This window comes from Porphyromonas canoris, assembly GCF_000765975.1.
Lineage (GTDB): Bacteria > Bacteroidota > Bacteroidia > Bacteroidales > Porphyromonadaceae > Porphyromonas_A > Porphyromonas_A canoris.
In genome coordinates this window covers 1-57671 of record NZ_JQZX01000013.1, presented here as the reverse complement: position 1 = coordinate 57671, position 57671 = coordinate 1, and the positions used below count along the sequence as shown (strand labels likewise).

Genomic DNA, 57671 nt, shown 5'->3' with positions numbered 1-57671 from the left:
CCCGATTCTGTCGCTTTCGTACTCGTGTGTACGGCTGTAAGGAAGCATAATAGCCACATTGCTACCGATACCGTACACAGCTCCTGCTACGGCTCTTACCGCTGCGCTCTGCCTGCCAACGGCTAAGCTGAGAGCCTCGGCACCGAGTTGCTGAACAAGAGCCTGCGACATCCGTTCATTGGAATGCTTTGCCAGTGCATGCGCAACCTCATGAGCCATCACCGTAGCCAGTTCATCGTCGGTGGGAGCAAAGCGAAGAATGCCTTCATAAACGACAATCTTCCCTCCCGGCATACAGAATGCGTTGGCCTGATTGGAGGCTACAAGGTTGAACTCCCATCTGTACTGCGATACTTCCGAACCCAGTCCGGCATTTCTAAGGTAAGCCTCTGCCGCCCTGGCAATCCTGTTCCCCACCTCTAACACTCGTCTTGTCTGTGCGGCATTTTTGGAGATAGGAGCTTGAGCGATAAACTCTCTGTACTGATTGGAGCTGAGAGAGAAGATCTGCTGATCCGAAACCAGGTTGAGCTGCTTCCTTCCCGTGAGCGGAACGGTAGAGCATCCCAGCAGAAGCACTCCCATAAGACAAGCCATGGAGAGCTGTTGCACTCTTTCGATATATCTGTTTCTCTTCATTTTATGATTGCTTTGCTTTATTCAAATACGACATCACAGAACGATACAAATGTAACTAAAAAAAATAAGTAACCCGCACGGCATCACCGCTCATGCCGATATAGATATTGAGAGGGCACTCTCCAAAAGAGTTTTCGCGCTCCTCATCTGTTCCGTCATAAACCCTCCTCCACTCCCCCATCACAGCTGTCTCAAACTCCCAAAGGGTCTGCAAAATCTCTTGAAGCCGTCAACAAAATTCATTAAACAGGGACAAAAATCGCTCTGATGCCTTATAGAGTTGGAAATCAAGAGCCGATGGATACAAATCGAGCCTTGATCTCCCAAAATCAAGATTTGATTGCTATAAACCGGAGCACGATTTCAAGATTTTATAAGGTTTAAGAGAAGATCCGAACAGGTTAAAAAGAAGATCCGAAAGCGTTAAAATAAAACTCCCGACGAGGTCTGAATAAAATAGGACAAAAAAGGCCGGATCTCCTGCAAGCATCCTGCCGGCAGCCATACCATAAGAGTTGCCGGACAGAAAGAGCTCCCTAAAGAGGGCAATACAATGTGGCTTTGCACGATCCTATTTCCGGAATGATGTATGTAAAGCACCGGAAAGCTGTTTTTTCTGTATATTTGCTTGTTGAATACCGAATTGCAAACAAGGAAAGTTGTAAGAGAGAACAGATGCTTGGCTTACTAAAAAAAAAGATAGAAGAAGTAGGACAATACTTCTTGCTGATGAAGCGGGTTTTTGAGAGGCCTGACAAGTTTCGTATGTTCCTTCGGGAGATGCTGAAGGAGATGTACAAGCTGGGATATGATTCTCTTTGGATCGTCATCATTATATCTTTCTTCATCGGAGCTGTAATAACCATTCAGTTGGGACTGAACCTCACATCGCCTCTGATACCCAAGTTTACCATCGGGTTCACAACGAGAGAGATAGTGCTGTTGGAATTTTCTTCCACCGTGATGTGCCTTATCCTCGCAGGCAAGATAGGCAGTAGCGTTGCCAGTGAGATAGGAACAATGCGTGTATCGGAGCAGATAGACGCGATAGAAATAATGGGGATAAACTCTGCCAACTTCTTGATTCTTCCGAAGATTGTAGGTATCATGCTCTTCGTTCCGGTATTGGTCTTGATAAGTATGTTTACCGGTATCATCGGTGGCTATATCGCTTGCAGCATCAATCCGGAAATGCCTATCAGTGCATACATTCAGGGGATCCAGTATCTTTTCGAGCCTTATTACCTCTTCTACTCCATGGTCAAGAGCGAAGTGTATGTATTTCTCATCGCTTCCATAGCCGCGTTTTACGGATACTTTGTAAAGGGAGGAGCATTGGAAGTGGGCAAGGCAAGTACCAAAGCGGTGGTATCGAGCAGCATCATGATCCTTGTGGCAGACTTGCTCCTGACCCAACTCATGCTGGTATAGAAGAGCTAAAACGTTAGAATCCGAATAGAGATGATAGAGATAAAAAACGTACAAAAATCTTTTGGCGGAAAGGATGTGTTGAGAGGCATATCCGCTACTTTCGAGTCCGGCAAAACATCTCTGATAATAGGCAAAAGCGGTGCCGGAAAGACTGTACTGCTGAAAAGCATCGTAGGGCTTGTGTTCCCGGACAAAGGCGAGGTGCTATACGATGGCAACTCTATCTATAACCTTTCGGAGAACGAAATGAAGAAGCTGAGACAAGAGGTAGGTATGCTCTTTCAGGGATCGGCTCTGTTCGACAGCATGACAATATTGGAGAATGTGATGTTTCCGCTTGATATGTTCTCTCCACTGCCCAAAGCCCAACGGATAAGTGTGGCAAAAGAGTGTCTTGCCAGGGTTAAGATGGTGGATGCAGGCAAGAAATACCCTGCCGAAGTAAGTGGTGGGATGATGAAGCGAGCAGCCATAGCCAGAGCAATAGCCCTTAAGCCGAAATACCTTTTCTGCGATGAGCCGAACTCCGGACTGGATCCGCAGACCTCTTCGGTTATAGATGATCTTCTGCTCGAAATCACTCACGAGTCCCGCATGACTACTATCATCAACACTCATGATATGAATTCGCTGGAGAAGTTGGGCGAGAAAGTGATATTCGTTCATCGCGGACGCATCGAGTGGGAAGGGAGAGGAAAGGATATCATGAACTCGAACAACGAAAGACTCAAGCAGTTTGTTTTCGTGAACAAAGAATAATGACATAAAACAATAGAGAAATACCATAAAGAGATATAGTATGAACACACATGACAGCGTAGCAGGAAACACCAAGATGGAAAGCGGAGAAGGAAAATCGCTGAACTTCATCGAAGCCATAGTAGAAAAAGATATAAGGGAAGGACTACACGACGGTCGCATACAGACCCGATTTCCTCCGGAACCCAATGGTTACCTTCATATCGGTCATGCCAAAGCGATCTGTATAGATTTCGGTATCGCTGAAAAGTATAATGGTATCTGTAATCTCAGATTCGATGACACCAATCCCATAAAGGAAGATGTGGAGTATGTGGATGCCATAAAAGAAGATATAGAGTGGCTCGGATTCAAATGGGGGGAGATCTTCTACGCATCGGACTACTTCCAACAGCTGTACGACTTCGCCGAAGATCTTATCAAAAAAGGACACGCCTACATCGAGGAGCAGTCCGCAGAGCAGATAGCTGCTCAAAAAGGTACTCCAACCACTCCGGGTATAAACAGTCCGTTCCGCGACAGACCCGTGGAAGAGAGTTTGGATCTATTTAGAAGAATGAACAAAGGAGAGTTTCCGGAAGGTTCTCTGACACTGAGAGCAAAGATAGATATGGCGCATTCCAATATGCACTTTAGGGATCCGATCATCTATCGTATCATCAATGCTCCTCATCATCGTACGGGTACGGCTTGGAAGGTTTATCCTATGTACGACTTTGCTCATGGGCAGTGCGACTATTTTGAAGGTGTTACTCACTCGATATGTACGCTGGAGTTTGTTGTGCACAGACCACTTTACGACTACTTCATAGACCTGCTCATGAAGAGCGATTATCGCCCTCGTCAGTATGAGTTCAACCGTCTCAACCTCACATATACGATGATGAGTAAGCGCAAGCTGCTTCAACTCGTACAGGAGAAAGCCGTTAAGGGATGGGACGATCCTCGTATGCCCACCATCACGGGGCTTAGAAGAAGAGGATATACACCCGAATCCATCCGAAACTTTATAGACAGAATTGGATACACCAAATACGAAGGGGTGGTAGATGTAGGACTGTTGGAGTATGCGGTAAGAGAGGATCTGAACAAGCATGCTACTCGTGTAAGCGTGGTGCTGAACCCCGTTAAGCTGATCATCACCAACTATCCGGAGGATAAGAAAGAGGAGATGGTCGCCATAGACAATCCGGAAGATCCAAACTCCACAACCCATACGGTAACTTTTGCACGCGAGTTGTACATAGAGCAGGAAGACTTTATGGAAAATGCGCCAAAGAAGTATTTCCGTATGACTCCGGGGCAAGATGTGCGTCTTAAAAACGGATACATCGTTACCTGTACCGGCTGCAAGAAGGACGAAACAGGCAAGGTGGTAGAGGTATATGCGGAGTATGATCCAAGCAGCAGGAGTGGATCGGATACTTCAAACCGAAAAGTGAAAGGGACATTGCACTGGGTTGCCGTTGATGATTGTATTGACGTCGAAGTGCGTCTGTATGACAGACTCTTTACGGTAGAGAATCCGTCGGATCCTAAGATTGAAGATTTCAGAGATTATCTCAATCCGGACTCGTTGAAGATCATCACCAATGCCAAAGCGGAAAAGTATTTGGCGGATGCTCAACCCCTGCAACACTTCCAGTTCCAACGCATTGGATACTTCAATGTAGACCCGGATAGCACACCGGATAAAAAGGTCTTTAACCGCACCGTATCGCTAAAAGATACTTGGAGCAAAAAGATAAACTAATAGAAAATCCCATACTAAGAGATAATGAAAACACTGAAATGGATAATGTGGAGCCTCGGTGTCTCTATGCTTTTTTCACTGCAACTCCATGCTCAAAAGAGAACAATAATAGATGAAATAGCTTGGGTGGTGGGAGATGAGACAATCCTGCTATCCGATATAGAGAATCAGCTCATATACCTAAAGCAGAGCGGATCTAAAGTGGATGGCGACCCGATGTGCTTTATTCCCGAACAGATGGCGATACAGAAGCTGTTCTTGAGACAGGCAAAGATAGACAGTATCTCCCCGAACGAGTCTATGGTAATTCAGGCGGCCGAACGCTGGATAAGCCAAAAGATCAATGAAGTGGGGGGAAGAGAAAGACTCGAAGAACTTTTAGGCAGAACCATCTCCCAGATACGTGAAGAGCGTCGCAAGGCACTACGGGAAGAGTCTGTGGTGCAACAGGTACAACAGACCATCATGGGCAATATAAAGGTGTCTCCGTCCGAGGTTAATCGTTTCTATGAAAAGGTAAACAAAGACTCTCTTCCCTTTATGCCGGAAACGGTAGAGGTACAGATCGTAACCATCAAACCCAAGGTGTCGGTAGAGGAGATAGATAAAATCAAAGCCAAACTTCGGTTGTACGCAGCGGAAGTCAATGCCGGCAAGAGAGACTTTTCACTATTGGCCCGGCTCTACTCCCAGGATAAAGGCTCGGCTCTAAAGGGCGGAGAGCTTGGGTTCTATGGTAAAGCGGAGTTGGAACCGGAGTTTGCAAATGTTGCTTTCTCCATGGATCCCAAAAAGGTTTCCCGCATAGTACAGACGAGATATGGCTATCACATCATGCAGTTTATCGAGAAGAAAGGCGATCTTGTGAACGTACGGCACATCATGCTTCGCCCTTCACCTTCCGAAGAAGCAGTTACCGCTGCAACAGCCAGACTCGACTCCATCGCTCACAAAATAGCCGTAGACTCCCTTTCTTTCGCAGATGCCGCAAGGTATCTATCTTATGACGAAGATACGCGAAACAATAGCGGCGTCATGGTAAACAATAAAGCATCCGGCTCCGGACACCTTCAAGGTACAGCCCAATTCCAAATGGAAGATCTTCCACAGGAGATCGGTCCTATCGTCAGCAAAATGAAAGAAGGAGAAGTATCACAGCCGTTTACCTTGGAAGATAAGGATGGCAATACGGTTGTGGCTATTGTGAAGCTGCGCAAACGCAATCCGGGACACAGAGCAAACGTATCTCAGGACTTCCAGATCATCAAAGACTTTGTCTTGCGAGAGAAACAACAACAGGCTCTGAACAAATGGATCCAAGAAAAGCAAGCAGAGACATACATTAAGATAAATCCTAAGTGGCGTCATTGTAAATTCATCTACCCGGGATGGATAAAAGAGTAAGACAGATCGTTTTTTGCTGTATAGCTGCTTTCTTTATTATAGGCGTGGGGGGGGCGACATTGCGTTCCTCCTCTGCTCTGTTGCCCTATTATCAAAACCCTCCGCCCCAACAAAAAAAGAGTCAAGAGGTAGAAAAGATAGAGGCGGAAGCCAGACGATTATGGTACGATAAGGATATCAATCCGGATGCTAAGATATTCACGGGAGATGTCAACTTCTATCATAAAGGAGCAGTAATGAAGTGCGACAGTGCATTGTTGTACGAACAGCGCAACGCCATAGAGTCTTTCGGGAATGTTCATATCGTTCAAGGAGACTCTCTGCACATTACCTGCAACTATCTCGACTACGATGGCATCAGCCTGATAGCTCGTTTGCGTGGCAATGTGATCATGCGACACGGAGAGAATACCCTCTTTACCGACAGTTTGGACTACGACAGAAACATCGGTTTGGGCTACTACTTCGAGGGAGGGACCATAGTGGACTCGCTGAACACACTCACCTCCCAGTACGGAGAGTACTATACGGACAACAAGACAGCCATATTCAAATTTGATGTGAAGCTGGAAAACCCCAACTTCACACTCTATTCCGACAAGCTCTTTTACAATACGGAGACTAAGGTTGCAGATATTAAAAGCCCCTCTCGCATCGTAGGAGACAGCGGATATATCCTCACATCCAAAGGAGTATACGACACTCAAAGAGACATCGCTTACCTTTTGGACAAGAGCAAACTCTATTCAGGCTCTCGCACTGCTACGGGAGACTCTATGGTGTATAGCCGTAGCGAATCTCTGGCAAAGCTCTTCGGGAACGTAGAGCTGAAAGATACAGCCGAAAACGTATCGCTTCACGGAGAGTATGCGGAGTACCATGAAAAAGAGGGCAAAGGCTTGGCAAGAGACAACGCTTACGTGATGGACTTCTCCTCCAAAGACACGCTTTGGGCGCACGCATTGGAGATGCAGCTGATACGAGACACCATCAACGGAGACATTGTAAAGGGCTTGGAGAATGTTCGGATATATCGAAAGGATGTTCAAGCCGTGTCCGACACTCTCCTTTACCGCTCCAAAGACTCCGTTTTGAACCTTCTGGGCAAGCCCATTATATGGAGCGACAGTTCACAAATATCGGGAGACACCATCCGTCTGTTCATGAAAGACGGCAACCCGTACAAGGCACAGATCTCGAACAATGCGTTGGTCTCCATGGAGCTGACCGAGGATCTCTTCTATAACCAAATGGTTGGAAACGAAATCCTTGCCTATTTTAATGACAACAAGATGGACTCTGTCCGAACCAGTGGAAACGCTGAAACCATCTACTATACCGTAGAAGGAGACTCTGTTGTCTCCTCTCAGGTTCGCGTTCAGAGCGCATCCATACTGATGCTGTTCCAGAAAGAGGAGTTGGAGTCTATCTCTTTCCTTGAAAAGACAAAAGGCATCGTCAATCCTATTTTCCTTGTAGAAAGTAAAAATTACAACTTCCCAAACTTCTTCTGGTTTGCTACCGGACGTCCGCTCTTTCCGAAAGATATTTTCCGGACAACCCCAAACAGAGGCAAGAAAGAAGATAAAGAGAAGAAAGAAGAAAGCTCCGGAACAGAGTCTCTCAATATTACTAACAGAGAAGAAGAATCTTAACCATGAAATCTTTTTTTAATCCTCAAAAGCCTAAAAGCTTCAGATACTCCTACATCTATACAGATGTCAGGAAGCAGGAGCTGGAAAAGCGCGTAAGACGCATCCAGAGAGAGCTGAACGGAGACGAGGCCTCTCTTTCTGCGGAAGACTATAAAGATCTCATCGAAGGCTCTATCTCCAAACAGTCCAAGCATCTCCAACGCAGTAAAGACAAGGGACAGAGCAAGGAGAGCCGTGCAAAGTCCAACTGGTGGATGCTTCTTCTTCTTGTGGTGCTTGCTGTGCTCTTTTACGTCCTATATTACAGATAAACCTGCTGTATGAAGAATGTCATCAATCTTCTGCCTGATAATATTGCCAATCAAATAGCAGCCGGAGAGGTCATACAACGACCCGCATCCGTCATAAAGGAATTGGTCGAAAACAGTATAGATGCAGGAGCCACAGAGATAGAGATAGAAGTCTTGGATGCCGGGCGCACCCTTCTCCGCGTTATAGACAACGGGAAGGGGATGTCTCCCATAGATGCCCGAATGGCTTTCGAGAGACACGCCACCAGCAAGATAAAGACAGCCGATGACCTCTTCCGCCTTTGTACTATGGGCTTTCGGGGAGAGGCATTGCCCTCGATAGCAGCCGTGGCAGAGGTGGAGCTTATCACCCGCCAACACGATGAAGATACCGGTGTGCGCATAGAGCTCAAAGGAGGTCGGGTTATCTCCAACGAGATAGCCACTTGTCCCCCCGGATCCATCTTCTCGGTAAAGAACATCTTTCACGAGATACCGGCTCGCCGCAAGTTTCTAAAGACCAACGACACTGAGTTCAGGCGCATACAGACCGAAATATACCGTATTGCCGCAGTCTGCCCACAGATCAGATTTCGCCTCTTGCATCAGGAAAAGGTTATCTTCGACTACCATCCGGGCGAACTTAAAAAGCGTCTCCTCGACCTCTTCGGGCACAGACTGGAGAACAAAATACTCAAGATAGAAGCCGAGACTCCTCTTGTCCGTATCAGCGGATTCACAAGTACGCCATCCGAATGCCGTAAAAGAGGAGCGCAGCAATACTTCTTTGTAAATGACCGATTCATGAAGCACTCCTACTTTCATCGGATGCTCATGAATGCTTATGAGGGAATGATTCCATCGGGAGATATGCCAGACTACTTTATCTACCTCTATGTCGATCCCTCCTCAATAGACGTAAATATTCACCCGACTAAGACCGAAATAAAGTTCGAGAACGAAACCTATATCGGGCAGATACTCAATACCGTCCTTCGAGAGACGCTCATGAAAGGAGCAGTGGCGCATGCCATAGACTTCACTCAAGACAAGATAGACATTCCGAACTATAAATCTCTTTTAGATAACGAGTTGGTAGAACCCAAAATTGGAGGAGAAAACACGGACTATATCCCTTCATTCGACCCGGACGACTATAAAGATTTCGGAGGTTTCGAGTTGGAAAAGGATGTGGAATGGGAAGCCTTCTACAAAGACTTTGAAAAAGATTCCGGCATAACGACATCACCCCCCGGCGGCATCAGACTAAAGAGGCGCACTTCCTCCCTCTCCTCTTCCGTATCACAAGAGCCGGAGACAGCTGCTTCCGTATTCACGTCTCGCTCTTCATCCCTAAAGCCGGACGACACAACACATACAGACTCGCTCCTGACCCCTGCTCCCCAAGAGAGAGAAAGCCTGTCGGATGAGCCGGAGAGAGAGTCTCTCATCATCCTTCGCCAGCGATATATCATCACTATGGATGAGGATAGTCTTTCTATTATAGATGCTCATCAGGCGGCAAGAGCTATTTCGCACCACAAATATATGGCACGTCTTCTTGCCTCTAAGCCGGTATCTCAACCGCTGATGTTCCCTGAACTTCTCACGCTCAACACTCAAGAGGCACATCTTTTACACAGATACATGGATGAATTGAGTGAAGTAGGCTACGACCTTACCGATATGGGAGGGAACACATTCAGCTTGGTAGCCATTCCGGAAGGAATGCCGACAGATCCCGATCTTCTTGTCCAGATACTGTATGAAAGTAAGCACTTGGAAAAGAAATCAAAAGAGATTGTCCTCGAACAGATTGTTACTTCGATGGTAAAAGCTTTACACAAAAGAGTTACACCTATTCTGCGAAAACAGGAAGCACAAAAACTTCTCTACTCCCTACGTAAACTGTCAGAAACCAGAGTTACTTTTGATGGACATACAATCTTTTCTAAAATAACGGCAGAAGAAATACAAAAAAGATTTGGATAAGCAACTCCCTACGAGGATAAATTTATCCGTTCATATCTGCGCCATTAAATCTATTTTTTGTATCTTTGCAACGTGAAGTCCGTATTTCCATTACAAAACATATAAAATAGTTCTTCTAAATAACAATAAATATTCCAACAAAGGTTCTACACAAAATATCTGTTTTGTTTTTAGTTATTGTTGCGGACAAACTAAATCAAATTTTTGATTTATAAAAAGACATAGCACCTTAGTTGGTTTTTTTGAATATATGACTACAAAAATAGAAACTCTTAAAGATGCCCTTTCGCATCGCCATTCTCATTATGCTATCCGTCCGGAATGGGTAGCTCCACGCGAAGCCGTCGAAGACCTTCTCGGTCATGTTCTACAAAACATACCTTCAGCTTTCAACTCTCAACCTGTTCGTATGGTACTTCTTACGGAAGAAGCGCATACCGCTCACTGGGAACTTATAGAAAAGGCATTGATAGGGTTTATGGGGCAAGAGAAGTACGAAGCTAATACAGCACCTAAAGTACGTCAAGCTTTTGCAAGCGGTGTCGGCACTATTCTTTTCTTTGATGTACCTTCTGTCACAGAAGGTCTTCAAGCATCTTTCCCCGCATACGCTGCAAACTTTCCTCTTTGGGCTCAACAGACTCAGGGCTCTCACCAATACGCCGTATGGATGGGTCTGGATGTACTTGGCTTTGGAGTAAATCTTCAGCACTACATCGGTATGATAGACGATGAAATCAAGACCCTTGCAGGTGTAGACCCTTCATGGGTACTCACAGCACAGATGCCTTTCGGAGCGCCGGTTGAAGAGGTGAGTGCAAAAGAAAAACTCTCTCTTGCAGAGACACTTATAGTGAAGTAAAACAGAAGATAGAAGATTCGTTTTATCTACAATTCTACACTCGGGTAAGATAAAATCACCCGATTCAGATGGCACTATATGTAAAAAGCGAGATAATGCTCACTTTACATATAGTGCTTTCGTTTCACTTGGGAAATTACTTAAGTTACATGGCTTCATAGTATGTTGTTCCCAGAAGAAGAGATATAAAACAATCCTCACACTCTTCAGAACATCTCTACGGATAGATTGTCGATAACCAATTTATAAAAAGCTATACACAATCCACATAAGATTTAATTAACATGAAAAATTTTGTAATTCACAAATCAGAAACACGTGGTAAAGCTAACTTCGGATGGTTAGAATCCTATCACACTTTTAGCTTTGGCAACTACTACAATCCCGAACGCATACACTTCGGTGCACTTAGAGTAATCAATGATGATACCGTTGCAGCAGGAATGGGCTTTGGTAAACATCCGCACGACAATATGGAGATTATCAGCATTCCTTTGGAGGGAGATCTTGAACACAAAGATACTCTTGGTAATATTGCTGTGATCAAGCAGGGAGATATTCAAGTCATGAGTGCCGGGACAGGTATTCAGCACAGTGAATATAATAGGAACAAAGATCGTCTGACCAAATTTTTACAGATTTGGATCTTCCCAAACAAAAAAAATGTTGCTCCTCGCTACGATCAAAAAAGCTTGGATGTAAACAGCATGATCAACCGATTCCACCAAATCCTCTCCCCCGATCCGAATGATGAAGGGGTATGGATACACCAAAATGCATGGTTCCATATGGGAAAGTTTGACCACGGCACAACATCCGAATACAAGATAAAGCACAAAGGCAACGGCGTCTATGCCTTTATCATAAAAGGTAAAGCCACTATTTCGGGCCACTCGCTCTCAACAAGAGACGGTCTCGGTATTTGGGATATAGACACTCTCTCCGTGACGTCCGATGCTTCGGGCACCGAAATACTTCTTATGGAAGTACCTATGACTGCCTGATCAGAGCAATACAGAAAACAGACACAAAATAAGACAACATCAAACACACAATATCATTATGGATAGAAACAAAGATTTAGGCATTTTGATCCTCCGACTCTCGATCGGGGTGATGATGCTGTTGCATGGCATCGCCAAACTACAAGGAGGCATGGGCCCCGTACAAGGGATGCTTGAAGCAAAAAGCCTACCTGCATTTATCGCCTATGGTGTATATATAGGAGAGATTCTGGCACCTCTTCTGCTGATACTTGGAGCAAGGACACGCTTAGCGGCACTCCTGTTCGTATTTAATTGTATTGCCATTATCTGGTTAGGAGGGCACCCCGTTTTTTCTCTCAATCAGTACGGAGGATGGGGGGCAGAACTACCCGGACTCTTCTTATTCGGGGCTCTTGCTCTATTCTTTACAGGCGGAGGGAAATATGCCGTCTCTACAAAAAATAAGTGGGACTGATACTACCATAACACAAGAGCGAAACATTACTGTTTCGCTCTTCTATTTATCTCCAAGTTATCTCCAAGCTCCGATTCTACTCTCTTTTTCTCGGCACGCGTTTGCGCTCTTGCTCTCTCTTCGAATATTCCCATGCTTTCCTTCCGTCATTCCTCTTTTGCAGCTTCTATGCCGCAACAACATCCGAAATCGGACCTCTTCTTATCAATTACTTCACCACCCAAAGTCTCAGCCCACTCAAATCCGATAAACGAACAGACAACAGCATGGCAAAGAAACTAAAGGAGTATTATAATCAGGAGTATTGCCTCTTTCTTGGACATAAAATAGCATCGGTATATCCTCCGTTTGATACCGGCAAGTTTATCAACTTGGTATCGCAACGGCTGGAGTTCTTAGAGTTCAACGACAGACAAATCCTCATTGCCACTGCGCTCAAAGCATGCCTGCCTGAGAGCTACGAACAGACACTAAGTATCTTCATCCGGATTCTCGGACCGGAAGTCGAAGGGAGCTTAGGTATGTTCAGCAAGGGGTGGTGGCTTTGGCCCGTGGGCAAGTTCGTAGAGCTATACGGAGACACTCACTTCGAGCCGAGCACGGCATTCAGCAAAGAGCTGACCAAAAGATTCACAGGCGAATACTGTATGCGTCCGATCCTCATTCGATTTCCTGAAAAGACCATGAGGCTGATGTTGGAGTGGAGCAAAGACGAGCATCAAAGAGTACGTCGATTGGCAAGCGAATGCCTCCGCATATACCTCCCATGGTCAAAGAAAACAGATGTCGCGCTACGGCACTTCGATCTCTACCGGAGGATTCTCTCCAACCTAAGGAACGATCCGGACAAAACCATCCAAAAGAGCGTTGCCAACAATCTGAACGATCTTTACAAAGCCGATCCTCTAAAGTTTGAGCAGATCATTACCGACTGGGAAAGCCCGGACATGACAAAGGCGTGCGCATGGATCATCAAGCATGCCTCTCGCACCAAGAACAAAGATGCCATGTGCTCTTCGTGCGAAGAAAAATAAACAGATAATAGCCGAAAAACCGGAGCCAAGATTAGAAAAGCCTTCAACAGATACCTTTTGCAGACACCCCACAAAGATCAACATGGCAGGAAAGGCTAAGCAAAGTACACATCAATAAGGCTCCGCAAAAAACGTCATACATAAATCGTTTCTCATGCTCTCTTGTTCACAAGAGAATAATCACTGACAGATCCACAAAACACCCCTCTCTTCATCTGAAACAGTGTAAAGAATTTATAGTCTGACCATATTTCAAATTTCCAAAGAACCTGTTCACTTCCTTCGGTGAATACGTTTAACAAGAGAAATCAAAGCTCGGTTGGTAAAAATCAAGTCATAATTTCCAGAATCCAAACTTTGATTTTCAGCAACCAAGACTCACTTCATATTTCTAAACACCTTTCACCTATCTTTCTAACACGTTCAAATGATTTTCTAAACAGCTACAATCCGACTATTCATTTATCTTAAAATTATAGGGAATCAAATATAGAAATAAAAACAGCCAATTATCGGATTCGTATAACTTCCGATAATTGGCGACTGAGATTAGTAGCAACGAGTAGGAATACTACTTATTTAATAATTCCTCCTTGAAGTAAAAACAAAAAAAAACATTCTGATTTACAACAGATTGCAATAGCATGGAGTAAATATGACTACTGAAATCAATTATAAACAATCAGAATATTATTACCGGTTGTTTGGGTATTACTTTCTGACAACTTCTATTGATTCCCAAATTGATTCTCCAATGATTTTTTTTGCATTGGTTTCATTGTATTGTCTGCACAGCATTTCTGCACTTTGTTTATATTCGGGGTAATGCTCCAAAACCTCTTGAATTTTTTTCTCAAGAGTTTTGCAGTTCCACTTTCTCATAGGTATCCGAATAGCAGAACCAAACGCCTCTAAATGCTCCAAATTGATTTTCTGTTCAGGTTGCGTAGCGACTCCTATCAAAGGAATTGCGCTCGTTATTGCTGTTTGCAGCGTTCCTTGTCCTCCATGGCATATTACTAAATCAACTCTTTTACTAATAGCTTTTGCCGGAACAAATTTATCGGTTACATAAACATTTTTATTGTTAAGCAGTCGTTGAGACTCTTCCAATGGACAAACAGAAGGAGGAGAAAGAATAATACCACCACACTTCATGCCCCAAGGAGAGTTGAACATCTTTACTATTTCTAATAACTCCTCCTTGCTTCCTGATGTTCCAAAAGTGCAAAAGAACTTTTTGCGTGTATTTGTATCATCAAGAATTTTGAGAATTTCTTTGTCTTTTATTTCTTCTTGCTTTTCCTGAGCATACACCGGTCCTGTAAAGATTACCGTACTGTCGTATTGCTCTGTATGGTAAAAGACTGCCAAATCATTGACCAATAAAAGATCAGACTTAAGCATCTCAAATATGTTGATTAAAGGAGATCCATCCCATCCGGATTTTTCAGCAGCCTTTCTGATTAAGGAATGCTTTAATGCCGGATTCCTCTTTTTTAATGAATGGGGAATACAGCTCATTACCCACTTCTGAAACTTAGCTGGTAATCGAGAAAAGAATAATTCATCAGGAAAGGTGAGGCTCTCATTTAGAAAAGTTTCCGTTAACGGCAGTGGCAGGAAAGCAATGCTTTTTACGCTTGGAATAGCCAAACGCTTTGCGATGCTCCCTATCGGCCAAAATCCATAAATGAGTAAATCGGGGTTGATTTCTTTATATGCTTTAATCTCCCCCTGCAATATATCATAAGCTAATGATTCGTTTCCGATCAGCTCTCCGAATTTAGTTTCGAAATCATCTTGATAGCGAATACCTTCCAATCGAGGAGTAGCCCGATAGAGCTCAAATCCTGCTTCAATAACTTTATCTTCGTATAGGCTTCCTCTTGTGAGGAATACAATCCTGAGATTACAATTCTCTGGTTTATATTCATCTATAATCTTCGCTATCTCAAGGGCTCTTGTTGCATCCCCTCCGTTTTGAAAGATCGTAGCTATAGCTATGGTTATGTTATTTTTCATATCGATTTTGGTTGAAAATTAAAAGTTAACACTTAACCCTATCCTGAATTCTTCTCGATATAATACTGTCATAAACAGGTTTAAGTCCACAAAAGCATCACCGAACATATTTATCTGTTTCTGGTTTTTCTCCAATTGTCTAATGTGAGTTTCGTGAAATGTTCTGTGCGAAATTCATTCAATAATGGAACTGCTTTGTCGTGCTCTGTGTGGCTGTAAGTAAATCCACATTTCTCTTGTACACGCCTTGATTTTTCATTTCCGTCAAAATAACCGCACCAAACGGCAGTCTGCTTTAAGTCATCAAAAGCATATCGAAGTAACTCATTTATAGCTTCGGGTATCAAACCCTGTCCCCAAAATGGCTCTCCAAGCCAGAAGCCTATTTCGCACTCGGTATCTGCCATTTTTGCAGAGTGAATTTCACTTCTTGCCGTCATTAACCCAACGCTACCGACTGCTTCTCCTGTCGCTTTCAATACAACAGCATAAGTTTCAGGAGTCAAAAGAACGCTCTTAATAATCTCACGACTATTCTCTATGCTCGTATGTGGGGGCCAACCAGCTATTGGACCAACATTAGGGTTTTGCGCATACTTGTAAAGATCTTCGGCATCGCTCTCTTGCCATGGTCTCAAAATTAAACGTTCTGTTTGTAATTCCATATTCTTACTAAATCAAGATTTCACTTTATTATCATCTTGTCATATTATTATCTCTCATCTATGACTAATGTAGAATAATGCACTAACACAAAGATATGAAATGAAATAATGTGTTAGATAGAAAAAAGCAAGATAAAAAATCAGAGATTTTATCTTCATCACCTATTCTATCTCGCCTCTTTTCTTTCTTTGGGTTCTCGTCAATGATATAGCCTTATCAGAACTATAAAAGCATAACCGACTAAACGATAAAAATATTATATCCTCCTCTGGTTAGGCATAAAGGATGGGTAGAAAGAAAAATCGCAGCAAGCTAAACACTTGCTGCGATTTTTCTACTTATGTTAGAATGTAATGCTTATTTGACTTCTTCAAAACAAATCTATGCTGATTTACAGTAGATTGCAATTACATGGTACAAATATGATTTCTGAAATCGATTACAAACAATCGGTTNCTTCTTCAAAACAAATCTATGCTGATTTACAGTAGATTGCAATTACATGGTACAAATATGATTTCTGAAATCGATTACAAACAATCGGTTATGGTTATATTGTTGACAATGTAGTAGTGTTTCTGATTTATCTACTCTCTGAGCTTCTTTACCATTACATAGTCGTCTTGATTCTCTTTGACGACATAAAATCCACTGCGTACATACAGTTTAGTAGCAAAATTTGTTTTTTGTACAGATAGAGAACATTGGTGATAACCAGCCAGAAAGAGATGATCAAGTAATGTCTTCCAAAGTTTTGTACCGATGCCTTGTCCTCTAAAGTTTTGATGTAGCGAGATGGAAAGAGAGGGCGTTTGATCATCAATATGTCCATAGTCCATCATGATACGTGCCCATGCTGCTCCGATTATGATTCCATCCACTTCAGCTACTACTGCTAGATCTGAAGCTTTACTCCCAAAGTCTTCAATGTACATATATAGCTCTGGTAGATAAATAATGTCATACGGAGGAGGCTCTACTCCTTCAGGTATGAAAATGGCTTCATACAAAAAGTCCTCCAACATGCAATACTCATGAGGGAACATTCTTCGAAAAACTGCATTATTTGACATTTGCTATAGTATATATGTTTAAACCTATGATAAGTGTTTAACCACAACAAAGGTATATAAAACACCATTTTGTAGCTGTACTGATTCTCGGAAGGAGTGCTCCTGTGAGCACGACAAGCAATAAAAGACCGCTCAATATTATGTACACGTTTTATTTGATTATTATCCACTTTCCAGCCTTTGTAGAGCCTTCGTGCTTGATGACACCTTGCTTGGTCATTTTCTCAATGTAATACTTTATTTTACCCGTTGAACATCCGAGTATCATTTCCATTTCTCTCCGTGTAATCTCTGGATTTTCTTGGATTATGCCTAATAGTTCTTCTTGGATGTTTCTTGGATGTTTTTTTGTCTTTTCTTGAATCTTTTGGGGGCTTTTCTTGGGCAGTTTCTCCTCCAAAGCCTTCTTCAAAATACTTTTGAGAAACGCTCTCAACCACTCGAAAAGCTGTAATCAATGAAAAATCAAAAGAGGCTTGCCCGTTACCGTTTTCTTGCAACTCCTTCTGAACTCGATAGACCCCACGGCTGAATCAGTTTACATAGCCCAAGACTTTCATTGCTTCGGCAATAAAGGGATTCCAATAATCGCTAACATTTGGAAAATTATCAGGACTGACCTTGCCGTACAATCCTCCAGGGTTTTGAATCTCGATGTGGTCGTCGTACTCATAAAACTGAATAGGAGCGTTACCCTCGTAATATCTGTGCATAATGGCATTCATCAACAACTCTCGAGTAGCCCAGTATGGGTACTTGGAAACTGTTTCTTCCCGAAGTACACTTACGGGAATGGGACGCTTTTGTGAGATACTTGTCTCGACAAAAGCATCAATCTTAGGCAATACCCGACAAAGATTACCGCTAAACTTATGTTCGTTGAGAATATCACCCGCACGATCCTTTCCCTTGAAGCGAACATATTGAATATACGCCCCATGTACGTGTCGCTCAGGATTCTTGCCGAACAGGACAATAGCCCCATTAGTCGGACAGTTATAACGCAAATCATATAAGCCAAGAGAGGCAAGTTGATCCGTGATATCTCGTTTATCTTCAGCGAGAATATCCTCAGCCACAGCTTTGGGCAAAAACTCCTTACGAATGAGAGATACATCCAAGTCGTCAATGCTTGTTCCCAGGCAAGGCATGGCATCAAAGGTACGAACATTGGAAAGTCGCCTTTCTGTGAGTATTTTTTCTTCTGCCCCTGTTGCAGTGCTCTTCCGAGGGCCGACACGCACCCAAACACGACCACGATAACGTACAGGAGGAAATTCAGAAGGCTGAACTTCTGCCACCAATACATCCCCTTCATCAAAATGGAACTTCTCTACTGTCATGGTGGGCTGAGGGAGAATGTTGCCATCTGTCCGAATATTGGCAATCTGCAATAAGAGTTTATCATCAACCTGCAAACCTGACAACTCTCCATTGTCCTTTGCTCCAATAATGAGATAGCCATTCTTCCCACTACCCGAAATATCATTTGAGAAAGCGCATATAGCCTGACAAAACTTATCCATATTGCCAGTTGATTCTGTTCTCTCAATATTGTAGCTCTCCGTGTCTGAAAGCATTTGCAGAATTTCCTTTTTCGTTACCATAATTTTCCATTTATCTCCATATGTAATATCGGGTAATCTTTACCTATCTATCTTCATTTCAACTCTTTCTTCAACATAATCATATCTGTTAGTATATCCCATTTTCATAAATTGTCTGGGCATAATTCTCAAGAAAAAAGTTTTCCTTTATCGCATACTTCGAATAACCATTCTTCTCATAAAATTGAATCTGTTTTGTCCCACAATCAGCTGTGCCGACAATAATAGTTATATAACCACCTTTTCTGGCAATTTCTTCTGCTTTTTTCAGAATCCAGCTACCCAGCCCTTTCCCCTGATATGCAGGAGAGATAGCTATGTTTTTTATTTCAATTGTTTGTTTATCTACTGGCAACAGACTTATCACACCTACTATTTTCCCCTGTTGTTTTGCTATGTAAACATCTGAATAAGGAAGATACTTGTTTATAGCTACAACTGTTTCGTCTGCTAACAGGAGCAGATTATAGGGGTAATACTTTTCTATTCTACTGAAGATAAAGTCCATTGTATTTCTTATGGTTGAAACTGATCTGTCGATTATTTTTTAACTCTTTTCTTATATTGATAATAATTACCTATCTGTATTTCTTTCTTTTGTTGGTGCAAAGGTCGAATTATCTATCAACTCATCAAATGCTAATGCTCCATAAAAGAATATTTTGTTTATCTTCAGTTCAGAGAATATGATTATTAGCTATATGAATTGTGCATTATAGCATTTCTCTAATGAATTCGTACAAGAAAGTACCACTAGCAAAACAACAGGTCTTATGATGACTATCTGCTTTTTTTATATCTGCGAAATCCGACACTGCTTTAATCCATAGTGCCTTTCTATCAAGAGTATGAGCTGTTGCATAGAGAGCAAAGCCTTCCATATCAAGTGCTTGTAATTTACGTTCATCTTCCTGTAGTTTTTTGACAACTCCAGAAGAAGCAATAACAAAAGGACCGCACACAGTTTTGGCTATACAAGCAGATACATTATCTTTCTCATCCTTTAGGTTGGCATCATGAATAGAATCATTTATTGTTCTCAAATGTTCAGAGTCAGAGATGAATTCAGCCACCAATGCAATTAAACCACGATTTGCAGATATCTGATTCATTTCTTTTAAAAACTTAATATCCCCTAACACTTCCTCTTTGAGTTTCCCAGATGCATAGTCGTGTATAGCATCTGCAATTATGATATCATCTAAGTTGACATCGCCATTATTTATACCTGCAGTGATACCAGTCATAAAAATTGTATCGACATCAAAACGATTATACATGGTAGATGCGAGAATTGATGTTGCACAAATACCTGGTTTATTTGCACATGCAGCTATAATGCTATAATCTTTCATATGACTGCTTGTGATCTTGGTTGTCTTAAATACATACGGAAGTCCTTCTATTTGTATAGATTCCCATTTGCAACTAACGAATGCTTTTTGCATCATTATAAATTCTTCATTCAATGCACAGATGATTCCCAAGTCAAATTTATTGCAGTTTTTAATAGACATTTCTATGTCTTTCTTCATTTGTCCTAACTGACAGACTTTATCCTTAAGCTGTGTTTTCCAGTCATTATTCTTACGTGAGTAAAATAACAAATACCACAACTTATCCTTAAATTCTTTCTGTTGTCCAGAAAACTCATCCTCAAATTCTGTTAGGCCAATTATTTGGATTGGTTTCTTTATACTTTGATTAATATATATTTCTTCTAATAACTCAACACCTCCACGCCTGTTCATCTCAATCTTTTGATCCCCCCTATGCTCAGGAAGCACCATGTCAAGGATGAGCATGTCGTACGTTTTTGTCTGAAGCATTTCTCGCCCATCTACTAGACAGAGAGCTTCTTCTATTAATATTTCACCCTGAGGGAATAATGGCAAAATAACAGATTTAAGAGACTCTCTCTTATCGTTACTGTCATCTAATAATAAAATCTGTATCATGATAGAATTTCTTTTATTTGTTTTTTTAAATGATGTTTCCAATCATTTTTTTGTGAAGAATAATAGACATATGATTTATAATTCTGAGGATAGTCCTTTTTAAGATCAAGATCGAAAGCATCCAACTGTTTACGACCAAATACATTATACATTGTAACAACAATGACCGGAGTCATGATTTGTCTAAGGAACATTCCTTCAAGAATATATTGACCTGCAGACGGTTCTGGTAGTCCACCACTTGCATCTTTTGACAAGTCATAAGTTGACATAGACATATCCAACAATATCAGTGAGTAATCGCTCCCATGTTCAAATATCTCTTCTTGTGCAGAGTTATATGATGTACGTTGTATAACTTCACACTCAGGAAAATCCTGTTTCAGAAAGGCAAGTATATTATTCGCCTTTTCTTCATAATCTTCAACTAACAATATTCTCTTCATTAATCAACATGTCTTTAATGTTAAATAAGATTTCAACGACACATTTCCCTTCAGTTGCTCTAATGGTAAAAGTATTATCGGGGTTTCCGAAATCGTATTTTACTATAGTCATTGCCTTTACCAGTCCGCTACCGCCTTCTTGCTGCAATTTTGCGACATCGTTCATTTTTTGACTGAAAATATTATTCAAACTATCTTCTTGCATCTTATCTTGAAGATCATTAATTAACGATATTTTTATTATATTTTTATCCATCATTTGAGAACTAATTTGGAATATTCTGGGATTTGTATTCTTGCTGTATCTTAGCATGTTTGTTAAAAAGATAAAGAATAAGTCGAACATAGAAGAGCTATATTCAGAACGTATTTGAGCAGGCAAAGATACCATGTTCACATCCATTCTGGCAGGAATATCTTGATAATATCTTGCTGCTTGCTCCATAGTCATACGAATATGGCTTTCAATATCAAAATCTTCAAATTTGGTTTCCTGCCTATAAAACCAATTTTCAACTTTAGTTAGTTTATTTGTTAATGCAGCTCTAGCATTATTGATTGCTGTTTTCAAATCTGCACACAACATGTCATGACCTGAAAGGGAATCAAAACATTGCTCCAAGGTTTGTAGATGTTTGAATATTCCAGGCTTTAATTCTTTAGATATCCTTGCCCTGATAATCTCCAGACGCTTCTCTGTTATTTCCCAAAGGTAAGCTATTACTCCTTTACAAAATGATTCCCGATTATGTGTTTTAGACTCTATTTCCATCAGATGGTCACATAATTCTTTCGTGCTTACTGTATAATCAAACTCTCCTTTTTTTTCGTCATCTTCATCAACACGAATTTGAATAACAGAATCTTTAAATGATGATATTAGGGTGTCAATATTATCGGAGAACTTTGCTTGTGCATCATACAAGTTTTTATCTATCTCCGGACCTAAAGAGTACTCTACTCGCCAATAATCAGAAGGCATATATTGCTGTCCGGACTGGCTAAGAATGAGATTCAATCTCTCAAAATCAGATCTTAATTCTCCTTCAAATACACCATGTCTAATTCGTGTACTTAAATAGGTTCCTAATCCAAATCTACTTTTCAAGAATGCGAATCTTATTACATTGAAAATTTGAAGTGCGACTTCTTCTATCGCATTATTTGAGTATGTTGCAATGTCATCTATCAAATCTGTTGCATTATTATGCGAAAAATGAGTGCCATTAACTAGAACAAATACTCTATTACTGCGAACCAAGATTGCTTGTTTTTTAAACCTGTCATACAGGTCGTCAATTTTGCATAGTTCATACTTCATTATTGCATCCTCATTCACAAAAATTTTACTATCATCAAGTTTTTTCATTCCTCTATACGCGACTATCTCGTGCATTAATTCTGTACACATATTGGCATATAGGTAATTATCAGGGAAATAACTTTTTAGATAGCTGGCAATCTTTATCTTTTCATCAAGCACCTCTAATGTGCTTTTCAGTTTGTAATGGTGATATAGCAAATCATCTGTAACAAGCAGATATAGAAAAAGCTCAACCATCTTTGGGTCTTTTCTTTTGAACTTAGACAATAATTCTGACGGATATTCCACATTTTCATACTTACAGTAACTTTCTAGTACGAACTGTTTTTGAGGATAATTCTCGGCGTTTAAAAATACAAATATCAAGAAATCAATATTATTTTTAAGCCCCTTATATCTTGAATTCTTAATATCTATCATAAATTGCTTTGTATCCACCTTAGACACAAAAGCCTTGTTGCCAATATATTTATCTACATAAAAACGGACAGCTTTCTGTCTATTAGATATACCCATGTTTATGTATGACATAAAAGTATATTCCACCGCAGTTTGAACAGTAGGTATATATTCTGTATTCTTTTCAATTATAGAATTCCATAAATCTACAGCTTTTTCGTATTCTCCATTTTCAAAAGTAATTTTTGCATTATCAACTTCACGTATATAATCAACAACGTTCGACTCTTCTGTCGTTAATTTTTCCACTCTTCTTTTTTGGTATGGTATAACGACTGATCCTTTATCATGTTTCAGTCCCCAATCCAAATATGCCAGTTTTTCTTCATTATCTTCAAAAGCCGTAGTAAATAATGGATCGAAATAGGTCATGGTTGATAAATGAAGCCATGGATCTTTCATCCACTTTTTTTCTTCTTTTATATAATAATCCAACCCACTAGCGAAACTTAATCCATACAAATTTTTGCTGCGTTGATATAACAAATCGAGACTTGTCGCATTATCCTGTTCTGTCATCACTGAATGAACCAGTCTTGCCACCTCATTCAAAACAGAGTCAGTGTTATTTGTTATTGGTTTAAAACCCTTGTTTTTGAAAAGAAGGGCTCTACAATACAACTTTAGAACATCAAAAAGATATGGTTTCTCTGCTAAATACTCTTTGCATTCTGCAATTACATTATCATAATATCCTGTATAATATTTGTCCAATATAGAGATAAAATCCCTATCGTAATATTCTTCGGGAAATTCCTTATAAGGTTTAAGCAAGATATATGGAATCCAGCAACGATCTGATGTCATATGATAAAGTAAATTTGCATAATAGCTTACTACTTCTTTGCTTTCATCATCTTTTATTATATAAGATCTAAAAACATAATTCATCAATATATACCTATCTACCACAGAATTCAAACTTTCCATTATCAAAGTAACAGAAAGATCATCAATATCATAATTCTGGTAGTAGTTCAAGCGGAACAAATAGTAATTGTAGCGATCATTTTGAAATTCAGTTCTGTTTTTCTTATATCTTGAATAAAGATCTGCATCGTATTCATAAGGCGGAACAGAGCGCTGACTTCTTGAAAATATATTTGATAATACTATTGGAACGAATCCACGCTTCAAATCTTTGTGTATTGTGTTAAATTTACTAACGATTCCAATACTTTTCGACAAGTCATTTTGAAGACCTGCTATTGTTAATCGCATTTCATAATACCAAACTGTATATCCGATACTTTCTAAAGATTGTTCCAATAACAATTCCGCTTGTGAATAATCTCCAAGAAGAATATTTTTTTCTACTTTGTCGCGTAAAGATATAAACTGCCTTAAAATACCTTTGTGTTTTTTAAAGCATTGTAGTACCCAATTTATTTCAATATCTAGCGATTGAGGTTTAAAAAAATAGCGATTCATGCCTGTCCCAAGATCCTCTATTCTTTTTGGCAGCATATTGCCCCATATCACACTGCTTAATGGGGTATAAGAATTAAATGAGCTGTTGAAAGTTAGGTTTATTAATTCATTATTCCGAGTATATTTCAATGTATATGCAATTTCAGACCATTTTCTTTTATTGCCTTTCATGGATAGGAAAGCCTCTGTAACCTGATAATCCTTCCAATCGGCCTTAATTTCAGGTACTGTTATTTGAGGTGTAAATCGTTTGTTTGCCATACTGTTTTTATTTACATTACACAAATACAAATGATGAAGTTAGAAATCTTATATCTGAGACTCGATGTCATCGCAATCCTTCTTGACAACGAAATCCCACAATCGATCCAAGTTCACTTCCCCCTCCTCTGACACCAAGGAGCCTTTTGGCTGTATGGAGTAATTCTGGAGATATTCCCCTTCTTTCGCTGAACCTCCATTATTAAATCGCAGTTTAAACCGGTTAGTGGCACTAACTAGTTCGTTGTTCTCCTTCTTTAGCTTGATTTTCAGAAAAATCCAATGGTTTCTTGTCTTTTGATAATCGTCTTGCTCGTTGATTGCTGCAATGATATCAAGTACCGAGAGCCACCACTTACTGTTTTCATCGTCCCATACAGCCCTCACTTTATGGTCGTTGAAGAAACGGATTGATTTCTTATATTGTTCTTTATACTTTGCCATAATGAAAATCGTTACTAATCTAGGTTGTTAATCAATTCTTTAGGGCTAACCTGTAATATATCCGCAATCTGGAAGAGGGTTTCAAGGCTTGGTTGGCGGCGATTACAGGCATAGGCATTGACTATGCTGAAGCTTTTGCCGAGTTTTTCAGCAAGCCATGTTTGCTTAATTCCTTTCTCCTCAAGCACTTCTTTTATTCGATTCATGGGTTTATCCATTGCGTTCAATGTTCTTTTGATAGCGCAAAGATATGAAATGAAATAGCATAGAAAAAGGGAATGAGAATTTATTTTCTCATCCCCTTAAACCTTTTAATGGGTGTCGAAGAGAAGCATTTATTTCCGTTGTTTTATGGACTCTGCCTGTTTCTGAAGTTCATTTGCTTGGGATGTGTTCAGGCGGGCTCGCTCAGTCTTTTCTGCTTGCTCTTTGACTAATCGTTCGTAAGTTTCCACTTGTTCTCGGATAAGTATAATTTGCTGTTCGTCTCTCTGATAAGTGAAGAGTGTTTCCAAATCCATTAGCTTTTCCTGATTAACTTCTCCATACATTTTGATGTAGCGATACTTCAAATCATTATCCGATAGTTGACCGTTTTGTCGCATTTGCCAAAAGTTTCCAACCAGAGAAAACAAAAGAACAAGCCCCATACAGCAAAGAGTGATAGCCGTTTTACTATTCTTAAAGTCAAGACTAAAAACATGTTCTTTACGGATGATAGCACGACTCTCTTTGCCCATCTCATCAATTTTCGCCTCAATGGCTTGTAGAGTCTCTCTTTTTTCTTCATTCCATCCATCCAGCTTCTCAAAGACTGTTTCCAGCCCTGCCACTACACTCTTGGTAAGTATTTCTTCCAAGACTCTGATTTGTTCGGGGGAAAACACCTCTTGCTTTGAAAGTGTATTCATCTTCCCAAGAAGCTCTTCGATTTTACTCAAGTCGATTGTTTGTTGTTCAGATCTTCCTTTTAACGAGGCAGTCATTTCGGTAAGACTTTGCTTCAATTCCTCAAATAGACCATATACGGCCGAAGTATCCATTCTATCTGTATTCATATACTTTTTCTTTTGTGATTAAACATTAGTACAGTACTCTGCGTATTCTGATTTTGCTTTTAGCTGCCAATTTTCGGGCTTTCAGAGCCTGAATGTATTCGGCAAGCGTTGCATCATAATGAGGACTATTAAAGAGAGAGAAAATGTTGAGTTGCCCGATAAGAGAATCAAGAACATCCATCGCACCTCCTATTTCTGATGTTTTGAACTCCTGTTTTTCTGCCACTTGCAGTGCTTGATAAGCATTATCTTTAATCAGCCTGTCAATCTTTGAGAAGCTACATTCTCTATCTACATGGGAGCCTGAAATCCGATTACCGTCTTTCTCAAAAATGATGCCCTGAATCTTATCTGTATTGCCATTCATCTTGAATTCCAAGCCTATACCTGATTGCTTTAGGGTCGCTTGCAACTGGCCCCACGTTAAACTTTGAGGAATAGCTTTTTTAAGAGCATCGTAAATCTCATATTTGGTTTTGTCGTTCCCTTTCAGCCGTTCACGCTTGACATTCTCTTTTCCAGAAGCAATATATAATCCGTATTTCTTGGTCAGTTCCATGCAGATCTTCGTGCTACGTAGCTTTTCATTTTGATCCGAAATTCTTCGACCATCGTTATCAATACGATTGATTACTATGTGTATGTGTGGATGGTCTGTATCGTGGTGACGAGCAATAAGATACTGCGTGTTGGAGTAGCTCATTTTCTGTAAATATTCCTGTGCCACCTTGACCATAAAAGCATCCGTTAAACGCCCTTTATCTTGAGCTGAGAAATCCAAAGAGATGTGGGCTACAGGTTTCGTAATCTTGGGATTAAGTTTACTTTGAGTAACAAAGCTTCGGATTATAGCTTCTCTATCTTTCAGACGAATGCCTTTTGCCTGCAAGAGCTGAGCACGATCTTTCTCCAAAACATAGTTTATCACCCCTCGAAATCCTCTCCCCTGAACAATCTTAGCAATCATCTTCGATTCGTTTTATGATATTGTCCAATCTCTCAGTCATCGCAAGGTTGTCTTGATAGACTCGTGCGTATCCCATAGCATTGGCTTTGTGAGCAATCTGATTAACATTATTGGCCATTCCACTTAGCTGGCGAAGGTGATTCATCAATTCGGGAGATAGTCTCTGCCTGACTATACTCGTAGCAATACAACGACGGATGTATTCACTTCGAGTAATCCCTGCAAGCCGCGCTTTAGCTTTCAGAGAGTAGAACTCCTCGGTTGCCATTTTCAGTGTAACCTTATATTTCTTCTTTTCTATAGGTCGTTTGGGAGGACGACCATTCGTATTACGATTTTCTATTGTTTTCATTGCTATACTTGTTTTGATTTATGAATAGACCAACGGGATGAGTCAATCCTCGAAGAGCAAGGTTTTGGTCAGACCAAAACACAAACTTGCTCCCTTAATAATCAAAGAACTTGACTCCAGACCCATTCATCGTTTGAGTCCCCGACTTCTCATTCTCGGAGGAGAAATGAGTCCTTGATTTTTCCGACAGAGAAAATCATTCAAGTCTTTATGCTCTTTATAGAGGATGGAGCAATCATTAACGGGAAAATTCATTCTCCGAAGTACTTCAAGCGTTTTCTTTCCTGCTGCATCGTTATCGAGATAAGCGTTAACAATAGCATATTTCGAGAGTAAGGAATGAGCCTTTTGGAGATTGTTTACAGAGTTCAGTACAATCGCAGATTCAGTATTTCTGTCAGGATAAAGGGTACAAAAACTCAAGTAATCTATAAATCCTTCAAAGAGATTTACAGTGTCCGTATTTCGATCAAAGGAGGAGACACTGGAAGGAGGTAAACAGCCTTTGAAATAGAGATTACGAATAGCATAACCTCCCAAGTCGTTGGGCATTCCGATAGCGTAATAAGTACGCCCTTTTACTTGATAGTGAACCTCACGACAGTACCGTTTCGCCACAGAACAATCAATCTTACGGTCTTGCAGATATCTCAGCAAATTAGGATGATGCAAAGAGACGGCTTCGATTATTTTCATCTCTTCGCGCCTCTCTACCTGTCGGTCAAAGTCGTTCTGCGTAAGAGGGCTAATCTCTACACGGTTTTCTAACAGTCCAATTGTTTGAGACAGTGTGCAGCCATGTAGTTTCATTACCAAATCAATTATGCTGCCACCTTCTCCTCCTCCAAAGTCATACCAGAGGTTTGCCCTATAATCAACCTTGAAACTTGGGCAACTCTCTTCTCGAAAAGGACTTCTATACATTCCATAACTTGTATATTCCTTCACTGGGTAATGGCCTTTATTAGCCAAATAATCCTTCAGAGATAAGGATTTTATATGTTCAATATTCATCATGTTTTTCTAAGTTTTGGAGATTCTCCTTACTACATGAATATGGATGGATAACTCATTCACGGTGAAAAGAAAAAGAGTCGTAACCTGTTTTCTTGTAGTAGTATCATCTGGTGTGAGTAGTAACTCTGTTGTAAGACAGATTATAAGACCATACTACACGCTCAATCGTTTTTCTTTCACTGGATTAAATCCTCTTGTAGTAAGTAGTAACTGTAATTTATCAATAGGTCAAAAGGAACTCACGAACGGATTCGGAAAGACTTTCCTGATATGATAGACATACATAGGGTTACCTCCTATCCGTCGGGACTTTCGTTCAAATCCTGCTTTGCGCAGAGCTTCTCCCATTCGTTTTTCGGAGAGGTTCAGCGTAGTATATCCACGCAAATAATTCAGAACTTCCGAAGTGGTCATATAAGATTCTTCCGTAGGACTTGGTTTCTCAAAGCCTTTGAGTAACATTTCGTATTCGACTGTCTGCACATGAAAGCCTTCACTCTCTCGGTGCAATTCTGCAATCTCAGCATCATCAAACCAGTACCGATATCCACTTTTCCAATACCACCAAGCCTCCGAATAAACCTTATTGATATCAACCTGTTTAGCAGCTTCTATGTCAATAGCTTCTACCTCAAAAGGAAGAAACCGACGACTACCCGTTGGATCCGTAAGGAAGTCATTACCATTTACCGAAGCCATAAAACTGGCTAAGTGAGGATACTCTTCGATGTACGTATCGTATGGTCTGCGATACTTAACCCGTGGAGTAGTGATGAGATTCTTCAACTCGTTTTCGTCTCTTTTGTTGAGGGCTTTGAGTTGGTCATCAATATTGATAAACAGGTATTCGGCTATAAGGGTCTGTGTATCCTTGTTTTGAGGGTCAATAGTACCTGTAAACAAATATGCTTTCAGCTCTATGGGACAAAGCAAGTCTAAGAAAGTTGTCTTGAACTTACCTTGCTCTCCAGTCAAAACCAGACAGGTGTGATTGCGACAGAATAAATCATCCATCGCATTCGCCACCACTGCAATAAGCCATTTGGTCAGATAAGTTTGCCACTTCTCAGGATTCCGAACCGTTACGCACGAAGCCAAGTGAATAATCTCCGAATCCTCTCCCTCGTTCCACTTCGATAGTTTTGATAAATACTCCTGTACAGGATTGATACGTGGGCAGAAATCACTTTCCAATATCGCTCGTATATTCTCTGCCGAGGTACTGATACCTTGTGAAGAATCCAACAGCCGTCGCATGGAGTTGATATCGAATTTACCAAGTGGGAAGAACGGTTCTTCTTTATTCGAGTATCGAAACTCCGTGCGACTTTTTACGGTATTGAATCGAAAGTCATAGTGCTCCCTTAGAAAAGACTCTATCCGTTCATTCTTGGATTGCTTCCCTTCTGGTCGTTCATCCTTTTCTTCTTTCATCGTTGAATAGATATTAGAAATGAGAGAGCTTGGCCTTCTTTTCAGAGATAAAGAACTTCGAGTCTTCCGCAAGTTCTCGCACCGTTTTTCTACGACCATTGGCTATCCATTCGAGCAACTCGTCCTCGAAGAAGTAGAGTTGCTTTCCGTTCTTGTAGCAAGGGAGTAGACGCTTACGCACAAGCGTATAAATTGTAGGTTTGGCCTTCCCGATGATTTTACACGCTTCATCTATCCCGATAGGAATGCGTTTTGGAGAAATAACCGCATCTTGCCCTTTCTCGACCAATGCTTTGATCTCAGCTACTTCATTCACTAAGTGAGCTACCGCCTTAGGTAGATTCTCAAAAGAAATTTCGTTGTTGTCCATGTCTATACTATTTTGAGTTTAACATGGCACAAATGAATAAAGTGTTTTCCCTGTGATTCAAAACACGGAGAAAACACTACAAAAACACTATGATTGCTACGTTTTTCTGTTTACTAAGACAAAGTAGAAGTGATAAAAGTTTTTCCAACCCAAAGTTTGTAGTAGATATTGTAAGTTTGTTTATAATTGCATTAAGGGATGAAAAGGTTGAAGTCTGTTGAGGCGTAAACCTTATTTAGAAAATAATAAGTAGCAAATAAACGGAGTTTATATGAACGAATTTGATCAACTTGAGATTGAGTATAAGAATCATAAAGTTTTTGAGGAACTCTCTGATTTTTCGGAGTTTTATCGATCTTTATCCTACAGTATAATGATGTTTGTGAGTCAGGGGACTAGAGCTTTTCTGAATCTGGATACTTACGTATTTAGCTCAATAGGTAGCACTCTTGACTCTATAAAGATGGTGTTGGCGAATGGGAGTATTAATGATGGATACTCTTTGCTCAGGAAATACTATGATGCAACCATAATTAATGTTTACACAAATGTTTATTTAAGGGATCATTTTAGTATCAACAACTTCATTGTTGAACGTATTGATAATTGGAGAAAAGGCACAGAGAAATTGCCCTCCTTTCGAATAATGTCTCAATATATCAAAGATTCAGACAAGCTAAAGCCCATAACGGAATTGCTCTCAAAAGACATATTTTACAAAGAAATTAGGGAACGCTGTAATGATCATACTCATTACAATTACTACAATAATATTCTTCTGAATGATAAAAAGTTATATCTTCCCCATCGTGTTAAAGCATTAAATGTTTTCTTGAATGATTTAACAGCAGTTTTTGTTCAACACTTCGCCTATCTTTTTTATCTTAACAACCACTATATGATGGCATCAGACTATACAAATAGTCTGGATTTAGGATTGGAGCCCGACGAAGAGTCGCAGTATTGGGTAGCTCCATTTATTCAAGTCGCATTTGACAGGTGGATTAAAACTAATAGATCAGACATCGCTGAAGAGATAAAATCTAAAACGGATATGCATTTAGAATAATGCAGAAAGAATCTACTATTTGGAAGTTTTTATTATCGTTCCCCTCATTTATTCAAAGGAGCGTAAGACTCTTCTGTATCTTGATTAGCCCTTTTTGTTCTTCATCTTTTAGATGACTTTTGATAGTGTCGGGTTCAACGTCTTTTAGTGCCTCGGCAAAAACAAGTTTGAGGAAAAGTGCAACCTCGTCTTGTTTGCCGACACCGAAATGCTTCCAAATATTCCAGCCGAAATGATACAGGTCTAAAGAAGTTAGTTTTGCGACCCTGACAGGTTGAGGGTTTTGCAAGACGTTTCCTTCTGAATAAGCTGTAATGTGTTGACAAAGTTGTATCAAATCATCATCAGAGACATAAGGAGCAAATTCATGCTGTGTATAGGAGATTGCTATCTCCAACTTCTCTTTTGATTTATCGCTTTGTTTACGCTGTTGGTTAACTCGTATCTCCTGAATAAATTCAGTCTCTATACTCTTTTTGTCCCAATCCTGCTCAACTTCTTTCTTTTCTTGGGGTGATGATGGAAGCAGATGCTTGTGAGGAAAAAACTTCTTCACAATAGCTGTGAACAAGCCGTCAATCAGAAGCATTAGAGCTGAATAGAGAATGATGCCTACCCCTGTAACAATCCAGAAAATTACAGTTGCAGTAAATTCATCAACTCCAGCCGAGACAAAAACAAATCTCACGATTATACCAATTAAGGCACACGCCAGCAGGACGGATAAATAAACAATTATATATTCGAAGTACTTAGACTGCATCTTTATTCATTTTTGTGAGGTTATTCCTGAGTCTTTGTCTCTATCGTATCCAATTTTATGGCTTGTGCCGCCTTGTTTTTCTTTTCATCGACCACCTTTGCATAGATTTGCGTTGTCTTCACATTCGTATGTCCCAGCATCTTGCTTACGGTATAAATGTCTGTACCGCTGGCAAGTTGTAGAGTCGCGTAGGAGTGGCGGAAGCAATGAAAGCTTATGGACTTTTTGATGCCCGCAGCCTCTATCCAACGCTTTAGAGGTTTAGAAATCCATGACGGATCAGGCAGGTCTTCAAAAACCAATTGTTCTGGCAATCTTCGTTCTCCACATAGTTGTAGGGCTTGTTCCGAAATAGGCATATACTCTACTCCCTTGGTTTTCTTTTGAGTGAAATGTAACCTCGGCTGTTCTCCATCCATGTTGATCTCTTTCCACTTTAGTTTCTGAATATCACAGTGGCGTAATCCTGTCAGAGCAGAGAAAAGAGCTGCCCGTTTCATCACCTCACGATCACAAGGAGTTGAAGCAAGCGTATTTAACTCCTCTACGGTAAGGTATTCACGGCGAGACTCCTGTTCCTGAATACCTTTTATTTTGGCGGATATATCAACGGTCAGATAACCATCTATAAATGCCTGTTTGAGAGCTGCCTTGAAAATAGAAAAATAAGTGGATGCCGTATTGTGAGAAATAGTACCACATTTATTTCCTCCACGAGGTGCTGTTAAAAGGAATCGTTTGTATTCCTCTGCAAAAGCATTGTCGATTTTGAAAAACGGCAAATTGTCTCCAGCATACATTTTAAGAAAATCCAGAGCTCTCTTCCAATTGACAAGAATAGAAGTGGAGCTATTTTTGTGTCGCTTGTACATCGCCTCTCGAAAATAGCCAATGAAGTTTTGTTGCAAACGTTCCTTTTGCTCCGCCTGTGCCGTATCTGTATCACTGTACAAATCGGCATTATCGTATTCTCTTTGACGGAGCTTTCGCACCTCATCGGCATAGATACAAGCTTCTTGATCGACCTCACTTTTGCACTGTATCACTCCATTCAAATCTCGCTTGGGTTTGTACGATTTGCTCGAAGATGTTGTGCGTGCAGTCCGAGTTTTATCCCAGACTACCGTAGTTACTATGCGGTTGAGATACTCACGGACACGTTGTGGTTCGGATTTGCCCGCAGTATAGACTGGATAACTCTCAATGTAGAGATACCACTCATTTCTATATGCACTCTTGCGAAGTCTCACAGTTACTTTCGTGTTGTGTAATTCTTTTCTCATGTGTATCTAAGGTTATTTGTACAGTTGGTCTATCTCTGACTTTGGGGCATAGACATAATTACCAATCTGCCTTATGGGGATGGAAAACTTTCTGATATGCTTATATACCGTCCCTTCCGTGACACCAAACTTGGCTGTTATTTCACCAATTGTGTAACAATACTCGGGTTCAAGGTTGTAAAGCTTAGCCTCATTTCTTCTTCTCGCCTTTTGCTCATCAATAGGTCTCAGATTAAAGTTGCGTTCTAAATCTTCTTTACAGATACGAGTCATCCTTTTTCCCAAGTTATAACTTCGGAGAGCCTTACTTCTGACGAGTCGATATAGTGTATCTCTGCAAACGTCATATAAAGCAATAGCATCAGGGATAGAGAGGTAAGGTTGATCCTTGGGAACCTTTGCAGCCTTCTCTCTCCGTAGCTCTTCTAACTTTTCCTCTCGCTTCTTTTGTGAATACGCAGACCTTGAGCATTGTATAGAACAATACCTTGATGTGATTGTCTTGGCTAGAAAGGTCTTCCCACACAATTCGCACTTTCGCTCAATCTGAAATTTTGCAGCTGGCATACGCTTTTCTTATCTATCTGATAATCAATTTATATTTTTATTTAAGTCGCACTTTATACACTAATAAGTCGCGGCACAAATATGGTACAAATATACGACTAAAATCGATAGAAAACTATAGAAAATAAAAATAGCAGTAAGTTGTTATATTACTGCTATTTACTATTTGTCTGATGCTCGTTTGTGAGCGGAATTATTTCACTTCTTCAAAATCCGCATCCGTAACATCTCCTTCCTGATTTGCATCACCACCACCGGCATTAGCAGATGAAGCGTTAGGATTAGGTTGAGGACCTCCGGCTTGTGCACCTTGCTGAGCATACATCTGTTGGCTTGCTTCTTGGAAGATAGCGTTGAGCTTATCCATTGCAGCATCAAGTCCGGCAATGTCTTGAGCTTTGTGCTTCTCCTTAAGGTCGGCAAGAGCTGTCTCTATTTCGCTCTTCTTGTCGGCAGGAAGCTTATCGCCAAGATCCTTGAGGCTCTTCTCTATTTGGAAGATCATGCTGTCTGCTTGGTTCAGCTTGTCTATGCGCTCACGCTCTTTTTGGTCTGCTTCTGCATTTGCCGCAGCTTCGTCCTTCATGCGTTGGATCTCTTCTTCCGAAAGACCGGTAGATGCTTCGATGCGGATAGCTTGCTCTTTACCGGTAGCCTTATCTTTTGCACTTACGTTCACTATACCATTGGCGTCGATATCGAATGTTACTTCGATTTGAGGCACACCACGTGGTGCAGGAGGAATACCATCGAGAGAGAAACGACCGAGTGTTTTATTGTCTCTCGCCATAGAACGTTCTCCTTGAAGCACGTGAATGTCTACAGAAGGCTGATTGTCCGCAGCAGTGGAGAATACTTGGCTCTTCTTCGCAGGGATAGTGGTGTTGGCATCTATAAGCCTTGTCATCACTCCGCCAAGTGTTTCGATACCGAGAGATAGAGGAGTAACATCCAATAGAAGTACATCCTTTACATCTCCGCTAAGTACACCGCCTTGTATGGCAGCACCAAGAGCTACAACTTCGTCCGGATTCACTCCCTTGGATGGAGCTTTGCCGAAGATCTTTTGTACAATCTCCTGAATAGCCGGAACACGAGTGGAACCACCCACCAAGATTACTTCGTCGATGTCCGAAGCCTTAAGTCCTGCATCGGACAATGCTTTCTGACAAGGAGCCACACAAGCTTGGATGTACTTGTCTGCCAGCTGTTCAAACTTCGCTCTGGTCAATGTACGCACCAAGTGTTTGGGAATACCGTTTACCGGCATAATATATGGAAGGTTTATCTCTGTAGATGCAGAAGAAGATAGCTCTATCTTTGCCTTTTCCGCTGCTTCTTTAAGACGTTGAAGCGCCATAGGATCTTCGCTGAGAGTCAATCCTTCGTCCTTGCGGAACTCATCTACAAGCCATTCGATGATAACATGATCGAAGTCATCACCACCCAAGTGTGTATCACCATTTGTTGAGAGTACTTCAAAGACGCCATCACCCAATTCGAGGATAGAGATATCGAACGTACCACCACCAAGGTCGAATACAGCGATCTTCTTATCTGTTGTACTCTTATCCAAGCCATAAGCAAGAGCTGCGGCAGTAGGTTCGTTCACGATACGCTCTACTTTAAGACCTGCAATCTCGCCTGCTTCTTTTGTTGCTTGACGTTGAGCATCCGAGAAGTATGCCGGAACAGTTACCACCGCAGATGTTACCTCTTCTCCAAGATAATCTTCCGCCGTCTTCTTCATCTTCTGAAGAATCATCGCAGAAATCTCTTGAGGAGAGTAAAGACGACCGTTAATATCTACGCGGCAAGAGTCGTTATCTCCCTTAACAACCTTATAAGGAAGCTTGCTTGCTTCGTTTGCCATGTGTCCGAATGTCTCTCCCATAAGTCTCTTAATAGAGAATATGGTATTTTGAGGATTCGTGATAGCTTGACGCTTAGCAGGATCTCCCACCTTACGTTCTCCGTTTTCCACGAATGCCACTACTGAAGGTGTTGTTCTTTTACCTTCGCTATTTGCAATTACTACCGGCTCGTTACCTTCCATTACAGATACGCAGCTGTTGGTAGTACCTAAGTCAATTCCGATTATTTTTCCCATTATATATAATTGTTTTTAGTTTGTTCGTTCATTTCGGAAAGCTCTCTTTCGAGCATTCCACACAATAAAATTCAAACGGTGTGCCAACAGATTAAAGCTGGCAGAGTACACTGACAAGAGCTTAACTCTGGCAGAATGTATGACAGACATCTATGACACCTCTTGGATAGCATAGCAGATAACGTGCCAAATATGACTAAAAAAAGACTCCCACCTCTAAAAGAGGCAGGAGTCCCTGAATATTTTGGTAGACGAAAGTGTTTCTTACTTCACCTTATCTACGATAGCCTTGAATGCTTCCGGATGATTCATTGCAAGATCTGCAAGAACCTTACGGTTGATCTCTATACCGTTTGCATGAAGAGCACCCATAAACTTAGAGTAGCTCATACCTTCTTGACGAACAGCTGCATTGATACGTTGGATCCAAAGAGCACGGAAGTTACGTTTTTTGTTCTTACGGTCTCTGTAAGCATATGTAAGACCCTTTTCCCAAGTGTTCTTAGCAACGGTCCAAACATTCTTACGGGCTCCGTAATAGCCACGAGTGAGCTTCAAAATTCTTTTTCTCTTCGCTCTTGAAGCAACATGATTGACTGATCTAGCCATAGTTTAAAATTGTTTTGTGAGACTTAGCGGATTATGGAATCTCTTACTCCTTTGCGGGGCTAAGTGCTCTGTTAAAAAAATCTGTACAAATACTACTTTCAGGAGCCTCTGTTATCTGAGGTTAAGCATTCTCTTCACGCTGGCTTCGTCCACTTTGTGAACAAGACCTGTAGCGGTAAGATGACGTTTTTGCTTAGTTGTCTTCTTAGTCAGGATATGACTCTTAAAAGCGTGTTTGCGCTTGATTTTACCTGTTCCGGTAAGGGTAAACCTTTTCTTCGCACCGGAGTTAGTCTTCAATTTAGGCATTTTCGTACGTTTGTATTGTTTGTTAAACATAATGTTGTTGCGCAGCCATAAGCGCAATCAACACTTAAAATATATGAGTTATAAAGTCAAGAGCTTTGCAGCTGCTTTACTTTTTGGTCTTCTTAGGGGAGAACATCATGATCATTCTCTTACCTTCCAACTTGGGTAGCTGGTCTACTTTAGCGTATTCCTCCAAGTCGTTTGCAAACTTAAGCAGCAGCATCTCTCCCTGATCCTGGAAAAGGATGGATCGTCCACGGAAAAAGACATAAGCCTTAACCTTTGCGCCATCTTCGAGGAATCCTATCGCATGCTTGAGCTTGAAGTTATAATCATGCTCGTCTGTCTGAGGTCCGAAGCGAATCTCCTTCACCACGACCTTTACAGATTTTGCTTTCTGTTCCTTCAGTTTCTTTCTTTGCTGATAAAGAAACTTCTGGTAATCCATTATTCTACACACCGGAGGCTCACCATTAGGAGAAATCTCCACGAGATCCAAGCCCTGTTCCTCTGCCATTGCAAGAGCTTTCTGAGTAGGATAGATACCTTGCTCTACATTATCTCCTACGAGACGAACCTCTTTTACACGGATCTTCTCATTTAATCTATGCTGATCCTTATCGTCTTTCTTGTTGTTTATCGCCATTCAGTACTTTTTTCTGTTGCCGGTGAATATGGGTGTGTATGTTATAATGTATATGTATAATCAAAATAGGGATTAAGCCTGCCATGCATTAAGCATAGACTCAACCTCTTCGTTCAAATTCTTCGCAAAGGTAGTAAATTCTTCCGAACCTTTATCACCTTCACCTTGCTTTCTTACAGATACCGTGTTGGTTTCCATCTCTTTTTCTCCTACGATAAGCAGGTAAGGGATGCGTTTAAGCTCGTTATCCCGGATCTTTTTGCCGATTTTCTCATTTCTGTCATCCACCGAAGAGCGAATGTCTTGAGAAGCAAAGTAGCGAGAAACATTATAAGCATAGTCGTTATACTTTTCGCTGATAGGCAGGATAACCACCTGATCCGGTGTGAGCCATAGAGGGAACTTTCCGGCAGTGTGCTCAATAAGCACTGCCACAAAACGCTCCATAGATCCGAATGGTGCTCTGTGAATCATCACAGGGCGGTGTTTCTTGTTATCCTCTCCGGTATATTCGAGGTCGAAGCGTTCCGGGAGGTTATAATCCACCTGAATGGTACCGAGCTGCCAACGGCGACCAAGGGCATCCTTCACCATGAAGTCAAGCTTAGGTCCATAGAATGCCGCTTCTCCATATTCTATTACGGCACTCAAACCTTTCTCCTGACAAGCTTCTATGATCGCTGTTTCTGCTTTTTCCCAGTTTTCCTCGCTTCCGATATATTTACTTCTGTCCTCTTTGCTTCTGAGCGATATTTGCGCTTCAAAGTTTTCAAAGTTGAGAGCTTTGAAGATGATGAAGATGATATCCACAACCTTCAAGAACTCTTCTTTCAGCTGATCGGGACGGCAGAAGATGTGCGCATCATCTTGGGTAAACCCTCTTACACGGGTAAGACCATGAAGCTCACCACTCTGTTCATAACGATAAACCGTACCGAACTCTGCCAGACGCACCGGAAGATCTCTATAAGAACGAGGCTTCACCTTGTACATCTCGCAGTGGTGAGGGCAGTTCATCGGCTTAAGCATGAACTCTTCTCCCTCTTGAGGCGTAAGGATAGGGCGGAAAGCATCTTCCTTATACTTCTCATAGTGTCCGGAAGTAACGTATAGAGCCTTGTTGCCGATATGCGGAGTCATCACCTGATCATAACCATAACGCTTTTGGATCTTCTTCAAGAAGTCTTCGAGCGAAAGGCGAAGCTGTGTACCTCTCGGCAGCCACAAGGGAAGACCGGCACCCACATTTTGTGAGAAAGCAAAGAGCTCCAACTCTTTACCGATGCGTCTGTGGTCTCTCTTTTTGGCTTCTTCCAGAAGAACGAGATACTCATCGAGCATCTTCTTCTTAGGGAAAGTGATACCATATATACGTGTGAGCTGCTTGCGCTTTTCGTCTCCACGCCAGTATGCACCCGCAATGGAGAGCAGCTTTATAGCCTTTATGGGCGATGTGTCTCTCAGGTGAGGACCGCGACAGAGATCGGTAAATCCTCCCTGTGTATATGTTGTGATGGTACCGTCTTCAAGGTCTGTTATAAGCTCTATCTTATATTCGTCTCCTTTTTGGTTCCAGTACTCCAAAGCGTCCGACTTGCTTATGGCACGTCTTTGCAGCGGGCATCCTTGAGATGCCAACTCTTTCATCTTGTTCTCTATTGCAGCCAGATCGGAGTCTTTTATCACTCTGTCCCCAAGATCCACATCGTAATAGAAACCGTTCTCGATGGCCGGACCGATACCGAACTTCACTCCCGGATAAAGCTCCTGCAATGCTTCCGCCATGAGGTGAGCACTGGTGTGCCAGAACGCATGCTTGCCTTCTTTGTCGTCCCACTTGTGAAGAATGATGGAAGCATCCTCCGTAATGGGCGTGGCAAGGTCGGAATTTTTACCATTTATAGACGCCGAAAGGACATCTCCGGCCAATCTGGAGCTGATAGACTCCGCTATTTGAAGAGGAGTGATACCGGACTCGAACTCTCTCTGAGAGCCATCGGGGAAAGTTATCGTTATTTGAGACATAAGTTCCTATTGAATCTATTTTTTGATCTAAATATTGTGCAAAGATACTTCTTTTAGTGTATAAATAAAAGAATGAACCTGTTATATTCTTTGAAGCAAACTTTGACTGTCGCAAAGCAAGCCGTGAGTTTTTGCGGAGCAAGCCGTGAGTTCTGCAAAGCAGGTCATGAGTTTTGCAAATCGAACCATGAATTATGGAAAACGAGGCTTGGTTTTCACCTTTTATCCCGTTTAGAGCAACCTCTTTTAAGGTTTAGAGAATGTTCTGAACGGCTTCGGAGAAAAAATCTTTCGGGAGAAAAGATCCGGGCAGACACCTGAAAAAGAAAGAGGATGCGCCTTGATGAAAGACGCATCCTCTCTTATTCTTCGGGTCTAAACGGATGTTTAGAACGATAGCTGTTCTATGTACTTGTCTATATCTTGAGCATCTTGAGAAGCGTAGTACTTTTCCTTGATGGTTTTGTAGCATTCCAAAGCCTTGTCATTCTGACCAAGATGCTTGTAAACGGTTGCCGCTTTCTTCAAATATATCGGAGAGATCAGCTCGTTATCGGCGCTCTTTGCTGCTTTTTCAAAGTAGCCGATGGCTTCCTGATACTTGTCTTGCTCTACATAGCAGTCTCCGATAAGACCGATCAGAGCAGGTGCGACCATGGTATCCGAAGAGTCGAACTTCTTCAAATGCTCTTCAGCCTTTGCATAGTCTCCGAGCTTGTAGTAGCAGATACCTGCATAAGCATGAGCCACATTGCCTGAAGGCGTACCATCATACTTTTTGATTACGTCCAAGAAACCCATGATGTCTGCACCGTTACCGTTAAGAGCGAGCTGGAAAGAGTCTTTGGCGAAATAGTTTTCCGCAACGAAGATGCTCTTTTCTGCATTCTTCTCATGGGGTTGTTTGTACAGATACTTGTATCCCAAAATGAGACCCACCAAAGCTACTGCTGCTATGATGACAAAGACAATAGCTTTCTTGTTTTCGTCTAAAAATTTCTCCGAACGGGTTATAGCTTCCGCTGTAGTCTCTCCTAACGAAGAGTGTTGTTTCTGATCCTTCATTTTTAGTCTCGTAATCTAAATGTGACTTTTAAGTTTATGCTCAAAAAATTAGAGAATAATTCATTCCGCCCACAAAAGTACAAAATAAAGTTGAATACCCTGATACTACCATCTTAATTTTGTAGCGGATAGAGAGCGGAAAGAAAGCAGAGCAAACGGACAGGTTTACTTTTGAGACAGTTTTTTCTGCCACTTCCAAGCGCTCAGAAGAGTCTCAGCCAACTCTTTTTCTGCCCGCCATCCCAACACTTCGTTGGCATGTTGGGGGTCTGCCCAGACCTTTTCTATGTCTCCCTCTCTTCGTCCTACAATCTTGTACGGAAGAGCTACGCCGGTAGCTTCTTGAAAGGTATGTACCAGCTCCAGAACGCTGACGCCTCGTCCCGTTCCGATGTTAAAGACTTCCATCTGCTCGCCTTTATCGCTCTTGAGCATACGATCCATGGCGATGACGTGCGCTTTGGCAAGGTCTACCACATTGATATAGTCTCTGATGCAAGAGCCGTCCGGTGTGTCGTAATCATCCCCGAAGACGCTCAGTTCGGCACGGATGCCGGCTGCGGTTTGCGTGATGTAAGGGACAAGATTTTGGGGTACGCCGATGGGGAGCTCGCCTATCTTGGCAGACGGATGAGCACCTATCGGATTGAAGTAGCGCAGCAGAATAGCTTTGTAAGGCGCACCGGAGTAGATGGTGTCGCGTATGATCTCTTCGTTGATCTGCTTCGTGTTGCCATACGGAGAGAGTGCAGGTTTTGTGGGAGCCGCTTCCGTGACGGGAAGTATATCCGGCTGCCCGTAAACGGTGCAGGATGAGGAGAAGACGATACCCTTGACATGATGCTCGGACATCAGCTCCAGCAGGTTCAGTAGCGTTACTATATTGTTACGGTAATAGAGCAGTGGTTTCTGCACAGACTCCCCTACCGCCTTGCTTGCAGCGAAATGAATAATACCCTCTATACCCGGATGAGAAGAGAAGATGCGGCTTAGCCCCTCTTTATCGTTGCAGTCCAACTCATAAAACAACGGACGCACACCCGATATGGACTCTATCCCGTCTATCACTTCTTTATTGGAATTGGAAAGGTTATCCACGATAATGACATCATATCCGGCTGCTTGAAGCTCCACGGTGGTATGAGAACCGATATAACCGGTACCGCCGGTTACCAAAATTGTTTTCTTATTCATATCTAATTCTTTGGGTTTTTGCTCTCGCAAATTTAAGAAACTTTCTGCAATATAACGGCTCCGATTTTACCCTTAATGCACAGACAAAAAGAGAGGAACAAAATACCGATTTATAGCTATTGTGTAGAAAGAAAGGTATGTATAGTTTTGCACAAAAATTCAGAAGTAGAATATTCTATGCTCTGTTCTGTATAAAGCAATGAATCGCATCATCTTTACCCTCTTGGGTATATTCATATACTCTGCCTCCTTTGCACAGCAAGGGAAGAAGCGCAACGCCGACGACTACCGGGAGATCGAGGAAGTAGTGGTAACGGCAACCCGTACTCCGAAAAAGATATCTAACTCCCCTGTGATGACGCAGGTGATCACCGCCAAACAGATAGAGTCCAGAGGTCTTACGGACATTAAATCTCTTCTATCGCAAGAGGTACCGGGGCTTACGTTCAATGAGGTCGGCTTCGGAACAAGCATCAATATGCAAGGGCTTAGTGGCAAACACATCCTTTTCCTTATAGATGGAGAGCGTATGGCAGGAGAGAGTGGCAATAATATAGACTACCAGCGGATCAATCTGAACAATATAGAAAGGATAGAGATTGTCCAAGGTGCCGGGTCTGCCATCTATGGTACGCAGGCAATGGGAGGCGTCATCAATATCATCACGAAAAAGCCCAAAGATCGTTTTCGACTCTCACTGGACACGAAGTGGAGCCCGGCTTATCAGACGAACTATCCCTCGATAGAAGCAGGCGATAAATACGCTCTCTTCAAACGAAATGCCGATGCACCCAACCTGAACGGCTCGTTGACCGCATCCTACCGCCATAGCAAGTGGAGTACACAGACCACACTGACGCATCGGAGTGCGGACGCTTACGCTCTCTATGACAGCGAAGGGCTCAAAAAACATTTCAAGAAACAGGATCTTACCATCACGCTGCCGGTAAGCACTTCCCCGACCAATGTCTCAGGCTTCCGTACCAACAGCGTACGTGAAGTGTTGACATTCACTCCGAACAAAAGGCTCTCCCTCTCCGCTACGGGCACTCTGTACGAGATGAGCAAGTATGATCTCAATCCGGACAACCTTTACGAATACAACACGGATATCGCCGGAAGCATCTCCGGAACATATACATTTGATAATAAGGGAATGCTCAAGCTCACGCTTTCGGGTGATCAGTACAACAAGTACAAGAAGTTCGAACTGATAAAAGGACGCAAAGACCTCATCTACAAACACCGTTTGGTGCAGCCGCGCCTCTCGTACGTCCGGAAGATCGGAGAGCACCACGAGCTGAGCCTTGGCGCAGAATACTTCGACGAGATGCTTTACACGGATAAGTTTACCAATGTTGGCTACTCCGCCCGAAGCCAGCACAGCGCATCTCTTTACGTTCAAGAGGACTGGCAGATCACTCCCCGCTTTGGCATTATAGCCGGGCTGAGAGGAGATTATCACAACGCTTACGGCTTCAATCTTGCACCCAAAGCGGCAGCCATATATAAGCTGATGCCGGTAACGCTCCGCTTCAATTACGGCGCAGGATACCGATCGCCGAGTATCAAAGAGCTGCACATGAACTGGGATCATCTCGGTATGTTCATGATCTATGGCAACTCCGCACTTCGACCGGAGCGCAACCACTACTTCTCTCTCTCTTCCGAGTATGTCTCCGGACGCTTCTATGCGCTGATCTCCGGCTACTACAACAGCTTCTCCAACAAGATCGAGGGCATTTGGCGGAACAATCAAAAAGAACTTCATTACAACAACATCGAGTCTTCTCTCCTTGCCGGACTGCAGGCACAGATACGATTCAATCCGTTTGTGAACGGGCTTCATCTCCACGCTTCTGCCAGCTACCTCCACCCCACAAAGAACAAAAGTCTCCAGCTCAACACACAAAGCACTCTGTCCGGAACGCTTCGTGCCGAGTACGATCGCTCATGGGGAAAGAGCGGCATCAACATCAACCTTTCCGGTTCGTATATCGGCAAAAAGGAGTTTGACGTCCAAGAAGATCTCGAACAAAACGGTACCACGACAACGGAATACTACACGACAATCATTCCGGCGTACTCCCTCTGGCACGTTTCCCTCTCCTATCGCCACGACAAAGTAGGTCAGATAACGCTCGGAGTGGACAACATATTCGACTACCACGCAGGTATCGTCAGCTTCAATTCATATACGGGGATCGGGCGAAACGCTTTTGTATCTCTGCATCTCAAGATATAGTCTGCCCCCGTTTTACTTCAAACACAACTTATATACTTATCACTTATGAACAGAACAATCTTTATCTCGCTCGTCATACTGGCAGCGCTATCACTGACATCGTGCGAAAAAAAGCCCGGAGAGGCTCCATCTCCCGATGCTTCTGCAAAAGAGTACACACAGAGCAAACCTACCGAGTTTCAAGGAGAATGGATCTACTTCTCTTTTGCTACGGGCAAAGAAGTGGGAGGCGTTACAGAGTCCAACTATCAAGAGCGTTCAGACTGGGATATAGCGTTCAACTCCTTCTTCTTCCGTACGAACAGCGGTAAGTCCGGCAAAGGGAAAGGTGGCGCACTCAAGACAGACAAGCAGAATCTTGCCGATGTCAAAGAAGCACCGATCACAGGATACGGCATAGACGAAGACTACGTTGCTCTCGGCTACAATGGTAAAGTGATCGAACACAAAACCACGGCAAACGTTGTGCTGAGCGGCATCTCCAAGATCCAGCTCCAACCAAGAGTAGACATCCGACTCGGTGAGGCAATCAGGTTCCAAGGACCTCCTCCCACTTATACACCCAACGAAAACATCTTCATCATCCGCACGGCGGACGGCAAGTATGCCAAAGTAAAGTTCGTCAGCTACTCCAATGCAGAAGGCAGACCGGGATACATCAGCTTCAAATATGTCTACCAAGCCGATGGCAGTACGAAACTGAACTAACTTCCATTATCTGGAATACAGACTATCCGCATCGCTACGGATAGACAAGCAGAAGAAGCCGTAAATCTATCTTTACGGCTTCTTATTTTTTGACGACAGACAAAACTCACTTATAGTCTACAGAAAAAAAACTTTGGATTAGTAAGAAAATAAATTTCCGTGGCCAAGAAAAAATTTTTCATGGGCATGGAAAAAAATTTTCATGCGGACAGAAATATTTTTTCGTATATGCAGAAAAATATTTTTGCATATGCAGAAATTTATTTTCGTATATGCAGAAAAATATTTTTGCATATGCAGAAATTTATTTTCGTATATGCAAAAATTTATTGGTGTGCGGACGGAAATAAATTGGCGTGCGGACGAGAGTGTGCGATGACGGGATAGGGGGATTATTCTTCTTGCAACTCTTCTATTCCAGCAAAGTAGAGTGATGAGATTTCATCAAAAAAAGAACCGGCAAGCTCCTCTTTCACGGAGAAAGTCCATTGGTATCCGGAGAGAGAGCTTTCGGTATCTGCCGTCTCGGCAGAATAGGTCTTCGCCACACGCATGATGGTGTTGATGTCGTCGAATCCGAAAGAGACTTTGTAGCGTCTGGCGAGGTCTATGGTGATGATTTCGGATGCCGCTATCGCCAGAGCGGCTGCTTCTTTGTAGGCTACGATGAGTCCGCCCGTCCCCAGCTTTATCCCCCCGAAGTAGCGAACAACGGCAACGAGGATATTGGTCAGCTCGGCGGAGTGTATCTGTCCCAAGATGGGCTTTCCGGCTGTGGAGGATGGTTCTCCGTCGTCGTTGGCTCTCTCTTGTCGCGTTCGCGTCCCCACGACATAAGCCCAGCAGACATGGCGAGCATCGAAATACTCTTTTCGCAACTTTGCTACCTCCTCCAGTGCTTCTTCCGGAGAGGTTACGGGGATGGCGAAGGAGATGAATTTGCTTCGCTTCTCGGTCAGGGCGCTTTGGGAGCGTTGAAGGATGGTCTTATATGCGGTCATTGCCGGTGAAGTATGGATAAGAGTTCGTTTCGCCAGTCGGCTCCGTTGTGGGGCATGATCGTTCGGAAGCCAAACTTTTTCCCCATCTCCACGTTTGCCTCTCCGTCGTCCACAAAGAGGGTTTTCTCCGGATCCATTCCGGAAATATCTATGGCTGCCTGAAAGATTTCGGCTTCCGGCTTGCACAGATTCATGTGATAGGAGCAAAAGGTCTTGTGGAAAAATCCTTCGAGCTTCCTTCTGTCGGGCAGGAAGGAGTTGCTATTACACCAATTGTAGATGAAAGGATTATTATTGCTGAGGAGATAAAGGTTGTAGTGAGGCAGAAGATGCTGCTCTATAAACTCAAACTTATAGGCTTGCGCTTCGCGGACAAAGCCGAGCAGGCAGTGCTCTATATCGTTATAGGTGTAGCTGCGTCCGTATCTCTGCGAGAGCGCCCGGACAAACTCGTAGGCGGAGAGCGTCCCTCGTTCAAGGTCGAGGAAAAGTCCGCTCTGCTTGTAGGGGTTAAGAAATTGGCGTGCATCATACACGCCAATCTCTTGAAATCTTTTTATGCTCTCCTCAATATCAAGATGGAGCAGGACGCCACCGAGATCAAGGACAATGTTTTCTATTTTCATCCGCAATGAGATTACTTCTTAAGCCATCTGTCGAACCAAGACCGGAAGCTTCTGTAGAACAACATTCCGTTTTGAGGCTTCAATATCCAGTGTGTTTCGTCCGGATACAACAACATCTCGGTTGGTATTCCTCTCATGCGTGCGGCATCGAAAGCCTGCATGCCTTGGGAAGCAAGGATGCGGAAGTCGTACTCCCCGTGACAGATGAAGATAGGAGTGTCCCACTCGCCCACAAAGCGGTGAGGAGAGGTGGCAAATGTTTTCTGTGCGGTGGCATTGCTCTTATCCCAGTATGGACCGCCCATATCCCAGTTGGCAAAGAACTTCTCTTCCGTTTCGAGATACTGCGCCTCAAGATTGAAGATACCGGCATGCGCGAAGAACGCTTTGAAGCGTTTGTTGTGATGCCCGGCAAGCCAATAAGTGGAGAATCCGCCGTAACTTGCGCCCGTACATCCCAAACGATCTTTATCTATATAAGAAAGAGTCGCGGCATGATCGATGGCAGCAAGGTAGTCTTTCATGTTCTGACCACCATAATCTCCGCTGATCTGTTCGAGCCACTCCTTGCCAAAAGATGGTAAGCCTCTGCGGTTCGGTGCCACAATGACATATCCGAAAGAAGAGAATGTATTGAGGTTCCAACGATAACTCCAAAACTGGCTCACCGTACTCTGAGGACCTCCCTGACAGTAAAGAATAGCAGGATACTTCTTATTAGGATCGAAGAACGGAGGCTTCACGAACCATGTGAGCATCTTCTTACCATCCGTAGTGTCTATCCATACTTTCTCCACTTGAGCCATCTCTATACCGGCAAGCACGGCATCATTTTCTGTGGTGAGCTTTGTGAGCTTGCCCAATCCTCTATTCTTCTTGGTTTTCTTTGCAGGAAGCTCCACGCGGAAGAGATCCGTAGGGTGAGTGAAAGACTGAATACCGGTAACGAAGGTACGACCATTGCCTGAGAATGCCGTTACATCGTGTACGCCTTCGGTTATGGCCTCTATCTTGTCTGTGGCAAGATCTATCTCGTAGATATTGGTAAGAGCTTCTATGGTAGCGACAAAGCGAATCTTCTTTCCATCGGGTAGCCAAACGAACTGATCTACATGGTGTTCAAAATCGGGAGCATGGTGCTTCTTCATCTGGGTCTTAAAATCCATCACAAACAGACGCTTAATATCCGCCTCATAACCATCGCGCTCCATGCTGACCCAAGCAATGGACTGACCATCCGGAGAAAACATAGGATTGGTATCGTAGCCCATCATTCCTTCCGAAAGATTTACCGTAGTGGCTGTCTCTGTATCGAAAAGATAGATGTCTGTATTTGTGCTTACAGCATACTCCAATCCGACTTTCTTGCGGCAAGAGTAAGCCAAGTATTTGCCTTCATTAGACCAAGCGAACTGCTCGATTCCGGCATGAGGTTTGGTAGGAGCCTCGAACCACTCATCCGCTCTAAGTACAGGCAGGAGATCGCCGGCGATCTTATTGGAGCCGGTTTCTACCTTCGCAACAAATGGTTTCGGTATGGAGACCTTCCACTCGTCCCAATGCTTATACATAAGATCGGTGTAGATCTTTCCGGAAATCTTGTCAAGGTCTTTGTTTCTATCCTTTGCGATATTGGGCAACTCCACATCTCTTACCACCACAACCTTTTCACGATTGGGAGAGAAAAGAAATCCGGTAACATCAAAGTCGAAACTTGAGAGCTGTACAGATGTCTTATTTACTGTATTATAAAGCCATATCTGAGAGAAGTCCCCCGCCTTTGCAACATAAGCAATCTCCGTATCCGATAAGAATGTAGCCTGAGAAGCTTTCTTGTCCGTACCTAAAATTACCTCCGGAGCACCTTTGCCATCAAGACGCGCCAATACCACTTCGGAAAGAATCTTATTGTCCTTGATATTGGGCATGGATCGGCTATAAAGATACATCTGACCATTGGGAGAGAGTGTAGGTGCCGAAATACGAGTAAGTGAAAGTAAAACTTCCGGAGTCATTGCTTTCTTCTCCGTAGAAGCACCGGGAGTAGCTGCTGTTGCGGATCCGCTCCCGAATCCGATAGCAGCACAGAGGCATGCCATAAAGAATGTTTTTTTCATGTAGAATGTCTGTTGCTTATTTATACTTATTCTTAAATCCTCAATTAAAAGGAGCCATAAAATAGAGATCTCGTAAAGAAATGAAACAAAACCTCTTTTTTATTCCTCCGCTAAAGTACTAATAATATATCAGCCCTACAAAAGAACCTCTGCCATACCAAACAAGCAGTTATGGCAGAGCACAAAAAAAATGAAAGCCACACGTCTGTTGTGTAGCTTTCACTCTATATCGTAGCCCTAATAGACAAAATATAAATACTCCGATCGCTATCCTATTAAGGGGCTATACGCTCCAATGTCCACTCTCCTCTTTCATCTTGTACGTAAAGAAAACGATCATGCAGACGACTCTCACGCCCTTGCCAAAACTCTATCCTGTGTGGAACAACTTGATAGCCCCCCCACGAATCCGGTCTTGGAACTTCTCGTCCGGTATATTTGAGAGACTCTTTCATAAACTCCGTCATGATAAATGTACGAGATGGTATAGGTCTGCTCTGAGGAGAGATACGAGCTCCGACTCTGCTTTTATATGGACGTGAACGGAAATAAGCATCCGAAACTTCCGGAGCAACTTTCGTGCAGACGCCCTCTATGTGTATCTGACGTTCGAACTGATGCCATAAAAATGTAAGCGACACATAGGGATTTGCAGCTATTTGCTCCCCTTTTCGGCTCTCGTAATTGGTGTAAAAAATAAACTTCCCATTCAAGATTTCTTTCAAAAGTACTGTCCGAGAAGAAGGATGACCATCCGGAGTTGCCGTCGTTACGATTACTGCCGTAGGTTCTATTGCTTGCTTTTCAACGGCCTCCTTTATCCACTCATCCACTTTTACAAGCGGATCTTTTGGCATATCCTTTCTATCAAGACTTCCGGCCTTGAAGTCTCGACGGATATCCTGTAGTTCTAAGCTCATAATGTATTATTAGTTAAAAATAGAAAGGTTCTAACAAGTGATGCTTTGTATGCTCTGCTCATGAAGTGCAAGTCCTCCTTCGGATGTTTCACGATAAATACTGGGAAGATCTTTACCTGTCTGCTTCATGACGGAGACGACCTGATCAAAAGAAACCCGGTGAGTACCATCGGAAAAGTTGGCATAAGTATTAGCATCCAAAGCACGAGCAGCTGCAAAGGCATTACGTTCAATACAAGGTATCTGTACAAGTCCGCAAACGGGATCACATGTCAACCCCAGATGGTGTTCGAGTCCCATCTCTGCGGCATACTCTATCTGTTTGAGTGTTCCTCCAAAAAGCTGATTCGCTGCTGCTGCCGCCATACTGCAAGCAACCCCGACCTCTCCCTGACATCCGACCTCTGCTCCGGAGATAGAAGCATTTGTACGTGCAACGTTGCCAAATAACCCTGCAGTAGCCAATGCTCTATGAATACGCTTTGGAGTGAAAGAACGAGAAGTAGATAGGTGATAAAGCACTGCCGGCAATACACCACAAGAACCACAAGTAGGGGCTGTAACTATACGGCCTCCCGCTGCATTCTCTTCCGATACGGCAAGAGCATACGAGTAAACCAATCCTCTACTCTGTACATTACTGCCATATCCTTTGGCTCGAATCATATAATCCCCTGCTTTTCGACGCAGATTCAATCCGCCGGGAAGGATTCCTACTTCATCGAGTCCTCTCTCCACAGCCTCCTTCATCACTTTCCACACTTCGTCCAAATGTTCCCAGATCTCAGGACCTTCGTACTTTTCCACATACTCCCAGTAGTGAAGACTGTTGGTCTTACAATAGTCCATAATCTCCGTAATAGTATTATGCGGATAGATTTCTTGGGATGTGCGCTCGTCAAACTCCTCATTGGCAAGAGAACCACCGCCGACACTGAACACCAGCCACTCCTTGATAAGATTGTTTTCTGCATCAAAAGCTTCAAATCGAATCCCATTGGGATGGAAGTCCAACTCTGTCTTGGGTTCCCACACGATTATTGTAGGAGCTATCGGGCGCAGGACATCCAACACCGCAACATCTGTCATGTGACCAACACCCGTAGCAGCAAGACTCCCATACAACGTTGTGCGGAAAGATGCTACCGTCTCAGGCAGATCCTGTATGAAGATCTCTGCGGCTCTTTTAGGTCCCATGGTATGACTTGAAGATGGGCCATTGCCTATCTTATATATCTGTTTGATAGATTCCATAAATACTTTTTCTACTCCGGAAAGAAATTTTATCTACACACGACTTTTTTAACCGAACAAAGATACCAATAAAGTATTATTGATAATCATATCAGATACTATTTAAGGTCGTCTCCGGAGAACGTAAAAGGGAGAAGCATTCTGTTATCTTCCAAGACAACACTTTTATCTTTTCCTGCAAGAATAACCTTGTACGGTTTATTGTAGCGATAAGATACCTCTACCATGACCTGCCTGCATGCTCCACATGGAGATATGGATGGTACTACCTCTCCACCGTGAATGGCTATGATAGCCAAGGCCTCTACGGAAGCATCCGGATATTGTGCATTTGCATAGAAGAGAGTTGTCCGCTCTGCACATATCCCGGATGGATAAGCCGCATTCTCCTGATTGGATCCAGAAACAATCTCCCCATTGGAAAGAAGAACGGCAGCCCCGACATGAAATCCGGAGTAAGGAGCATAAGCTTTTTCCGCAGCCTCTTGGGCTTTAGCTACAAGAGCCTGCTCCGTATCCGACAACCTGTCATTAGGACGCAGATAATATGGTATAGTAATTTGTTTCTGATTCATAACTTAAGTTTTTGTAACCTCTAAGATACGAAAAAGCTACTTTACAACTGAAAAATTCACGTTGTAAAGTAGCTTTTGGGATTGCTCTAAAAATATATACTATAAGCTAATCTGACGTAGTAGGATCCGAAGATTGCCCATACTCGTACTGCAAAACGCACGAAGAAGAGAGCCTCTCTTACTCTTCTACGCTTCTAAGCTTCTGAACATATCTGGCCTTTTCCATCTGTTTTCTCTTAGTTACAGAAGGTTTAGTAAAAGCCTGACGTGCTCTAAGCTCGCGAACGGCACCAGTACGTTCAAATTTTCTCTTGAACTTCTTTAGGGCTTTCTCTATGTTCTCGCCCTCTTTCAATTGTACTACAATCATGATTTGTGTATATAGCTATTATTTTATTATTGTATCCAAACTTGATTTAATGGAAAGGAGAGCAAGCTCTACTTTGGTGTGCAAAGATACTAAGAACTTTGCATATAAGCAAGATAGGGAATAAAGAGCTACTTTTATGTTACTTCACTTTGCTCGCTATCCATTCATTAATCGCTGCTACAAGCAGGCTATTTTCTTCGGAGGAGCGTGTACTCACCCCTATAAACTGATTACTCAAGCCACAAACATCATCCGTTGTCCGAATATTGATATTGCGATGCTCTGCAAGGAAACGTGCCAGTTCTCTTCCGTCTCCGACATTCAGCTTGATCAAGAAGTAAGGAGTATTTGATGGTAAAACCTCTATCTCCGGTATTGTTGCAAGAGTAGAGCGAAACTCTTCCGCACTGCGCAGCCACTTTCTTAAAGGAATGACAAACTGAGCCGGATGCACAAAAATATACTTCCCTGCCTCTTGTGCAATAGTGCTTATACTATAAGAAGCCACTTGCTTCTGCAACACCTTTCCAATGCCTTCCGGAGCAACAATATAAGCCAAGCGAAGTCCGGGTAGATTGTAACTTTTGGATACAGAAGAGAACATGATCATATTGCTCCTCTTGCCCATATCCGATGGCTTTAATGGATCGTCCAAGACGTAATTTCCATAGGTAATATTAAAGATAAAAGTTACATTGGGGTGGCTATCCACCATATCCAAAATATCTTTTCTCCTGTACTGCTTACCGGAAACCGTGTTCGGATTTGCCATCCAGCAGAGATCTATTCCCGTAAAGTCCAACTCGGACAAACTATTGATCTCACCCGAAAGAACGATCTCGTGATGGCTTGCCTCGCATCCCTCTATAAGCTTACCACCGCAAGGCGTAACAAAGAGAGATTTCTTTCGATCAAATATCCGAGCTATCACATTGACAGCAGTGAAAGTTCCCGCCGTAATGATCAGATTGCCATCCTTGAGTTCATAGCGACGGGCCAACAGACGACGAAGCGACTTGGCATCCCTTTCCGGATAAGAAGATATTATATCTATCTGTTCTATCAGATGGCTTTTAAGCTTATCCAACGTGGCTCCATACCATACATTGGTACCGAAATCCATCGGTTGCTTTTGTTCAAGTCTTGCAGCTGTTGTTCTCATATCTTTATTGGTGTTGTGAGGTATATTTATATCCGTTTCCAAGTACAAAGTTACCAAAGAATTTACAGAAAGAAAGTCCAAATGGCTTTTGCCCTCTTTACAATTTGCAAAGGTTATGTCCCATACGCTCTTTCTTTGTGATCATATACTGATAGTTGTACTTGTTGGGTGTTACCTCTATGGGCACATTCTCTACTACTTCGAGCCCGTAGGCTTCAAGTCCGATGCGCTTTACGGGATTGTTGGACATGAGTCTCATCTTCTGTACACCCAACAGATGTAGCATACTTGCTCCCACTCCATAGTCTCTCTCATCGGCATTGAAGCCCAGATGTAAATTTGCATCTACTGTATCCAAGCCCTCTTCTTGCAATTTATAGGCTTCTATCTTAGCCATCAGACCTATTCCACGTCCTTCCTGATTCAAGTAGATTACCACACCTCGTCCTTCTTCTTCTATCTTTCTTAATGCGGAGTGAAGCTGTTCTCCACACTCACAGCGCATAGATCCGAAGATATCCCCTGTTGCACAAGAAGAGTGAACACGAACCAGCACCGGCTCTCCGTCTGCAATATCTCCCTTGATGATGGCTATATGCTCCAATCCGTTTGATTTCTGTTTGAATGGGACTATTGTAAAGTCTCCATACAGCGTCGGAAGATGGGCGGAGGCTCCTTTCTCCACTATCGAGTCGTAGCGGAGACGATATTGAATGAGATCTTTGATGGTAATGATATTGAGCTCAAACTGCTTGGCGATCTCTATCAACTGTGGCAGACGAGCCATGGTACCATCATCATTGATCACTTCTATAAGACACGCCACCGGTTCAAGACCTGCAAGTTTACAGAGATCTACCGAAGCCTCTGTGTGTCCTGCACGACGAAGTACTCCCTTTTCCTTTGCCTTCAGAGGACTTATATGTCCCGGTCTTGCAAGCATATTGGGTGTAGTCGCAGGATCGGCAAGAGCCAGTATCGTCATTGCTCTATCATACATGGATACACCCGTGGTACACCCCTTACCTATCAAGTCCACCGTCACAGTAAATGGGGTTTCGTGCAGAGAAGTATTATCCTGCACCTGCATAGGGAGCTGAAGTTGCGCAGCCCTGGTTTCGGATATTGGAGCACACAATACACCGCGACCATATCGCATCATAAAGTTGATGATTTCAGGAGTAACCTTTTCTGCCGCTATCACAAAGTCGCCTTCATTTTCGCGGTCTTCATCATCCACAACGATAACAATTTTACCCTGTTTTATATCTTCAATCGCCTGTTCTACACTGGCAAGTTGGAATTCCATAGCTTTTCTTTCCGAGTTATTTATATGTTTAATATGTTATATGTCCGTTTTTACACTTCTCTACCGGCATATTCCCGAAGCGATGTCAGTGTTACCTGCATCTGCTTGAGCGATTTACGAAGTTGTCGAGTACGTATATAGTAATATCCGAAAACCATTAGCCCCAAAGGGAGAAGTATCATCAATAATTTATTGAGCCATCCAAACCTTGACTGAGGCAAGAACGCTATTGTCGAGAGCAAGGGTACTTCTGCCAGTTTGGATACCAACAGCAGATCCCGGCTATTAGCCAAATACTCCACAAGCTGCTCTGTACGCATCACAAGATTTCGTCTGGACTTCTGCGCATCTTTGTCCAAGAAGAGAGCCCGATAGCTAAGAAGCGGAGCTTCCTGCTCTTGCTTTACCAATCGATCAAGATCATCTATTTCAGCCATAGCTCTGCTCTTCTCCACATCGACCATGGTAACTTCTTTGAACTCTACCTTACGAGCCGTAGCCGATCCGAATAGCTTCTTAACAAAGAGTATATACGCATCCACATTCAGTTTGGAAGAGTCTTTGGTCGCAATGTAGCTCAGCCAAATGCCTATCGGAATCAACACCATTGTCGGAAGCCAAATACCGAACCACACCATCCACTTTCCGTCACGTCCCATTCTGTATCCGATGGAATCCATGATAAAGTAGAAGATAAAAAAGAGCACTGCTATGATAGATGGAGTGCCGAGTCCGCCCTTACGAATGATCGCACCAAGCGGGGCCCCGATAAAGAAGAAGACGATACAGGCAATAGGTATGGTCAGTTTCTTATGCCACTCTATTAAATTTCGTCTGTACACACGGCTCTGATCCTCCACTATCGTCTGATCGAATGCAATGGACTCTCTGTTCGAGCTGAGCGACTCACGAGCTTGAGATATTATGAAAAGACGTTTCTCAAGATCTGCCTTCTCTAATTTCTTATATACATTGAACGTTTCTTTCTCCTCATCCGAAAGTTTGGCATATCTGTTTTCGGGATTTGCCAAGACGATCTCCGAGGTATTTTCAGAGGCATTCGAGACCTCTTTTTTCTGCTGGTCCGTACCGCTGAGATCAGGCATTTCGGGATAGACAACCCCTTGCTCCATTTGCGAAGCAGCCGTATCCGTAGCCGTATCCGAACCTGCAGCGATGCTGTTCTCGTTGAAGCCCTCGGCATAAGAAGCGGCAAGAAACTCTTCTTCCGTTTGGATGATGTCCGAACCCTCTTCCGGCTTATCAAAGACCCGGCTCGGAGTACGCACGGTCCGTTCCGAAGCAAATGTCTTCAGATAAGACTTATTGAGCATCAGCGTTGCTACCTCTGCCTGAAGAGAGTCCACCACAAATCTCATGGAGTCCGTATAGTGTCCGAGCTGTTGAATATTCTTTCCGACAAACTGGGATGAAATCACGTCTTGATCCATCAAGCTAAAAGAGGCATCATATGCAGAGACAAGATCTTTCTGTTCAAAAGTTTCCCGACGATACGGAACAAGCTCGCCATAGGGATCGGAAGCATGTCCTCGAAGATTCTCAAAAGACTCACCACCATAAAGTCGCATGACCAGCTTGTTGCTCTCCGCATAGGAGAAGAGACGTGCAGAGTCCGCCAGAATAATGCGTGCATCCGAATGTCCTTGCGAAAAATCGTAGATGATCACATCCCTTAGCATCTTTTTCTGGACATCTTTCTTCTTGACGTAGATGCTCATGTGCGGAATGCGACTATAGAATGAACCCTCCGGAATCTCCAGTTCCGGAGCTTTATTACTCGCCGAAAAATAAAGGGTATAAAACTTAACCTGACTCTTGATCAGCCAGTCGTTCTGAAACGTATAGCTTCCTATTGCCAGCAGAACCACCACCACAAAGACTGGCTGCATTACCTTATAGAGCGGAATCCCGGCTGTCTTTATTGCCAAAAGCTCCAGTTTCTCGCCCAGGCTGCCGAAGGTCATCAGCGAAGCGAGCAGCACCGCCAGAAAGAGTGCTTGCGGAACCACCGATACGGCAGCATAGAAGATCAGCTCAAAGAGCAAGAATCCGTCTATTCCCTTGCCCACAACATCCTCCACGATACTCCAAAGAGCCCGCATCACCACTACGAACCATGCGATGAGAAAGTTCATAGCCAAGAGCGGGAAAAACTTTTGAAGCGTATATACGTAAAGCCTTTTTGTTCCTAACATCTATGTTGTAAGCCGTCTGTGTATGAGTGTTTCATTCTTTGCCCAAAGCCTTATCCCGGCTTTAGACATCTGCAAAGATAGGGATATTTACCGATAATGAACCCCATCCTTCTCCGGCAGTTACGAGACACTCTCTGTATGGCGATCTATCGCAGGCTTACAGGGATTTTGAAGTAGGATCGCAAGGCATCATGGTGCGCAAAGCGTAACCCCAAGGCGGTGCGAGGGAAAAAGAGGTAATAGCAGACGGAGAAGATAATCCTTCTGAAGGAAACGATAGAAGAGCAGAAAGCAGGTGCAGGAGCATTGCTTTCTGCTCTTTTTTGTGTGGAGACTTTTGCTCCTGAATCTGTTCAGAGAGTAGAACAAACAGGTTTAGAACTTTGTTTGAACCCTTTCGGAGATCTAAAGCAGGGCGCGATTATCGGACATTGAGGTTTGATTGGTCGAGAACAAGGCGCGGGTTGCAGCACTCAAGCGATGAATTGTGTCAGTCAAGGCATGATTTCAGACAGCAAAACTATTCAGAGGAAGTTTTATAAGCGTTTATCTCANGAATTGTGTCAGTCAAGGCATGATTTCAGACAGCAAAACTATTCAGAGGAAGTTTTATAAGCGTTTATCTCAAGTTGTTTCAGTATTCGATATATGATTTTGAACAGAGATATTTTTATAATACCTTTGTAAGTATTAAGGAACGATCATGCGTTGGAATACGGCTCACTGTCTGCCGTCTTCTCTCTGTTATGCGTTTTGTTCAATTAGATTATTAAATGAGAAAACAATAAAATGAGTTGTTATGAAAAAAGTACTATTTCTATTATTGGTTGCATCCTTATCCATGGCAGGATGCAAGAAAGATCCCAAAGAGCCTGCAAAAGCTCCCACGGTAGCAACCGGCTCTGTTTCCAACATCACCACAACAAGTTTCGAGTGCGAGGGGAATGTCTCCGCAGATGGCGGAGTGGCGGTTACGGATCGTGGTGTCTGCTATGCCATGAGTTCGTCTCCCACTATTTCCAATGACAAAGTCTCTTCAGGACAAGGCACCGGCAGCTTCAAGGTAAGCATCGGCAACCTCACTCCGGGCAAGGTCTACCATGCTCGTGCGTACGCTACCAATTCCGCCGGTACGGCTTACGGGCAGGAGGTGAAAGTAACCCTGGTGAAGGTGGTGGAAGGCATCGCTGTATCTCCCACGGAAACGGAAAAGAGCGTGGTAGAGGGCGAGAAGTTCAAGATTCAGGTAACGTTCTCACCTGCGGATGTTCCGAACAAGGCTGTAACGTGGAGTTCGGACAAGTCGGAGGTGGCATCCGTTGACAGCAACGGAGAGGTAACCACGCATAAGGAAGG

At 42.6% G+C, this 57671-nt stretch carries 51 protein-coding genes and 2 pseudogenes (1 of these 53 running past the window's edge); 15 read left to right on the top strand and 38 right to left on the bottom strand.

Annotation, left to right across the window (positions count from 1 at the left end):
* Nucleotides 1-639 carry the 5' portion of a M48 family metallopeptidase gene (locus HQ29_RS08225; RefSeq protein WP_052090024.1) on the bottom strand. The gene continues 234 nt to the left of window position 1, outside the view, so 639 of the gene's 873 nt are visible here — the first part of the coding sequence; the start codon lies at nucleotides 637-639; its stop codon lies off the left edge, out of view.
* 55 nt (nucleotides 640-694) lie between these two features.
* Nucleotides 695-853 carry a hypothetical protein gene (locus HQ29_RS10435; protein ID WP_161781573.1) on the bottom strand — a complete coding sequence of 53 codons (159 nt, stop codon included), beginning with the start codon at nucleotides 851-853 and terminating at the stop codon, nucleotides 695-697.
* A gap of 461 nt (nucleotides 854-1314) precedes the next feature.
* Between HQ29_RS10435 and HQ29_RS08220 the strand changes: the two genes are divergently transcribed.
* From HQ29_RS08220 to HQ29_RS08170, 11 genes are all read left to right on the top strand, one after another.
* Entirely contained in the window at nucleotides 1315-2070 is a 756-nt protein-coding gene (locus HQ29_RS08220) for an MlaE family ABC transporter permease (protein WP_036789020.1), read from the top strand.
* Between the two features lie 30 nt (nucleotides 2071-2100).
* A complete protein-coding gene (locus HQ29_RS08215) occupies nucleotides 2101-2829 on the top strand; it encodes an ABC transporter ATP-binding protein (protein ID WP_036869138.1) in 729 nt (242 codons plus the stop codon).
* 40 nt (nucleotides 2830-2869) lie between these two features.
* Complete coding sequence (locus HQ29_RS08210) at nucleotides 2870-4582, top strand: glutamine--tRNA ligase/YqeY domain fusion protein (RefSeq protein ID WP_082226865.1); 1713 nt, start codon at nucleotides 2870-2872, stop codon at nucleotides 4580-4582.
* Nucleotides 4583-4606: 24 nt separating this feature from the next.
* The gene (locus tag HQ29_RS08205) at nucleotides 4607-5986 is read left to right on the top strand and encodes a peptidylprolyl isomerase (protein WP_052090022.1); all 1380 of its coding nucleotides are present in this window, start codon (nucleotides 4607-4609) and stop codon (nucleotides 5984-5986) included.
* On the top strand, nucleotides 5971-7641 hold the full coding sequence (locus HQ29_RS08200; protein ID WP_052090020.1) for an OstA-like protein: 1671 nt from the start codon (nucleotides 5971-5973) through the stop codon (nucleotides 7639-7641). Before HQ29_RS08205 ends, HQ29_RS08200 begins: the two co-directional genes overlap by 16 nt.
* A gap of 2 nt (nucleotides 7642-7643) precedes the next feature.
* Complete coding sequence (locus HQ29_RS08195; RefSeq protein WP_052079580.1) at nucleotides 7644-7952, top strand: hypothetical protein; 309 nt, start codon at nucleotides 7644-7646, stop codon at nucleotides 7950-7952.
* 9 nt (nucleotides 7953-7961) lie between these two features.
* Nucleotides 7962-9923 carry a DNA mismatch repair endonuclease MutL gene (gene mutL / locus HQ29_RS08190; protein WP_036869136.1) on the top strand — a complete coding sequence of 654 codons (1962 nt, stop codon included), beginning with the start codon at nucleotides 7962-7964 and terminating at the stop codon, nucleotides 9921-9923.
* 250 nt (nucleotides 9924-10173) lie between these two features.
* Entirely contained in the window at nucleotides 10174-10785 is a 612-nt protein-coding gene (locus HQ29_RS08185) for a nitroreductase family protein (protein WP_036869134.1), read from the top strand.
* A gap of 284 nt (nucleotides 10786-11069) precedes the next feature.
* A complete protein-coding gene (locus HQ29_RS08180; protein WP_036788563.1) occupies nucleotides 11070-11789 on the top strand; it encodes a pirin family protein in 720 nt (239 codons plus the stop codon).
* Nucleotides 11790-11847: 58 nt separating this feature from the next.
* Nucleotides 11848-12246 (top strand): DoxX family protein, encoded by a 399-nt coding sequence (locus HQ29_RS08175; RefSeq protein ID WP_200878524.1) that lies wholly within the window; start codon nucleotides 11848-11850, stop codon nucleotides 12244-12246.
* Nucleotides 12247-12512: 266 nt separating this feature from the next.
* Nucleotides 12513-13280, top strand: coding sequence for a DNA alkylation repair protein (locus HQ29_RS08170; protein WP_036869132.1), 768 nt, complete (start codon nucleotides 12513-12515; stop codon nucleotides 13278-13280).
* A 711-nt stretch (nucleotides 13281-13991) separates the two neighbouring features.
* On the opposite strand, the gene HQ29_RS08165 is transcribed toward HQ29_RS08170, so the two are convergent.
* The 16 genes and pseudogenes from HQ29_RS08165 to HQ29_RS08090 all read right to left on the bottom strand — a co-directional run bounded on the left by HQ29_RS08165 (nucleotide 13992) and on the right by HQ29_RS08090 (nucleotide 30172).
* The gene (locus HQ29_RS08165) at nucleotides 13992-15305 is read right to left on the bottom strand and encodes a nucleotide disphospho-sugar-binding domain-containing protein (RefSeq protein WP_036869129.1); all 1314 of its coding nucleotides are present in this window, start codon (nucleotides 15303-15305) and stop codon (nucleotides 13992-13994) included.
* A gap of 110 nt (nucleotides 15306-15415) precedes the next feature.
* Complete coding sequence (locus HQ29_RS08160; protein WP_036869126.1) at nucleotides 15416-15970, bottom strand: GNAT family N-acetyltransferase; 555 nt, start codon at nucleotides 15968-15970, stop codon at nucleotides 15416-15418.
* Between the two features lie 588 nt (nucleotides 15971-16558).
* Nucleotides 16559-16996 carry a GNAT family N-acetyltransferase gene (locus tag HQ29_RS08155; protein WP_152565556.1) on the bottom strand — a complete coding sequence of 146 codons (438 nt, stop codon included), beginning with the start codon at nucleotides 16994-16996 and terminating at the stop codon, nucleotides 16559-16561.
* Between the two features lie 199 nt (nucleotides 16997-17195).
* Nucleotides 17196-18651: pseudogene (locus HQ29_RS08150) on the bottom strand (RNA-binding domain-containing protein).
* 88 nt (nucleotides 18652-18739) lie between these two features.
* Nucleotides 18740-19159: a GNAT family N-acetyltransferase gene (locus tag HQ29_RS08145; protein ID WP_052090017.1), complete on the bottom strand. Its 420-nt coding sequence runs from the start codon at nucleotides 19157-19159 to the stop codon at nucleotides 18740-18742.
* Nucleotides 19160-19364: 205 nt separating this feature from the next.
* Nucleotides 19365-20609, bottom strand: a complete 1245-nt coding sequence (locus HQ29_RS08140) for a phosphorylase family protein (RefSeq protein ID WP_036869124.1) — start codon at nucleotides 20607-20609, stop codon at nucleotides 19365-19367.
* A complete protein-coding gene (locus tag HQ29_RS08135; RefSeq protein ID WP_036869121.1) occupies nucleotides 20606-21055 on the bottom strand; it encodes a response regulator transcription factor in 450 nt (149 codons plus the stop codon). Before HQ29_RS08135 ends, HQ29_RS08140 begins: the two co-directional genes overlap by 4 nt.
* Nucleotides 21033-24530 carry a hypothetical protein gene (locus tag HQ29_RS08130; RefSeq protein ID WP_036869119.1) on the bottom strand — a complete coding sequence of 1166 codons (3498 nt, stop codon included), beginning with the start codon at nucleotides 24528-24530 and terminating at the stop codon, nucleotides 21033-21035. Before HQ29_RS08130 ends, HQ29_RS08135 begins: the two co-directional genes overlap by 23 nt.
* Before the next feature lie 195 nt (nucleotides 24531-24725).
* A pseudogene (locus tag HQ29_RS10545) lies at nucleotides 24726-24974 on the bottom strand (cell filamentation protein Fic); the annotation flags it as partial.
* Between the two features lie 14 nt (nucleotides 24975-24988).
* A complete protein-coding gene (locus HQ29_RS08120; RefSeq protein ID WP_036869117.1) occupies nucleotides 24989-25192 on the bottom strand; it encodes a helix-turn-helix domain-containing protein in 204 nt (67 codons plus the stop codon).
* Nucleotides 25193-25309: 117 nt separating this feature from the next.
* A complete protein-coding gene (locus tag HQ29_RS08115; protein ID WP_036869114.1) occupies nucleotides 25310-26032 on the bottom strand; it encodes a hypothetical protein in 723 nt (240 codons plus the stop codon).
* A gap of 25 nt (nucleotides 26033-26057) precedes the next feature.
* Nucleotides 26058-26999: a relaxase/mobilization nuclease domain-containing protein gene (locus tag HQ29_RS08110; protein WP_036869110.1), complete on the bottom strand. Its 942-nt coding sequence runs from the start codon at nucleotides 26997-26999 to the stop codon at nucleotides 26058-26060.
* A complete protein-coding gene (locus tag HQ29_RS08105; protein WP_036869107.1) occupies nucleotides 26989-27351 on the bottom strand; it encodes a MobC family plasmid mobilization relaxosome protein in 363 nt (120 codons plus the stop codon). Before HQ29_RS08105 ends, HQ29_RS08110 begins: the two co-directional genes overlap by 11 nt.
* Before the next feature lie 126 nt (nucleotides 27352-27477).
* Nucleotides 27478-28275: a toprim domain-containing protein gene (locus tag HQ29_RS08100; protein ID WP_235318037.1), complete on the bottom strand. Its 798-nt coding sequence runs from the start codon at nucleotides 28273-28275 to the stop codon at nucleotides 27478-27480.
* A 321-nt stretch (nucleotides 28276-28596) separates the two neighbouring features.
* Nucleotides 28597-29802 carry a VapE domain-containing protein gene (locus tag HQ29_RS08095; RefSeq protein WP_036869103.1) on the bottom strand — a complete coding sequence of 402 codons (1206 nt, stop codon included), beginning with the start codon at nucleotides 29800-29802 and terminating at the stop codon, nucleotides 28597-28599.
* Between the two features lie 13 nt (nucleotides 29803-29815).
* Complete coding sequence (locus HQ29_RS08090) at nucleotides 29816-30172, bottom strand: helix-turn-helix domain-containing protein (RefSeq protein ID WP_036869101.1); 357 nt, start codon at nucleotides 30170-30172, stop codon at nucleotides 29816-29818.
* Between the two features lie 271 nt (nucleotides 30173-30443).
* Here HQ29_RS08090 and HQ29_RS08085 point away from each other — a divergent pair, with 271 nt between their 5' ends.
* The gene (locus HQ29_RS08085) at nucleotides 30444-31241 is read left to right on the top strand and encodes a hypothetical protein (protein WP_036869098.1); all 798 of its coding nucleotides are present in this window, start codon (nucleotides 30444-30446) and stop codon (nucleotides 31239-31241) included.
* Nucleotides 31242-31293: 52 nt separating this feature from the next.
* Here the strand turns inward: HQ29_RS08085 and HQ29_RS10215 are convergent, their stop codons facing one another.
* The 10 genes from HQ29_RS10215 to galE form a co-directional block, all read right to left on the bottom strand.
* On the bottom strand, nucleotides 31294-32004 hold the full coding sequence (locus HQ29_RS10215) for a hypothetical protein (protein WP_036869096.1): 711 nt from the start codon (nucleotides 32002-32004) through the stop codon (nucleotides 31294-31296).
* 20 nt (nucleotides 32005-32024) lie between these two features.
* The gene (locus HQ29_RS08075) at nucleotides 32025-33287 is read right to left on the bottom strand and encodes a site-specific integrase (protein WP_036869093.1); all 1263 of its coding nucleotides are present in this window, start codon (nucleotides 33285-33287) and stop codon (nucleotides 32025-32027) included.
* Nucleotides 33288-33299: 12 nt separating this feature from the next.
* Nucleotides 33300-33854, bottom strand: a complete 555-nt coding sequence (locus tag HQ29_RS08070) for a helix-turn-helix domain-containing protein (protein WP_036788519.1) — start codon at nucleotides 33852-33854, stop codon at nucleotides 33300-33302.
* A 193-nt stretch (nucleotides 33855-34047) separates the two neighbouring features.
* On the bottom strand, nucleotides 34048-35964 hold the full coding sequence (gene dnaK, locus HQ29_RS08065) for a molecular chaperone DnaK (RefSeq protein WP_036869090.1): 1917 nt from the start codon (nucleotides 35962-35964) through the stop codon (nucleotides 34048-34050).
* Nucleotides 35965-36228: 264 nt separating this feature from the next.
* Entirely contained in the window at nucleotides 36229-36573 is a 345-nt protein-coding gene (gene rplT / locus HQ29_RS08060) for a 50S ribosomal protein L20 (protein WP_036788510.1), read from the bottom strand.
* A gap of 111 nt (nucleotides 36574-36684) precedes the next feature.
* Nucleotides 36685-36882 carry a 50S ribosomal protein L35 gene (rpmI, locus tag HQ29_RS08055; protein WP_036789010.1) on the bottom strand — a complete coding sequence of 66 codons (198 nt, stop codon included), beginning with the start codon at nucleotides 36880-36882 and terminating at the stop codon, nucleotides 36685-36687.
* Nucleotides 36883-36988: 106 nt separating this feature from the next.
* Nucleotides 36989-37528 (bottom strand): translation initiation factor IF-3, encoded by a 540-nt coding sequence (infC, locus tag HQ29_RS08050; RefSeq protein WP_036788507.1) that lies wholly within the window; start codon nucleotides 37526-37528, stop codon nucleotides 36989-36991.
* 72 nt (nucleotides 37529-37600) lie between these two features.
* Nucleotides 37601-39553, bottom strand: a complete 1953-nt coding sequence (thrS, locus tag HQ29_RS08045) for a threonine--tRNA ligase (RefSeq protein ID WP_036788504.1) — start codon at nucleotides 39551-39553, stop codon at nucleotides 37601-37603.
* 387 nt (nucleotides 39554-39940) lie between these two features.
* Nucleotides 39941-40618, bottom strand: a complete 678-nt coding sequence (locus HQ29_RS08040) for a tetratricopeptide repeat protein (RefSeq protein WP_036869088.1) — start codon at nucleotides 40616-40618, stop codon at nucleotides 39941-39943.
* A gap of 165 nt (nucleotides 40619-40783) precedes the next feature.
* Nucleotides 40784-41812 (bottom strand): UDP-glucose 4-epimerase GalE, encoded by a 1029-nt coding sequence (galE, locus tag HQ29_RS08035; protein WP_036869085.1) that lies wholly within the window; start codon nucleotides 41810-41812, stop codon nucleotides 40784-40786.
* A gap of 199 nt (nucleotides 41813-42011) precedes the next feature.
* Between galE and HQ29_RS08030 the strand changes: the two genes are divergently transcribed.
* Both HQ29_RS08030 and HQ29_RS08025 read left to right on the top strand, forming a co-directional pair.
* On the top strand, nucleotides 42012-44057 hold the full coding sequence (locus HQ29_RS08030; RefSeq protein ID WP_036869082.1) for a TonB-dependent receptor plug domain-containing protein: 2046 nt from the start codon (nucleotides 42012-42014) through the stop codon (nucleotides 44055-44057).
* 45 nt (nucleotides 44058-44102) lie between these two features.
* On the top strand, nucleotides 44103-44765 hold the full coding sequence (locus HQ29_RS08025; protein ID WP_036865530.1) for an HmuY family protein: 663 nt from the start codon (nucleotides 44103-44105) through the stop codon (nucleotides 44763-44765).
* A 392-nt stretch (nucleotides 44766-45157) separates the two neighbouring features.
* Here HQ29_RS08025 and HQ29_RS08015 read toward each other — a convergent pair whose 3' ends face one another.
* The 10 genes from HQ29_RS08015 to HQ29_RS09975 all read right to left on the bottom strand — a co-directional run bounded on the left by HQ29_RS08015 (nucleotide 45158) and on the right by HQ29_RS09975 (nucleotide 56315).
* Entirely contained in the window at nucleotides 45158-45766 is a 609-nt protein-coding gene (locus HQ29_RS08015; protein WP_036869078.1) for an IMPACT family protein, read from the bottom strand.
* Nucleotides 45763-46392 (bottom strand): HAD family hydrolase, encoded by a 630-nt coding sequence (locus HQ29_RS10210; protein WP_081964502.1) that lies wholly within the window; start codon nucleotides 46390-46392, stop codon nucleotides 45763-45765. The genes HQ29_RS08015 and HQ29_RS10210 overlap by 4 nt, the downstream gene beginning before the upstream one ends.
* An 11-nt stretch (nucleotides 46393-46403) precedes the next feature.
* On the bottom strand, nucleotides 46404-48509 hold the full coding sequence (locus HQ29_RS08005; protein ID WP_082226863.1) for a S9 family peptidase: 2106 nt from the start codon (nucleotides 48507-48509) through the stop codon (nucleotides 46404-46406).
* A gap of 275 nt (nucleotides 48510-48784) precedes the next feature.
* Nucleotides 48785-49429: a pyridoxamine 5'-phosphate oxidase gene (gene pdxH / locus HQ29_RS08000; RefSeq protein ID WP_036869077.1), complete on the bottom strand. Its 645-nt coding sequence runs from the start codon at nucleotides 49427-49429 to the stop codon at nucleotides 48785-48787.
* Nucleotides 49430-49459: 30 nt separating this feature from the next.
* Nucleotides 49460-50683: an L-serine ammonia-lyase gene (locus HQ29_RS07995; RefSeq protein ID WP_036865525.1), complete on the bottom strand. Its 1224-nt coding sequence runs from the start codon at nucleotides 50681-50683 to the stop codon at nucleotides 49460-49462.
* A 98-nt stretch (nucleotides 50684-50781) separates the two neighbouring features.
* Nucleotides 50782-51258: a cytidine deaminase gene (gene cdd, locus HQ29_RS07990; protein ID WP_036869074.1), complete on the bottom strand. Its 477-nt coding sequence runs from the start codon at nucleotides 51256-51258 to the stop codon at nucleotides 50782-50784.
* Between the two features lie 178 nt (nucleotides 51259-51436).
* Nucleotides 51437-51628 (bottom strand): 30S ribosomal protein S21, encoded by a 192-nt coding sequence (rpsU, locus tag HQ29_RS07985; RefSeq protein WP_036788479.1) that lies wholly within the window; start codon nucleotides 51626-51628, stop codon nucleotides 51437-51439.
* Between the two features lie 139 nt (nucleotides 51629-51767).
* Nucleotides 51768-52790 carry an aminotransferase class I/II-fold pyridoxal phosphate-dependent enzyme gene (locus HQ29_RS07980; protein WP_036869224.1) on the bottom strand — a complete coding sequence of 341 codons (1023 nt, stop codon included), beginning with the start codon at nucleotides 52788-52790 and terminating at the stop codon, nucleotides 51768-51770.
* A gap of 97 nt (nucleotides 52791-52887) precedes the next feature.
* The gene (locus HQ29_RS07975; protein WP_036849424.1) at nucleotides 52888-54099 is read right to left on the bottom strand and encodes a bifunctional 3,4-dihydroxy-2-butanone-4-phosphate synthase/GTP cyclohydrolase II; all 1212 of its coding nucleotides are present in this window, start codon (nucleotides 54097-54099) and stop codon (nucleotides 52888-52890) included.
* Between the two features lie 50 nt (nucleotides 54100-54149).
* A complete protein-coding gene (locus tag HQ29_RS09975) occupies nucleotides 54150-56315 on the bottom strand; it encodes an LptF/LptG family permease (RefSeq protein ID WP_052090011.1) in 2166 nt (721 codons plus the stop codon).
* 799 nt (nucleotides 56316-57114) lie between these two features.
* Between HQ29_RS09975 and HQ29_RS07965 the strand changes: the two genes are divergently transcribed.
* On the top strand, nucleotides 57115-57671 hold a 557-nt coding region (locus tag HQ29_RS07965; protein ID WP_200878523.1), incomplete at its 3' end, for an Ig-like domain-containing protein.

What these genes read in the sequence shown, in the direction of transcription:
- HQ29_RS08220 (WP_036789020.1), top strand. Translation starts at nt 1,315, where the DNA reads ATGCTTGGCTTACTAAAAAAAAAGATAGAAGAAGTAGGACAATACTTC.
- HQ29_RS08215 (WP_036869138.1), top strand. Translation starts at nt 2,101, where the DNA reads ATGATAGAGATAAAAAACGTACAAAAATCTTTTGGCGGAAAGGATGTG.
- HQ29_RS08210 (WP_082226865.1), top strand. Translation starts at nt 2,870, where the DNA reads ATGAACACACATGACAGCGTAGCAGGAAACACCAAGATGGAAAGCGGA.
- HQ29_RS08205 (WP_052090022.1), top strand. Translation starts at nt 4,607, where the DNA reads ATGAAAACACTGAAATGGATAATGTGGAGCCTCGGTGTCTCTATGCTT.
- HQ29_RS08200 (WP_052090020.1), top strand. Translation starts at nt 5,971, where the DNA reads ATGGATAAAAGAGTAAGACAGATCGTTTTTTGCTGTATAGCTGCTTTC.
- HQ29_RS08195 (WP_052079580.1), top strand. Translation starts at nt 7,644, where the DNA reads ATGAAATCTTTTTTTAATCCTCAAAAGCCTAAAAGCTTCAGATACTCC.
- mutL (WP_036869136.1), top strand. Translation starts at nt 7,962, where the DNA reads ATGAAGAATGTCATCAATCTTCTGCCTGATAATATTGCCAATCAAATA.
- HQ29_RS08185 (WP_036869134.1), top strand. Translation starts at nt 10,174, where the DNA reads ATGACTACAAAAATAGAAACTCTTAAAGATGCCCTTTCGCATCGCCAT.
- HQ29_RS08180 (WP_036788563.1), top strand. Translation starts at nt 11,070, where the DNA reads ATGAAAAATTTTGTAATTCACAAATCAGAAACACGTGGTAAAGCTAAC.
- HQ29_RS08175 (WP_200878524.1), top strand. Translation starts at nt 11,848, where the DNA reads ATGGATAGAAACAAAGATTTAGGCATTTTGATCCTCCGACTCTCGATC.
- HQ29_RS08170 (WP_036869132.1), top strand. Translation starts at nt 12,513, where the DNA reads ATGGCAAAGAAACTAAAGGAGTATTATAATCAGGAGTATTGCCTCTTT.
- HQ29_RS08165 (WP_036869129.1), bottom strand. Translation starts at nt 15,305, where the DNA reads ATGAAAAATAACATAACCATAGCTATAGCTACGATCTTTCAAAACGGA.
- HQ29_RS08160 (WP_036869126.1), bottom strand. Translation starts at nt 15,970, where the DNA reads ATGGAATTACAAACAGAACGTTTAATTTTGAGACCATGGCAAGAGAGC.
- HQ29_RS08155 (WP_152565556.1), bottom strand. Translation starts at nt 16,996, where the DNA reads ATGTTGGAGGACTTTTTGTATGAAGCCATTTTCATACCTGAAGGAGTA.
- HQ29_RS08145 (WP_052090017.1), bottom strand. Translation starts at nt 19,159, where the DNA reads ATGGACTTTATCTTCAGTAGAATAGAAAAGTATTACCCCTATAATCTG.
- HQ29_RS08140 (WP_036869124.1), bottom strand. Translation starts at nt 20,609, where the DNA reads ATGATACAGATTTTATTATTAGATGACAGTAACGATAAGAGAGAGTCT.
- HQ29_RS08135 (WP_036869121.1), bottom strand. Translation starts at nt 21,055, where the DNA reads ATGAAGAGAATATTGTTAGTTGAAGATTATGAAGAAAAGGCGAATAAT.
- HQ29_RS08130 (WP_036869119.1), bottom strand. Translation starts at nt 24,530, where the DNA reads ATGGCAAACAAACGATTTACACCTCAAATAACAGTACCTGAAATTAAG.
- HQ29_RS08120 (WP_036869117.1), bottom strand. Translation starts at nt 25,192, where the DNA reads ATGGATAAACCCATGAATCGAATAAAAGAAGTGCTTGAGGAGAAAGGA.
- HQ29_RS08115 (WP_036869114.1), bottom strand. Translation starts at nt 26,032, where the DNA reads ATGAATACAGATAGAATGGATACTTCGGCCGTATATGGTCTATTTGAG.
- HQ29_RS08110 (WP_036869110.1), bottom strand. Translation starts at nt 26,999, where the DNA reads ATGATTGCTAAGATTGTTCAGGGGAGAGGATTTCGAGGGGTGATAAAC.
- HQ29_RS08105 (WP_036869107.1), bottom strand. Translation starts at nt 27,351, where the DNA reads ATGAAAACAATAGAAAATCGTAATACGAATGGTCGTCCTCCCAAACGA.
- HQ29_RS08100 (WP_235318037.1), bottom strand. Translation starts at nt 28,275, where the DNA reads ATGTATAGAAGTCCTTTTCGAGAAGAGAGTTGCCCAAGTTTCAAGGTT.
- HQ29_RS08095 (WP_036869103.1), bottom strand. Translation starts at nt 29,802, where the DNA reads ATGAAAGAAGAAAAGGATGAACGACCAGAAGGGAAGCAATCCAAGAAT.
- HQ29_RS08090 (WP_036869101.1), bottom strand. Translation starts at nt 30,172, where the DNA reads ATGGACAACAACGAAATTTCTTTTGAGAATCTACCTAAGGCGGTAGCT.
- HQ29_RS08085 (WP_036869098.1), top strand. Translation starts at nt 30,444, where the DNA reads ATGAACGAATTTGATCAACTTGAGATTGAGTATAAGAATCATAAAGTT.
- HQ29_RS10215 (WP_036869096.1), bottom strand. Translation starts at nt 32,004, where the DNA reads ATGCAGTCTAAGTACTTCGAATATATAATTGTTTATTTATCCGTCCTG.
- HQ29_RS08075 (WP_036869093.1), bottom strand. Translation starts at nt 33,287, where the DNA reads ATGAGAAAAGAATTACACAACACGAAAGTAACTGTGAGACTTCGCAAG.
- HQ29_RS08070 (WP_036788519.1), bottom strand. Translation starts at nt 33,854, where the DNA reads ATGCCAGCTGCAAAATTTCAGATTGAGCGAAAGTGCGAATTGTGTGGG.
- dnaK (WP_036869090.1), bottom strand. Translation starts at nt 35,964, where the DNA reads ATGGGAAAAATAATCGGAATTGACTTAGGTACTACCAACAGCTGCGTA.
- rplT (WP_036788510.1), bottom strand. Translation starts at nt 36,573, where the DNA reads ATGGCTAGATCAGTCAATCATGTTGCTTCAAGAGCGAAGAGAAAAAGA.
- rpmI (WP_036789010.1), bottom strand. Translation starts at nt 36,882, where the DNA reads ATGCCTAAATTGAAGACTAACTCCGGTGCGAAGAAAAGGTTTACCCTT.
- infC (WP_036788507.1), bottom strand. Translation starts at nt 37,528, where the DNA reads ATGGCGATAAACAACAAGAAAGACGATAAGGATCAGCATAGATTAAAT.
- thrS (WP_036788504.1), bottom strand. Translation starts at nt 39,553, where the DNA reads ATGTCTCAAATAACGATAACTTTCCCCGATGGCTCTCAGAGAGAGTTC.
- HQ29_RS08040 (WP_036869088.1), bottom strand. Translation starts at nt 40,618, where the DNA reads ATGAAGGATCAGAAACAACACTCTTCGTTAGGAGAGACTACAGCGGAA.
- galE (WP_036869085.1), bottom strand. Translation starts at nt 41,812, where the DNA reads ATGAATAAGAAAACAATTTTGGTAACCGGCGGTACCGGTTATATCGGT.
- HQ29_RS08030 (WP_036869082.1), top strand. Translation starts at nt 42,012, where the DNA reads ATGAATCGCATCATCTTTACCCTCTTGGGTATATTCATATACTCTGCC.
- HQ29_RS08025 (WP_036865530.1), top strand. Translation starts at nt 44,103, where the DNA reads ATGAACAGAACAATCTTTATCTCGCTCGTCATACTGGCAGCGCTATCA.
- HQ29_RS08015 (WP_036869078.1), bottom strand. Translation starts at nt 45,766, where the DNA reads ATGACCGCATATAAGACCATCCTTCAACGCTCCCAAAGCGCCCTGACC.
- HQ29_RS10210 (WP_081964502.1), bottom strand. Translation starts at nt 46,392, where the DNA reads ATGAAAATAGAAAACATTGTCCTTGATCTCGGTGGCGTCCTGCTCCAT.
- HQ29_RS08005 (WP_082226863.1), bottom strand. Translation starts at nt 48,509, where the DNA reads ATGAAAAAAACATTCTTTATGGCATGCCTCTGTGCTGCTATCGGATTC.
- pdxH (WP_036869077.1), bottom strand. Translation starts at nt 49,429, where the DNA reads ATGAGCTTAGAACTACAGGATATCCGTCGAGACTTCAAGGCCGGAAGT.
- HQ29_RS07995 (WP_036865525.1), bottom strand. Translation starts at nt 50,683, where the DNA reads ATGGAATCTATCAAACAGATATATAAGATAGGCAATGGCCCATCTTCA.
- cdd (WP_036869074.1), bottom strand. Translation starts at nt 51,258, where the DNA reads ATGAATCAGAAACAAATTACTATACCATATTATCTGCGTCCTAATGAC.
- rpsU (WP_036788479.1), bottom strand. Translation starts at nt 51,628, where the DNA reads ATGATTGTAGTACAATTGAAAGAGGGCGAGAACATAGAGAAAGCCCTA.
- HQ29_RS07980 (WP_036869224.1), bottom strand. Translation starts at nt 52,790, where the DNA reads ATGAGAACAACAGCTGCAAGACTTGAACAAAAGCAACCGATGGATTTC.
- HQ29_RS07975 (WP_036849424.1), bottom strand. Translation starts at nt 54,099, where the DNA reads ATGGAATTCCAACTTGCCAGTGTAGAACAGGCGATTGAAGATATAAAA.
- HQ29_RS09975 (WP_052090011.1), bottom strand. Translation starts at nt 56,315, where the DNA reads ATGTTAGGAACAAAAAGGCTTTACGTATATACGCTTCAAAAGTTTTTC.